The sequence below is a fragment of the Desulfovibrio sp. JC010 genome (assembly GCF_010470675.1).
In the GTDB taxonomy this organism is placed as follows: domain Bacteria; phylum Desulfobacterota; class Desulfovibrionia; order Desulfovibrionales; family Desulfovibrionaceae; genus Maridesulfovibrio.
In genome coordinates this window covers 170938-227537 of record NZ_VOIQ01000003.1, presented here as the reverse complement: position 1 = coordinate 227537, position 56600 = coordinate 170938, and the positions used below count along the sequence as shown (strand labels likewise).

Annotated in this window: 60 protein-coding genes and 2 tRNA genes (2 of these 62 only partly in view); 24 read left to right on the top strand and 38 right to left on the bottom strand. The window is 43.9% G+C overall.

Going from position 1 to position 56600, the window contains the following annotated elements:
- On the bottom strand, positions 1 to 6 hold the 5' portion of the coding sequence (locus FMR86_RS05040; protein ID WP_163349994.1) for a GntR family transcriptional regulator. It extends 732 nt beyond the left edge of the window; 6 of the gene's 738 nt are visible here — the first part of the coding sequence; the start codon lies at positions 4 to 6; its stop codon lies beyond the left edge, outside the window.
- A 329-nt stretch (positions 7 to 335) separates the two neighbouring features.
- Between FMR86_RS05040 and FMR86_RS20545 the strand changes: the two genes are divergently transcribed.
- Both FMR86_RS20545 and FMR86_RS05030 read left to right on the top strand, forming a co-directional pair.
- Positions 336 to 1682, top strand: coding sequence for a radical SAM/SPASM domain-containing protein (locus FMR86_RS20545; RefSeq protein ID WP_163349993.1), 1347 nt, complete (start codon positions 336 to 338; stop codon positions 1680 to 1682).
- 102 nt (positions 1683 to 1784) lie between these two features.
- Entirely contained in the window at positions 1785 to 2567 is a 783-nt protein-coding gene (locus tag FMR86_RS05030; RefSeq protein ID WP_163349992.1) for a sulfotransferase domain-containing protein, read from the top strand.
- A 187-nt stretch (positions 2568 to 2754) separates the two neighbouring features.
- Here the strand turns inward: FMR86_RS05030 and FMR86_RS05025 are convergent, their stop codons facing one another.
- The 4 genes from FMR86_RS05025 to FMR86_RS05010 form a co-directional block, all read right to left on the bottom strand.
- Entirely contained in the window at positions 2755 to 4374 is a 1620-nt protein-coding gene (locus FMR86_RS05025) for an FmdE family protein (protein ID WP_163349991.1), read from the bottom strand.
- Positions 4375 to 4456: 82 nt separating this feature from the next.
- Positions 4457 to 4717: a hypothetical protein gene (locus tag FMR86_RS05020; protein WP_163350054.1), complete on the bottom strand. Its 261-nt coding sequence runs from the start codon at positions 4715 to 4717 to the stop codon at positions 4457 to 4459.
- A gap of 18 nt (positions 4718 to 4735) precedes the next feature.
- Entirely contained in the window at positions 4736 to 6862 is a 2127-nt protein-coding gene (locus FMR86_RS05015; protein ID WP_163349990.1) for a methyl-accepting chemotaxis protein, read from the bottom strand.
- Positions 6863 to 7030: 168 nt separating this feature from the next.
- Positions 7031 to 7318 carry a metal-sensitive transcriptional regulator gene (locus FMR86_RS05010; RefSeq protein ID WP_163349989.1) on the bottom strand — a complete coding sequence of 96 codons (288 nt, stop codon included), beginning with the start codon at positions 7316 to 7318 and terminating at the stop codon, positions 7031 to 7033.
- Positions 7319 to 7366: 48 nt separating this feature from the next.
- Between FMR86_RS05010 and FMR86_RS05005 the strand changes: the two genes are divergently transcribed.
- Positions 7367 to 8020 (top strand): molecular chaperone, encoded by a 654-nt coding sequence (locus FMR86_RS05005; RefSeq protein ID WP_163349988.1) that lies wholly within the window; start codon positions 7367 to 7369, stop codon positions 8018 to 8020.
- On the opposite strand, the gene FMR86_RS20680 is transcribed toward FMR86_RS05005, so the two are convergent.
- The 7 genes from FMR86_RS20680 to FMR86_RS04965 all read right to left on the bottom strand — a co-directional run bounded on the left by FMR86_RS20680 (position 8007) and on the right by FMR86_RS04965 (position 14718).
- Entirely contained in the window at positions 8007 to 9008 is a 1002-nt protein-coding gene (locus tag FMR86_RS20680) for a rhodanese-like domain-containing protein (RefSeq protein WP_275406798.1), read from the bottom strand. The genes FMR86_RS05005 and FMR86_RS20680 overlap by 14 nt on opposite strands.
- A 59-nt stretch (positions 9009 to 9067) precedes the next feature.
- Entirely contained in the window at positions 9068 to 10180 is a 1113-nt protein-coding gene (locus tag FMR86_RS04990; protein WP_163349985.1) for a rhodanese-like domain-containing protein, read from the bottom strand.
- 138 nt (positions 10181 to 10318) lie between these two features.
- Positions 10319 to 11038 (bottom strand): formate dehydrogenase subunit gamma, encoded by a 720-nt coding sequence (locus FMR86_RS04985; RefSeq protein WP_163349984.1) that lies wholly within the window; start codon positions 11036 to 11038, stop codon positions 10319 to 10321.
- Positions 11038 to 11793: a 4Fe-4S dicluster domain-containing protein gene (locus tag FMR86_RS04980; RefSeq protein WP_163349983.1), complete on the bottom strand. Its 756-nt coding sequence runs from the start codon at positions 11791 to 11793 to the stop codon at positions 11038 to 11040. Before FMR86_RS04980 ends, FMR86_RS04985 begins: the two co-directional genes overlap by 1 nt.
- Positions 11790 to 14000 (bottom strand): molybdopterin-dependent oxidoreductase, encoded by a 2211-nt coding sequence (locus tag FMR86_RS04975; protein WP_203544786.1) that lies wholly within the window; start codon positions 13998 to 14000, stop codon positions 11790 to 11792. The genes FMR86_RS04980 and FMR86_RS04975 overlap by 4 nt, the downstream gene beginning before the upstream one ends.
- An 82-nt stretch (positions 14001 to 14082) precedes the next feature.
- On the bottom strand, positions 14083 to 14406 hold the full coding sequence (locus FMR86_RS04970; protein WP_163349981.1) for a cytochrome c: 324 nt from the start codon (positions 14404 to 14406) through the stop codon (positions 14083 to 14085).
- Positions 14407 to 14627: 221 nt separating this feature from the next.
- Positions 14628 to 14718, bottom strand: a tRNA-OTHER gene (locus tag FMR86_RS04965).
- Between the two features lie 120 nt (positions 14719 to 14838).
- Here FMR86_RS04965 and FMR86_RS04960 point away from each other — a divergent pair.
- Positions 14839 to 16038, top strand: coding sequence for a site-specific integrase (locus tag FMR86_RS04960; RefSeq protein ID WP_163349980.1), 1200 nt, complete (start codon positions 14839 to 14841; stop codon positions 16036 to 16038).
- An 88-nt stretch (positions 16039 to 16126) separates the two neighbouring features.
- Positions 16127 to 18349 (top strand): hypothetical protein, encoded by a 2223-nt coding sequence (locus tag FMR86_RS04955; RefSeq protein ID WP_163349979.1) that lies wholly within the window; start codon positions 16127 to 16129, stop codon positions 18347 to 18349.
- A 197-nt stretch (positions 18350 to 18546) separates the two neighbouring features.
- On the opposite strand, the gene FMR86_RS04950 is transcribed toward FMR86_RS04955, so the two are convergent.
- From FMR86_RS04950 to FMR86_RS04890, 13 genes are all read right to left on the bottom strand, one after another.
- Entirely contained in the window at positions 18547 to 19095 is a 549-nt protein-coding gene (locus FMR86_RS04950) for a hypothetical protein (protein WP_163349978.1), read from the bottom strand.
- Positions 19096 to 19378: 283 nt separating this feature from the next.
- The gene (locus FMR86_RS04945; RefSeq protein WP_163349977.1) at positions 19379 to 19741 is read right to left on the bottom strand and encodes a ribbon-helix-helix protein, CopG family; all 363 of its coding nucleotides are present in this window, start codon (positions 19739 to 19741) and stop codon (positions 19379 to 19381) included.
- 5 nt (positions 19742 to 19746) lie between these two features.
- Complete coding sequence (locus FMR86_RS04940; protein ID WP_163349976.1) at positions 19747 to 20766, bottom strand: type IV secretion system protein; 1020 nt, start codon at positions 20764 to 20766, stop codon at positions 19747 to 19749.
- Positions 20766 to 21674 (bottom strand): hypothetical protein, encoded by a 909-nt coding sequence (locus FMR86_RS04935; protein WP_163349975.1) that lies wholly within the window; start codon positions 21672 to 21674, stop codon positions 20766 to 20768. Before FMR86_RS04935 ends, FMR86_RS04940 begins: the two co-directional genes overlap by 1 nt.
- 51 nt (positions 21675 to 21725) lie before the next feature.
- On the bottom strand, positions 21726 to 22115 hold the full coding sequence (locus FMR86_RS04930) for a hypothetical protein (RefSeq protein WP_163349974.1): 390 nt from the start codon (positions 22113 to 22115) through the stop codon (positions 21726 to 21728).
- 604 nt (positions 22116 to 22719) lie between these two features.
- Positions 22720 to 23067, bottom strand: a complete 348-nt coding sequence (locus tag FMR86_RS04925) for a hypothetical protein (protein ID WP_163349973.1) — start codon at positions 23065 to 23067, stop codon at positions 22720 to 22722.
- A complete protein-coding gene (locus FMR86_RS04920; protein WP_163349972.1) occupies positions 23054 to 24022 on the bottom strand; it encodes a hypothetical protein in 969 nt (322 codons plus the stop codon). The genes FMR86_RS04925 and FMR86_RS04920 overlap by 14 nt, the downstream gene beginning before the upstream one ends.
- A gap of 336 nt (positions 24023 to 24358) precedes the next feature.
- Entirely contained in the window at positions 24359 to 25429 is a 1071-nt protein-coding gene (locus FMR86_RS04915) for a hypothetical protein (protein ID WP_163349971.1), read from the bottom strand.
- Between the two features lie 545 nt (positions 25430 to 25974).
- On the bottom strand, positions 25975 to 26259 hold the full coding sequence (locus FMR86_RS20810; RefSeq protein WP_163349970.1) for a PqqD family protein: 285 nt from the start codon (positions 26257 to 26259) through the stop codon (positions 25975 to 25977).
- An 8-nt stretch (positions 26260 to 26267) separates the two neighbouring features.
- The gene (locus FMR86_RS04905) at positions 26268 to 26474 is read right to left on the bottom strand and encodes a hypothetical protein (RefSeq protein ID WP_163349969.1); all 207 of its coding nucleotides are present in this window, start codon (positions 26472 to 26474) and stop codon (positions 26268 to 26270) included.
- A complete protein-coding gene (locus FMR86_RS04900) occupies positions 26467 to 26664 on the bottom strand; it encodes a hypothetical protein (protein WP_163349968.1) in 198 nt (65 codons plus the stop codon). Before FMR86_RS04900 ends, FMR86_RS04905 begins: the two co-directional genes overlap by 8 nt.
- A gap of 10 nt (positions 26665 to 26674) precedes the next feature.
- Positions 26675 to 27706: a radical SAM/SPASM domain-containing protein gene (locus FMR86_RS04895; protein ID WP_163349967.1), complete on the bottom strand. Its 1032-nt coding sequence runs from the start codon at positions 27704 to 27706 to the stop codon at positions 26675 to 26677.
- Positions 27660 to 27908, bottom strand: coding sequence for a YkgJ family cysteine cluster protein (locus FMR86_RS04890; protein ID WP_163349966.1), 249 nt, complete (start codon positions 27906 to 27908; stop codon positions 27660 to 27662). Before FMR86_RS04890 ends, FMR86_RS04895 begins: the two co-directional genes overlap by 47 nt.
- A 412-nt stretch (positions 27909 to 28320) precedes the next feature.
- Here FMR86_RS04890 and FMR86_RS04885 point away from each other — a divergent pair, with 412 nt between their 5' ends.
- From FMR86_RS04885 to FMR86_RS04875, 3 genes are all read left to right on the top strand, one after another.
- Entirely contained in the window at positions 28321 to 28944 is a 624-nt protein-coding gene (locus FMR86_RS04885; protein WP_163349965.1) for a leucine-rich repeat domain-containing protein, read from the top strand.
- Between the two features lie 155 nt (positions 28945 to 29099).
- On the top strand, positions 29100 to 29879 hold the full coding sequence (locus tag FMR86_RS04880; protein ID WP_163349964.1) for a type IV toxin-antitoxin system AbiEi family antitoxin: 780 nt from the start codon (positions 29100 to 29102) through the stop codon (positions 29877 to 29879).
- Positions 29876 to 30805, top strand: coding sequence for a nucleotidyl transferase AbiEii/AbiGii toxin family protein (locus tag FMR86_RS04875; RefSeq protein WP_163349963.1), 930 nt, complete (start codon positions 29876 to 29878; stop codon positions 30803 to 30805). The genes FMR86_RS04880 and FMR86_RS04875 overlap by 4 nt, the downstream gene beginning before the upstream one ends.
- A gap of 155 nt (positions 30806 to 30960) precedes the next feature.
- Here the strand turns inward: FMR86_RS04875 and FMR86_RS04870 are convergent, their stop codons facing one another.
- Genes FMR86_RS04870 through FMR86_RS04860 form a run of 3 tightly spaced genes read right to left on the bottom strand, consistent with a single transcriptional unit; the run spans position 30961 to position 32733 of the window.
- Positions 30961 to 31740: an ImmA/IrrE family metallo-endopeptidase gene (locus FMR86_RS04870; RefSeq protein WP_163349962.1), complete on the bottom strand. Its 780-nt coding sequence runs from the start codon at positions 31738 to 31740 to the stop codon at positions 30961 to 30963.
- Positions 31740 to 32180: a hypothetical protein gene (locus tag FMR86_RS04865; protein WP_163349961.1), complete on the bottom strand. Its 441-nt coding sequence runs from the start codon at positions 32178 to 32180 to the stop codon at positions 31740 to 31742. The genes FMR86_RS04870 and FMR86_RS04865 overlap by 1 nt, the downstream gene beginning before the upstream one ends.
- Positions 32173 to 32733 carry a hypothetical protein gene (locus FMR86_RS04860; RefSeq protein ID WP_163349960.1) on the bottom strand — a complete coding sequence of 187 codons (561 nt, stop codon included), beginning with the start codon at positions 32731 to 32733 and terminating at the stop codon, positions 32173 to 32175. Before FMR86_RS04860 ends, FMR86_RS04865 begins: the two co-directional genes overlap by 8 nt.
- 226 nt (positions 32734 to 32959) lie before the next feature.
- On the opposite strand from FMR86_RS04860, the gene FMR86_RS04855 reads away from it, so the two are divergent.
- Genes FMR86_RS04855 through FMR86_RS04845 form a run of 3 tightly spaced genes read left to right on the top strand, consistent with a single transcriptional unit; the run spans position 32960 to position 35235 of the window.
- Positions 32960 to 33637 (top strand): multiubiquitin domain-containing protein, encoded by a 678-nt coding sequence (locus FMR86_RS04855; protein ID WP_163349959.1) that lies wholly within the window; start codon positions 32960 to 32962, stop codon positions 33635 to 33637.
- Positions 33612 to 34805, top strand: coding sequence for a ThiF family adenylyltransferase (locus tag FMR86_RS04850; protein WP_163349958.1), 1194 nt, complete (start codon positions 33612 to 33614; stop codon positions 34803 to 34805). The genes FMR86_RS04855 and FMR86_RS04850 overlap by 26 nt, the downstream gene beginning before the upstream one ends.
- On the top strand, positions 34786 to 35235 hold the full coding sequence (locus tag FMR86_RS04845; RefSeq protein ID WP_163349957.1) for a DUF6527 family protein: 450 nt from the start codon (positions 34786 to 34788) through the stop codon (positions 35233 to 35235). The genes FMR86_RS04850 and FMR86_RS04845 overlap by 20 nt, the downstream gene beginning before the upstream one ends.
- Before the next feature lie 131 nt (positions 35236 to 35366).
- Here the strand turns inward: FMR86_RS04845 and FMR86_RS04840 are convergent, their stop codons facing one another.
- Positions 35367 to 35885, bottom strand: coding sequence for a hypothetical protein (locus FMR86_RS04840; RefSeq protein WP_163349956.1), 519 nt, complete (start codon positions 35883 to 35885; stop codon positions 35367 to 35369).
- A 184-nt stretch (positions 35886 to 36069) separates the two neighbouring features.
- Here FMR86_RS04840 and FMR86_RS04835 point away from each other — a divergent pair, with 184 nt between their 5' ends.
- The 3 genes from FMR86_RS04835 (at position 36070) to FMR86_RS04825 (ending at position 38924) form a co-directional block, all read left to right on the top strand.
- Entirely contained in the window at positions 36070 to 37074 is a 1005-nt protein-coding gene (locus tag FMR86_RS04835; RefSeq protein ID WP_163349955.1) for a YafY family protein, read from the top strand.
- Between the two features lie 286 nt (positions 37075 to 37360).
- On the top strand, positions 37361 to 37723 hold the full coding sequence (locus FMR86_RS04830) for a hypothetical protein (RefSeq protein WP_163349954.1): 363 nt from the start codon (positions 37361 to 37363) through the stop codon (positions 37721 to 37723).
- 136 nt (positions 37724 to 37859) lie between these two features.
- A complete protein-coding gene (locus FMR86_RS04825) occupies positions 37860 to 38924 on the top strand; it encodes a hypothetical protein (protein ID WP_163349953.1) in 1065 nt (354 codons plus the stop codon).
- A gap of 649 nt (positions 38925 to 39573) precedes the next feature.
- Here the strand turns inward: FMR86_RS04825 and FMR86_RS04820 are convergent.
- From FMR86_RS04820 to FMR86_RS04810, 3 genes are all read right to left on the bottom strand, one after another.
- Entirely contained in the window at positions 39574 to 39789 is a 216-nt protein-coding gene (locus FMR86_RS04820) for a hypothetical protein (protein ID WP_163349952.1), read from the bottom strand.
- Positions 39789 to 40112, bottom strand: coding sequence for a DUF2958 domain-containing protein (locus tag FMR86_RS04815; protein ID WP_163349951.1), 324 nt, complete (start codon positions 40110 to 40112; stop codon positions 39789 to 39791). The genes FMR86_RS04820 and FMR86_RS04815 overlap by 1 nt, the downstream gene beginning before the upstream one ends.
- Before the next feature lie 73 nt (positions 40113 to 40185).
- Entirely contained in the window at positions 40186 to 40806 is a 621-nt protein-coding gene (locus tag FMR86_RS04810) for a site-specific integrase (protein WP_163349950.1), read from the bottom strand.
- 184 nt (positions 40807 to 40990) lie between these two features.
- On the opposite strand from FMR86_RS04810, the gene FMR86_RS04805 reads away from it, so the two are divergent.
- The 3 genes from FMR86_RS04805 to FMR86_RS04795 are packed head-to-tail and all read left to right on the top strand — an operon-like array spanning position 40991 to position 47381.
- Positions 40991 to 45073: an ATP-binding protein gene (locus FMR86_RS04805; protein ID WP_163349949.1), complete on the top strand. Its 4083-nt coding sequence runs from the start codon at positions 40991 to 40993 to the stop codon at positions 45071 to 45073.
- Positions 45074 to 45127: 54 nt separating this feature from the next.
- The gene (locus tag FMR86_RS04800; RefSeq protein ID WP_163349948.1) at positions 45128 to 46780 is read left to right on the top strand and encodes a hypothetical protein; all 1653 of its coding nucleotides are present in this window, start codon (positions 45128 to 45130) and stop codon (positions 46778 to 46780) included.
- Positions 46781 to 46793: 13 nt separating this feature from the next.
- Positions 46794 to 47381: a hypothetical protein gene (locus FMR86_RS04795; protein ID WP_163349947.1), complete on the top strand. Its 588-nt coding sequence runs from the start codon at positions 46794 to 46796 to the stop codon at positions 47379 to 47381.
- 154 nt (positions 47382 to 47535) lie between these two features.
- On the opposite strand, the gene FMR86_RS04790 is transcribed toward FMR86_RS04795, so the two are convergent.
- Together FMR86_RS04790 and FMR86_RS04785 are read right to left on the bottom strand one after the other, a co-directional pair.
- Positions 47536 to 48162 (bottom strand): hypothetical protein, encoded by a 627-nt coding sequence (locus FMR86_RS04790; protein WP_163349946.1) that lies wholly within the window; start codon positions 48160 to 48162, stop codon positions 47536 to 47538.
- Positions 48163 to 48171: 9 nt separating this feature from the next.
- The gene (locus FMR86_RS04785; protein ID WP_163349945.1) at positions 48172 to 48924 is read right to left on the bottom strand and encodes a hypothetical protein; all 753 of its coding nucleotides are present in this window, start codon (positions 48922 to 48924) and stop codon (positions 48172 to 48174) included.
- 140 nt (positions 48925 to 49064) lie between these two features.
- Between FMR86_RS04785 and FMR86_RS04780 the strand changes: the two genes are divergently transcribed.
- The 4 genes from FMR86_RS04780 to FMR86_RS04765 all read left to right on the top strand — a co-directional run bounded on the left by FMR86_RS04780 (position 49065) and on the right by FMR86_RS04765 (position 51493).
- Positions 49065 to 49382: a helix-turn-helix domain-containing protein gene (locus FMR86_RS04780; protein WP_163349944.1), complete on the top strand. Its 318-nt coding sequence runs from the start codon at positions 49065 to 49067 to the stop codon at positions 49380 to 49382.
- Positions 49383 to 49384: 2 nt separating this feature from the next.
- A complete protein-coding gene (locus FMR86_RS04775; protein ID WP_163349943.1) occupies positions 49385 to 50158 on the top strand; it encodes a hypothetical protein in 774 nt (257 codons plus the stop codon).
- A gap of 89 nt (positions 50159 to 50247) precedes the next feature.
- A complete protein-coding gene (locus tag FMR86_RS04770) occupies positions 50248 to 50490 on the top strand; it encodes a helix-turn-helix domain-containing protein (RefSeq protein WP_163349942.1) in 243 nt (80 codons plus the stop codon).
- On the top strand, positions 50483 to 51493 hold the full coding sequence (locus tag FMR86_RS04765) for a site-specific integrase (protein WP_163349941.1): 1011 nt from the start codon (positions 50483 to 50485) through the stop codon (positions 51491 to 51493). The genes FMR86_RS04770 and FMR86_RS04765 overlap by 8 nt, the downstream gene beginning before the upstream one ends.
- A 166-nt stretch (positions 51494 to 51659) precedes the next feature.
- Here FMR86_RS04765 and FMR86_RS04760 read toward each other — a convergent pair.
- From FMR86_RS04760 to FMR86_RS04750, 3 genes are all read right to left on the bottom strand, one after another.
- Positions 51660 to 51735: transfer RNA gene (locus FMR86_RS04760), tRNA-Thr, on the bottom strand.
- A gap of 109 nt (positions 51736 to 51844) precedes the next feature.
- Complete coding sequence (gene tpx / locus FMR86_RS04755; protein WP_163349940.1) at positions 51845 to 52360, bottom strand: thiol peroxidase; 516 nt, start codon at positions 52358 to 52360, stop codon at positions 51845 to 51847.
- A gap of 93 nt (positions 52361 to 52453) precedes the next feature.
- Entirely contained in the window at positions 52454 to 53599 is a 1146-nt protein-coding gene (locus tag FMR86_RS04750) for an ABC transporter substrate-binding protein (protein WP_163349939.1), read from the bottom strand.
- Between the two features lie 205 nt (positions 53600 to 53804).
- Here FMR86_RS04750 and FMR86_RS04745 point away from each other — a divergent pair, with 205 nt between their 5' ends.
- Positions 53805 to 54302 (top strand): hypothetical protein, encoded by a 498-nt coding sequence (locus FMR86_RS04745; protein WP_163349938.1) that lies wholly within the window; start codon positions 53805 to 53807, stop codon positions 54300 to 54302.
- 37 nt (positions 54303 to 54339) lie between these two features.
- On the opposite strand, the gene FMR86_RS04740 is transcribed toward FMR86_RS04745, so the two are convergent.
- A complete protein-coding gene (locus tag FMR86_RS04740; RefSeq protein ID WP_163349937.1) occupies positions 54340 to 55419 on the bottom strand; it encodes a TOBE domain-containing protein in 1080 nt (359 codons plus the stop codon).
- A gap of 136 nt (positions 55420 to 55555) precedes the next feature.
- Between FMR86_RS04740 and modA the strand changes: the two genes are divergently transcribed.
- Positions 55556 to 56290, top strand: a complete 735-nt coding sequence (modA, locus tag FMR86_RS04735; RefSeq protein ID WP_163349936.1) for a molybdate ABC transporter substrate-binding protein — start codon at positions 55556 to 55558, stop codon at positions 56288 to 56290.
- Positions 56290 to 56600 carry the beginning of a molybdate ABC transporter permease subunit gene (gene modB, locus FMR86_RS04730; protein ID WP_163349935.1) on the top strand. Its footprint extends 355 nt past the window's final position, so the window shows 311 of its 666 coding nt (coding positions 1-311); the start codon lies at positions 56290 to 56292; its stop codon lies off the right edge, out of view. Before modA ends, modB begins: the two co-directional genes overlap by 1 nt.

Genomic DNA, 56600 nt, shown 5'->3' with positions numbered 1-56600 from the left:
TTGCATTTTGTCCTCACCAAACAGGGATTAAAAACCAAATCAGCTAGATGTCTATACATCAGCTTGTCTTGATGTCTATACATCTCCCAAAACCCCGCCTGTGTCAACGGGTTTCGGCGATTTCAGCCGGTTCTGCGAGTTGTATACCCGGTGCCAGAGCAGACATTACTCAAGGATTTCGGGGCGGGCGGTACTGTAGTTTTTTGGAAAATAGTTTGTTGTCTAGCATTATAAAAAGAAACCCCGCAATGTTTCAGCACATCCGGGGACACTCAAGTCAAAAAGCCAGCAACAAAATCCTGCCGAACATAGTCATAGCCGGACAGACCTAAGCCGTGGTAGCTAAAACTCGTGGACCGGATGAACCATATAATTTTACATGGCGCGGTCTCATAATTGCTAAAACATGGAGTACAGCTGCAATGAAGATCAAAGGAAAGTCCGCCCGCTCAATTCCTTCAAATGCAAGAATCGCCATTTACGGTGCCGGTCAATTAGGATTTATGCTCATGGAATATTTACAGCAAAATTGGCGTAATAACACAATTCCTTTTTTTATTGATTCGTACAAGACTGGCGAAGCTTACGGTTTTCCCGTTATTCACGTTGATGAATTATTCCAGAATAAAGAGCGTTTTGACCTAGTTGTAATTGCTTCAGAGTACTGTCATGATATAGCCGCAACATTGCAGCAAATGGGTTTTGATAATTTTATCCTGCTTGATAACGAGAATTTTCTGTTTCGTGATATTTCATCAAGAAGCTTTAGTAATTATAATAGATACCTATTAGAGCATAAAAAATATTTACCTGACATGATGATGATGCAAATTACTTCACGATGTAATTTTAAATGTAGAATGTGCGCCCATGAAAGCTGGGGCAACGACCTTGGAGATATGGATGATGATTTAGCCATACGTATTTTAGAAGAATGCAGAGATCATAATGTGAGCAATATTCATTTCTATGCTTCCCAAGGAGAGCCTCTTCTACATAAGAATATTATTAAATATGTAAAAATTGCAAACGATCTTGGTCTAACCTCCACTATTGTTACAAACGGGTCTTTGTTAAATGAAAATAAAATTAAAGAACTGTTTGATTCTGGACTGAATAAACTGGGTTTATCCTTTGCAGGGTATGATAAAAATAGTTATGAATCTGTCTATTTTGGAGGAAAATTTGAACATATAGTTAAATGCATTCAACTAGCTAAAACGGAAGTAGCAGCCAGAGATCGTTCTCAGCAGATGTGTGTAAGTGGAACACTTAATTCATCGGACTCTGAGTACCATAATAAAACTCTTGAGTTTTTACGGAATCTTTCTTTGAGTGAGTGCGAGATTGAACTTAAGCAGCCTGCAAACTGGAGAGGATCATTAAAATCAGGTGTTTATTACCCCTTGAGGGATATTTATTCTCAGTTGCCTATTGACGATAGCGAGGTTTTATTTTGTCCTCTTGTAAAACGTTGGGGGGTATTTGTTGACGGCGATATCGCTCCTTGTGGCTGCATGAATTTTGAGAAGGTATACACGTTAGGCAATATTATGAATACAGGTTTATTGGAGATGGCTGATTCCGAAAGTTACAGGATGGTGGTCGAATCTTTGCTGTCAGGAGATTTAAGCGGCAATAAATTGTGCGCTAAATGCGACTTTCCGTATAAACTTGTTTAGCTGTGAGTGAATAAATATTTCGCAAGGGTAATGATGATTTTTGGGTTTTGTGGATTGTTAATTTTGTATAAATGAGAAGTTAAATGTATTTGAGGTTTTAAGATGGAGTGTGAACGTACTTTTCTTGTGGTAAGTAGCGTTCGTTCCGGTTCTACCTGGCTGGAAACGATGCTTGGCTCCTTGGCCGATGTAACTGTTGACTTTGAATTTAAGTGGATCCCCGAATACTATGCTTATACCCCGGAACCAGTACACAAACACATACCAAACAGTTCTTTTAGTTGCCAAACTGCTTTAACAGAAATTGCCGGAGAGACTCTTATAAAGGGGTCAAAACTTACTCTGGAAGCCTGTCCGCATCTTGACCATGAATTTGCTGATCTCAAACAGACTGTAGATTCAGAAATCAGAATAATACATTTGCGTAGAAGGTATCGTGATGTGTATCTGTCCTTGATTCGAGGATGCATGCACTTGGTCGATAGGAATAGTGTTGGATTTGACGATTCTTCAAATAGTGTAATTCTAAATGCGATACTTGAAATTGAAAAACAGGTTATTGAAACGATGGATAAACCTCCATTTGTCGCGGACACCAAGTTTTGCCGGATGGTGATGGAATCCTTGGTGGCTAATGACAGGTGGGCAGAGTCTTTGCGTGAGAATAGGCGACATTTTTTTACTATTGATTATAATAATGTACACGCAGACTTTCATAAAATGGCTTCTTTTATCGGATCCAAGGCCTCCCAAAAAGAGCTAGACACTGTTTTGAAATGTCCATTGACTAAAAAATTGCCGAAATGGCCCTTCAGGGAAAGAATAAAAAATTATAATGAAGTTGAAAAAATTATTGAAGAATATGAAGGAAGTATTCATTTTTGAAATTCCCGTAAATTAGAGAACTTACCCACCCAAACCTTGACATATAGACCTTTTATATCTCTGCGTTTACACTGCCACCACAACCGTCATCAAAATTTAATTTTGCGTACTATTCCAGCCTCATTTCAAAACTGCCGAGTTTTGTACGCAGATTTGCGTACACTTTGCGGACAGAATTCCCATTCTTCTACTTCCCAAACGGACACTTAGGAAAAGTGCAGGAGCGACAATTAAGACAGAGTCCACCCTCAGCTATTCGGGCAAGACTCTTACGGTCCAGAGTCTGGCCCGCAAGGATACGGGGGAGCAACAAATCGAAGCTGGTAGTCTTATAGAACAATGCGCAGGCCGGAACGCCCATGACATCCACATTGCCGATCTTCCCGGTTAATAGCATGGTTCCGGGTAACGCCGGTACTCCGAACAATGCATCCTGAAGCCCCGCATCAACCAACCCTGCACGGGTGGCATCATCCGGGTCAACGGAAAGTCCGGCAGTGGTCACAATCAGGTCCGCTCTCTGTTCGAGAAGCTCCTTTACGCCGTTTGCGATAGCTTCCCGGTCATCCGGCACAATTACACTTGCAACGACGTCACATCCGAGACGTTCTACCTTTCCACTGATGATAGGGATAAATTTATCTTCGATAAGCCCCTGAAAAACTTCTGTTCCGGTGACTAAAATTCCAACCTTGCCCCGTCTTAGAGGCGTGACGGAAAAAAGCGGTGCTTCGTCCAGCACACTTAACGCATTACGGAAAACTGTCTCGGAAATATGTAAGGGAATCGCCCTTGTTCCGGCTACCGATTTTCCTTCATCAACAAGGATGTCGCCCTGCCGGGAAGTGCACATCACATCCGGCAGCATGTTAAAACGCTCAAGAATATCCCTGTTGATGGTAAAAAGACCTTTGGACGCCGCGCAAAAACTTATCTTACCCTCTTCGGGCGGAGTCTTGAAAACGACTCCTTCCCCGGCCATGCGCTCGGCAAAGGCTTGTACCGCTTCGTTCTCATGGACCATGCCGCCCGCAACACTTTCATCCTGAACATAAATCCGGTTACGGCCCATCTGCTGCAAACGGCAGACATCCCCGGCTGTGATTTCCTGTCCCGCTTTGAATTCCGGTCCTTTTGATACTCCGGGTTCAATGCGGGTCATGTCATGAAGGGCTGTTTTGCCAACAGCATCTTCTACATCCACTGGCACAACACAACCTTCACGAACAACATCCCGTGAACCGCCCACATAAGGCACCTCGCCCTGACAACCCCGGCAGATGGCTCCGTCGCTAAGCGGGTATGCTTCGTTGCATGAAGGGCAGATACCGATATCACGCATGTGCTTATGCCCCATGAAATCGGATGTGATCTGCACCGGGGTGATTGTGCATAACGAAGGCCCGGCCTCACGGATTTCCGCGAAAAGCTTGTCGGTGTCCTGCTCCTTTTTAGGCTTTAGTTTAAGGAACCAGGCCTTGATTTCCGGCCAGTTTTCTAACTTTTCGGTATCGATGTGAATGCGCACCCCTTTGCCAGTGTATTTATCATACAAAGACAGGGCGTACCGGCCCAATTTGATCACTTTCATCCAACCGTTTCCATATGAACAAAGGGTGAGGATCTGGACTGCATCAGGCAAGCATTTCCCGGTTTCCACTACCGCATCAAAAAGCGTGTCTTCGGGAAGATGCTTCTTGGCTTCCTCAACCATATAGCCGCCGATGAGCAAACCCGGAGCAGGGTAACCATGGAATTTACGGGCAACTTCCTTGAACTCTTCAAATGTATACGGTCCAATGTTCATAGGTCTGGATGTCCTTATAAATTTATGACGTGCAGGGATAAATCCCCTACACGCCTTTCATTTGATTTATTGCGATATCGGATTAGCCGTGATGATGGTCTTCAATACCCTTGGATTCCTTGAATGCTTCCCATTCATCATGATCCAGCGTGCCGCTCTTATCTGAGTCAGCTTCTTTGAATGCTGCTGCGCTGTTGGGCAGCGCGGTCCTGAATTCTTCAGTACTCACGGTGTCATCACCATTTTTGTCCATGCTGTAAAAACAGCGGTTGAAATTATCACCTGCTACGGCTGTAGCGAAGAATCCAAGAATCATAATTGCGGCAAGTACTAATTTTTTCATTCTATACCTATGTTTAATTTACTGCATTTCTGCGATCAGATCATAAAGCTGGCGGGCCTGCTCGGCCAGCGAATCCACAGCCTGCCGGGCCTGCGCCATACCGTGAGCGGTTTCTGAAGAAATACGCGAGACTTCTTCCACACTCAGTGAAATCTGTTCTGTGGCCTCGGATTGCTGTTGTCCCGCCTCCGCAATATGTCTTGCCTGCGAAGCAGTGCCGTCCACCGCTTCCACAATCTCGTGCAAGGCCGCACCGGAACCGTCAGCCAATTTACGGGTGGAATCAACAGTGCTCAGGGCCACTTCAGTTGATTTGATATTTTTATCTGTTTCAGCCTGAATTGCATTGATGGCCTTGCCGACATCCTGAGTGGCGTCCATGGTTTTCTCAGCCAGTTTACGGACTTCATCAGCAACCACGGCAAAACCGCGCCCGGCTTCTCCTGCACGGGCCGCTTCAATAGCGGCATTAAGGGCCAACAGGTTGGTCTGGTCGGCAATATCCTGAATCACACTCATGATGCTGCCGATCTCCTGAGCCTTTTCGCCCAGAGTATCCATGTTCTGCTTCATCTCCGCAGCCTGATCACTGATGGAGGTAATGGAACTGACAACCTCACTGACCACCTGCGCTCCTTCAGAAGCTTTCCCCTTTACCGCATCGGCATTCTCGGCCGCTTCGGAAGCACTGGAGGCAACTTCCAGAACGGTTGCATTAAGCTCCTCAATGGCCGCAGCAGTTTCAGCTGTTCTTTCATTCTGCATAGAAGCTCCGTCAGTGGCACTGTTGACCTGCGCAATAAGAGCATCTGCTGAATCGGTCATTTCCGCTGCAATCAATTCCGCCCTTGCGGCAATGTCGGCTATTTTCTGCGCCTGCGCAGTGATCATGGTCTCCTTTTCCCTGATCTCTGTCAGGTCAAAACAAATGGTAAAAACTCCGAGTTTATTTCCATCCAGATCAACAATGGGATTGGCACAGATATCTATAATTTTGCGGACTCCGGCACCATTCATAAAATCGAGTTCGCGCTGAACCCTTTTCTGTTCTTTCAAAGCCACCTGTGTGGGGGATTTACTGTCATCGCTCCCGGAAATAAGAGTTCCGGTGCTGGAACCGACATATTTATCGGGATTTCCAGATTTACCAAGCACCTCAAGCATAGGGGGATTAATCAGGTTGATCCGCCCCTCTGCATCTGTCATCAGACAGGGAGAGCTGGCTGCCACAGCATCAATAATGCCCTGAGCCTGTCCCAGTTTGTTCTTGAGTTCGGCAACCATTACCCGGATGGATTCCACCAGTCGCTCAAGTTCTCCGGAATAAGACCCTTTGAGCTGGGCGTTCAGGTCACCCTCGGCTACGGTTTCAGCAAAACCGATAATGTTACGGATCGGTTTTGTAATACTGCGGATGATAAACAGACCGAGAAAAACTGAAATAAAAATCCCGGTACCTATTCCCACAAGAGTGGTCATACGGGCCATGGCTCCGGTATCAGCGGACTGGGCAACAGCCCCGGTGATTTCAGCACGGGCTTCATCCTGAACCACATGAAGAAGTTTAAACAACTCATCCCCGGCCATTTCCACTTCAAAATCAAGTTCCCAGAGTCTGGCCCCGACAGTATCCTTTTCATCCAGCAATTTAGACTTTTCATCACCGGAAGCTTTTGCGGCCTGCATGCCCAGTTCCAGATAGCTGAGCATCTGGCTCTTAATTTCAAGAGCTGCGGCAACAAAAGTCTTTTCGTAAATATCAGCGGCTTTGGTCAGTGCCTCCCTGCTTTTTTCATTCGTGGCAGGCGCGAGACGTCCTACAGCAGTTTCACCGCCACTGAGAAATGCTTTGGAATAAGTCCGGTAGACATCGAAATTACTTTCGTTCTGTTTCCAGATATCGTTGACTTCGGTGGTATGCTCCATGGCCCGCACCTTGGTACTGAGCCACATCAAACGGTTAACGGCATTTTCCATATTGGAAGCCGCATTCACATAGGGAAAAGTTTTGACTACTTCCTGTCCGCCCTGTTCAAGACTGACCAGCGAAGTAAAAGAGTTAACCCCGACCCCGCACAGAATCAGGACCATGATGCCGAACCCGGCAACCAGCTTTGCAGCAATAGACAGCTTCATTTTACGCATTTCCCTTCCCCGTGAACCCGTTTAATAATTCACCCGCCATAATTTTCCAACCAAAACCATACCTGAGCCGCACAGAATATAGCTATTTTAGATGATACACGTGTTCCGTTTCTTGAGTCAATTGACCTGCGTTATTTTAGGGCACTGAACGACTGTCCGCCTCTGATATTATTCCATATAATTTGTCAGCACTTTAACAAACTTATCCATGGCTTCCACCGGATCATCGCCTTTCTCTAGGGCTTCAGCATAGCATTTAAGCATGTAACGCTTCATGATCAGTTTGCTGGATGATTTCAAGGCGGACCGGGCGGCCTTCACCTGTGTAAGGATATCGCCGCATTCCTTGCCTGCCTCAATCATTCCCTGAATTCCCCTGATCTGCCCCTCAATACGCTTCATGCGCTTGAGGACATCATTTTTAATTCTTTCCTGTTCGACTTCTCTTTCGGGCATAATGTGCTCCTTCATCTTGTATGTGTGTGAGAGATTAAGTAGAATTGCATGATGACTGATAAAAACACCAACACCCCAACGTCCGAAGCGGAAAATCCTGACCAGATCTGCCTGCTCAATTGCATTGAACTGTGCGCCATCATCTTTCGGGGCATAAACCCCGAAGAATGCGCCGCTCTTCTGGATGAAGGGCTGCCCGCACTGGCTACACTTTCATCAGAATCACTGCAATCCCTTTCAAAACCGTTGAAAGACCTTGAAGATTCCTGCCCGGATATAACCGAAACATTTTGCACCGACCTTGAATCCGAATACGTTCGACTGTTCATCAACAGCCGCGAAGGCATCGTCGCCCCGCTTTATGAATCCTGCTACGAACCCGGTTCCGGCAAAGTCATGGGCAAACCGCACCTTGCCATGCGTAAGCTTCTTGCTGAAGCAGGTCTTGAGCCGACCGGAGAACAGGCATCCGAACCAATGGACCACCTCTGCATCGAGCTGGAATACCTCTATGTGCAGCTGGCCAACGGCTGGGGCGGCGGCGATGCTGAAGCACTGAGAACAGCCCGTGCCTTCGCCGATGAAAAACTAATCTGGGTCCGTGAATTCAGAGACAGAATTTCATCCGCCGAAACTATGGAATTCTATCCTGCCGCAGCGGAACTGCTTATTGCGCTGCTGGAAGAAGTCACTTCCGTCTAACGCATTTTCGTCCCGGCTTTCCGCTCAAGGCATCGTTGATCCTTTTGACCAACGGTGCCGGACCGGAGACAAGGTCATTGCAGGAGAATACCTCTGCAAAACCCTGCGCTTCTTTCTGAAGCATAAACACCGCAGGAAGTTCCAATCCATCCCGCAACACAGCACTCTGCTCCAGAGGATCTGCAAGCATGGGAAATCCAGCTTTGTTCATTTTATGAAAGCGCATCGCCTCACGGCGGTTCATGCCTAACCCCACGGTGAGGTAAAACATGTCCGGGGTACAGCATTCCAGTTCTTTACGGGCCCCGTCCACACTCTCTACCGCCTGAGAATTCTCAGCATGACCTTCCTCAACCAGCAGAATCAAAAAATATTTCCCATTAAGCGAGGCCAGATTCAACTTGCTCTGACCGGCCTGCAATCCAAGATATTTCCGTTCTTCAACGTTGCCGCCGAAGGAAAAATTCATATCCGGGTAACTCCTGAGTTCCGCAACCTGTTTCGGTGGAGGATGGCTCTCCACCCAACCGAACCATCCAGCGGCATAGCGATATACATTTGTATAACCAAGACGCGCAGCCCGGCGCGCCGCAATGGCACTGCGCAGTCACCTGAAACTGCGACAATAAATGATTACTGTCCGCTCTAAATTCGGCCCCAGCAGTTTCCGGAATTTCTTTTCTTTTTCCTCTGAAATATATTGCTCTTCGCTGAGATCAAACTCCATGTTCAGGGCTTCGGGGATATGACCGTCTTTGTATTCATATCCGGCCCGCACATCGAGCAGCAATGCAAACGGATCGCTCTTCAGCTTTTCAGCCACCCCTTTTTCATCCAGAAGTCCATAACCGTAATGATCCGCCTCATTCCGGGCATCAGGCCACCACGAGGGCAAACCGTCTGTCGCCTGTGCCGATCCGCAAAAAATCATCAGGCACAAAATAAACGGGACAATTGCCGTTGTCAGTACAGTTCTGGATCCGGCCATGGCTGCTCCGCTGAATTCAGGAGCCGGAATTCTGATTCCGGCCCCTGTTTGTTATTCAATTACTTCTTGGGAGTATGGATGGTGTAGGTACCGTCCTTGTGGAAGTCCACTTCCGCTTCAAGGTAATAAACTTCCTTGATGTCGGGACGCATATCCAGAGTCATGTAGTAAGCTTCACCACTGCGTGCGCCGGTAGTACAAAGATATACGATAGGCTTGTCTGCGGAGAGGCTCTTGATCTTCTTCTCCAGCATATCAACAGGCATATTCACTGCACTGGGGATATGACCCTGCGCGTATTCATCCGCATCACGTACATCGATGAGCAAAATGGAACCGGGATTTTCAGCTACAATCTTCTTGAACTGCGCGATATCGATGGAGCCTTCTTCGCCACCGGACTTAACTTCAACAGCACCGGATGCGCCGTAAAGTTTCTTCCAGCCGGGGTATCCGGCTTCAGCAACATGTACATCCTTATAACCGATGCCCATGGCCCTGATTGCGGACTTGTGGCTCAGCTTGCACTTGTAACCGCCGCAGAAGTAGATGAGCTTGGTGTTGCGCTTGTCAGCTGGCAGCAGTCCGGTGCGCTTGCCCCACTTGGAGTCGGGGATGGAGATTGCGGAAGGAATGGAACCGGCCAGAAACTTCTTGGTCGGACGAGCATCGATGAGCATGTAAGGCTCGCCCTTAGCCATCATGTCGTGAATAGGCTCAAGACCGATGGAACCGTAACGGCCGGACTTCATCCAACCGGGGTAGCCCCAAGGGTATACCTTGACGTTTGTATAACCGAGCTTCACAGCCTTCTTGGCGGACTTATGACTCAGCTTGCACTTCAGACCCTGACAATAAAAAATGAGCAGGGTGTTTTTGTCCTTGGGCAGCTTGTCGATCATCTTGTCAAACTTGGAATCCGGGATGGAAACTGAAGTGGGAATATAACCGAGCACGTGCTTGCCCATGTAAGGACGGGAGTCGATGATCATCACGCCTTCAGGTTTGGGCATCTTGGCGTACTTGGCAACAAAGTCGGTATCGACCATGTCCTTGTACATCCAGTCCTGCATCTTGCTCTTGGGAACAACATCCTTAGCCATGGCAGGTGCGGCGATGAACGCCACACACAATACCAGTACCACTGCCTTGAAAAACTGCATTTTCCTCATGTGATTCTCCCTTTTTGCTTTTATTAGAAATGCCTCCGGCGGCCCTTCGGGGTCCAAAGAAACTTTTTGAAACAAGTTTCTCTGGACTCTTCAAAAACTTTTATTAGGGCTTCGCCGTTTTGTTTGTTTAATCTTGCGTTACACCTCGGACGACGGGTTATCTTTTACCTTGTCGTACCAGAGCTTGTGGTGATGCTTGGCATAATCTTCCGGTACATGCCCGGTAAACATGGAACGGAATCCCGGCTTTTCTTCCGGTGAAATTGCCGCCATGTAGATGTGAACCAGCAGACCTGCGAAAACCAGCCCCACAGCGAGGTAATGCAGGGTAATGGACCAGCTGACCAGAGCCATATGCTCCGGGCCGAGGGTACGGTCGGACAGGAACATGATGATCCCGGTGATGACGATCACGATTCCGCCCACAACAGAGGCTTGGGCGAATGCCTTCTGGCCCATGTTGTAGTAGCCCTGGTCGGGCAGTTCGGAATTTTTTCCCAGCAGCTTGGGACCTGCGGTCATGAGGATCATCTTGCGGATCATCCAGATAATGTCCCGCGCCGGATCAACCATGAAGACTTCCTTCAGGAAAAAGATAGCTCCCTTGAGATTGATCAGCATGTAGAGCAGCAATCCGCCTGCCCAGATAAAACCGAGGGTTACGTGGATGGTCAGCAGGTTGCCGCCACCGCCCACCAGTGAGCGCATGAAAGCCGGATAACCGGACCCCAGCGGATCAATTTCCGGGTTGCCGAAAAGGCCCAGCCCGGTAACCAGCAACAGAAACCAGCAGACCGCATTGAACCAGTGAATAAAAATGTCCGAGCGGTCATGCCGCTTGTATTGTCTCTGAGTCATTACACATCACCTCCCTTGCTTTGGGAGTCGTCATGATCATCGGAACCCACCAGAAGCTGACGGCCCAGCATGACCGCCACACCCAGCCCGGAAAGTCCTACCACAGTCTTGACCAACGGGTTGACCATAGTGGTCAGCACGTCCATAGATGAAGGCATTCTTGCTTCCACAGGCCATTCCAGCGGAGCGGTTTCGCCGAGATAGATCATGTTCGGTTTGGTGTCCGACTTGGCATTAATCACCCTGACCAGCTTGCCCTTGTTTTCCTGAAGCAGTCTGTAGGCTTCAGAATCGGGATCATTGATGTCGCCGAAAACGCGGGCCTTGGTGGGACAGGTGTCCACACAGGCCGGAAGCAATCCCTGCGCACGGCGGTCGGCGCAGAAATCGCACTTGTCAGCCTTGCGGGTAATTTCGTTACGGAACCGGGCATCATACGGGCAGGCGGGCATACAGTTGCCGCACCCGATGCACAAAGCAGTGTCGATGCGAACGGTACCGTCAGTCTTATCCTTAAATGTTGCCCCGGTGGGACAGGCCTGAACACAGGTGGGATTGTCGCAATGCATGCAGCCGCCGGGCTGGAAATGGGTCCTCGGCCTGCCGGATACGAAATCCGGCACCGAAGCCTTGATCCAGTTGCGCCACTGCCCTTCGGGCACGTCATTGGCAACCTTGCAGGAGGCCATGCAGCCCTTGCAGTCTATGCACTTTGACGAATCGATGACCATTGCGAGTTGTACAGTCTTACTCATGAGGCCACCTTCCTTGTTACGGAAACGAATGTTTCATGCATGGCCGCATTACCGCAGATTTCATCATAACCTTCCTCAAGCACCGCAGCCATACTGGCTCCTTCGCCGAAGATAAGACTCAGTTGCGGCGACAGGGGGCCGAAACCGGAAAGCATGTACACGGTATCCTCAACAATACCGTCGGTAATCTCGACCTTAAGTTCACCCTTGCCCACGGAACTTGAAACTTCAACCATATCACCGGGCTTGATGCCCAGCTTTTCCGCGGCCTTGGTGTTCAACCAGAGGGTGTTGGGTCCGGTGATCTGGTGCAGCACAGCGTTATTCTGGGACGAGGTCTGGGTAACGGAAGCACTGCGCCCGATGACCATGCGAAACCTGTTCTTGGGCGGCTTGGCCGGAGGAGTGTAGACAGGCATGGGGTCCACGCCCATCTTTGCGTAACGCTGGTTGTAGAATTCAACCTTTTTACTGAGGGTCTTGTAAACCCGGTCCTCGTAAATTCCGTAGACCTTACTGGGATTGTAGTAGACGCCGTCTTTCTTAAAAGCTGCTTCCGCACCGGGCAGTTCACGGAGCTGCTTCTTGCGGTATTCTTCAATGGTGAAATCAAAGTATTCGCCAAGCTCCAGCTTTCCGGCCACGTCCTTGAGAACATCAAAGACCGGGCGGGATTCATAAAGTGCCGGAACAACCGGATCACGCTGTACAACGCAGGCACAGGCCACGGACCCCTGCAAACCGGAAGCCGGGTCCTGCCGTTCCAGATAACTGGGTGCGGGCAGTACGAGATCGGCCATCCATGCGGTGTCGCTCATGGCGATGTCCACAACGGTCATGAACTCCATGGACTTGCACATTTCCATGGTCTTGGCCCGGTTGGGAGCGGTTCCCATGGGATTGGTCTTGTAAACAAACCAGCCCTTAATGGGGTACGGCTTGCCTTCCAGCACCGCGTCACGGGTGATGACGAAAGAGCCGTCATGCTCGAACATCATGGGCACCTTGTGGGCATCGATGCGGTCATCCGGGTTATCGTCATACCACGGGGCATCGTAAGGAACGCCCTTGAGGCCCACTTCACGGGCGGCAAGAAGTCCGCCGGGCTGGTCCCAGTTACCGAGCAGCCCATTCACAATGGCGAAGCTGCGCCGGATCTGGGTGGAATTTTTATAATCGGAAGTACGGCGGCCCGGATAGATCATGGACGCCGGAGCGGCAGCAGCAAGCTCGCGGGCGATGCGAGCGATGTCCTGCGCCGGAATGCCGCATTCTTCAGCGGCAAAACGCGGATCATACTTCTGCACATGTTCGCGAAGCTGCTCAATGCCGTAGGTCTTCTCGGCAATCCACTTCTTGTCGTAAAGCTCTTCATTAATAATGACGTGAGCCAGTGCGAGCATGAAGACCATATCCGTACCCGGACGGATGGCGTACCATTCGTCGGCCAGCGCGGCGGTCTTGGTATAACGCGGGTCAAGCACCACAAGCTTGCTGCCCTTCTGCATGGCAGTCATCAGGTCGATGGAATCCGGAGTGACCAATGCCTCAAAACGGTTGGCCCCGGCCATAATGATGTACTTGCTGTTAAGCACATCAGCGAAAGGAACTTCGCCATAGGTATCGAGAAAGGCACGGCTTCCGCTCAAGAGACAGAGAGATTCGTGGGAAGTAACGTTGTATGAACCGTAGACTTCGGCAAAACGGCCCACAAACTTGGATTGCAAATCAGCCCCGGCAGAAAAGAGATGCCCGCAGGGGGTATACCTCTTGCGGATGTCCTGCATCTTCTCAACCATCAGGTCGATGGCCTCATCCCACGGAATGCGCTGCCACTTGCCCTCGCCGCGCTCTCCCTTGCGAAGCAGGGGGTGCTTGAGACGGTCGGGGTCATACATCTGAGCAACACCCGCATTACCACGGGCGCAAAGCATACCTCTGGACTTGAGAAATTTGGGGTTGGGATCGAGCTTCTTGATTACACCGTCCTGAACACGGGCGATGCAACCGCACTTATTGAAGCACATATCACAGGCAGAGAAAGCGGACTCCCAGTTGCCTGAAGTTGTAGTGACCTGCGCGGACGCTGCTTGCAATCCGCCCAGTACGGGAGCACTCCCGGCTGCGGCAGCGGCCAGCATCCCGGAGGCCTTAAAAAAGTCACGGCGGGAAAGCCTGGTCTTGTCTTTAGCCACTTCCACCTCCATGTTGATCAAGTGGAAAGGAGTTAAGATTGAAGTGCGGCGGGACTAGACCTCCCGCCGCGCGAAATAACTATACAGATAAGTACTAGCTGCACTTTGCCGGGGACGGGGAATCCTTGGCGTAGTCATGCAGATAGGTGAAAATATCGTTGATATCCTTTTCCTTAACGTTCTTCCAATCAGGGGAACACTTTATCTTGGAAGTATCGGAGAAAATCTCAGTCCACTCAGCCTGAGTCTTGGTGCTGGGGCTCAAATCAGATGCTGTAGCTCCATGACAGGAGCGGCAGTGCTTGCGATACAAAAACTTACCTTTTCGGGCGTTACCGCCGCCAAAAGCAGTAGCCATGCTGGCCATGGCCAGGACCATCAGGACACAACCCAGAATACAGATTACCTTGCGATTCATTACAAACCTCCAAAATTATTTTCTTAACCCATAACATCTCACCACACTTTTTAAAAGCGTAAGAGAAGTTTTTTACCCAACTCTTTGACCTCAATATACCCATACGGGGTATAGGTGTCAACAATAAGTCGCAATAAAACATATTTGATTAATCAATCTTAAAAATGCTCATTAAAAAAGCCTCACAATGCGATAACACACTGTGAGGCTTAACTTTTTCATGGAGCCAACGATCGGAATTGAACCGACGGCCTGCTGGTTACGAATCTTTACCGAGAGTTTTCACACAGCTTACCATCGCATCACGTTAGCCATTTGTTTAAAAGGATTAATTCTGATACAAAATTCACTCTACCGCACATTTCATCCCCACACGTCACATCATAAGTGGGGACAGAAAACGGGGACAGTCCCCATTTAAAGGAAGTGAAAATGGCAAAGTGGAGCAGCGTTAAGGATGAGTTCGGCAAGAACTGCGGTGTACGCTACCGCACACACGAAACCCGCAAGCATGGAATCATGGCTGACAGATATTACGCCATTCGGTTTCAGGTGAACGGCAAGCGTGTTGAAGAGGGCTACGGCTGGGCCTCAAACGGTATATCTGAAAAGATGGCCATCGAAAAAGCTAAGGAGCTGAAAGCAAAGGCCCGTGCCGGGGAAACCAATTTTCGCCTCAGACATGAAAAAGAAGCCCAGATTCAAGCCGAGCTTGAAGAATCCCTCAAAGGCTCCATAGACCAGCTTTTCAACGCTTACGTTGCCGATCTCAAGGGCAAGGGTAAGAAGTCATGGAAAGAGGTTCAACGCGCCCTTCTCACTGGCAAGTATGCCGCGGTAAACTTTCTAGGCCGGGACGTAAAAGCCAAGCACATTACACCGAAGCATATACAGGCTCTTTTGAAGGAAACCTATAAGCGCGGCCCGTCCATGGCCTCACACCTCCGGGGTTACCTGCATAGTGCTTTCAGTTATGGAATTGTCCGCGAACACGACTACACCCGCGCGGCGCAGGAAATCACTTTCGACATCAGCAACAACCCCGTTGCCGCTATTCCCAAAGATTCAAAGGCTGAAAAGGTCGGTGAACGAGTTCTTACACCTGAAGAGCTTAAAATCGTCTGGCACGAGTGCAACCAGCCAGCAATCAAGCTGATTATTGCTACTGGCGGTCAGCGCGTGCTTGAAATTCTGGAGTGTAAAAGAACTGAATTTGATCTTGAAGAAAATCTTTGGATTATCCCCGCCGAAAGAGTCAAAAATGGCCGTGAACACGTTGTTCCGCTCACAGAAAGGGCAAAAGAGATAGTCATATCCAGAAAATCAAAATATCTGCACTTGTTCCCCAATGCAGGCCGTCCAAGTGATCCGCGCGAGATCCCCAGCTTAGGCCGCGCCGTAACCAGATTCTGCAAGCGCGTAGACATGAAGCACTGGACCCCGCGCGACCTGCGCCGAACAGTCAGAACCATGCTCGCCGACCAGCAAGTACCAAGCTACTTGCTCAACATCCATTTCAACCACGGCAAGCAGGAAGTCGGCGAAAAGCACTATGACAGATCTTCACATCTGGCTGAGAAGTTGGAGGTTATGGGGGTATGGGAGAGAACTTTAAGCTCATATGGGATTTAAAACTATCTACACATAGCCCTGCACCCGTTGCCCACAAACCAAACTTGTTATAACTATGGCACATACTTAACATATAACAGACATAGTTATGACAGAAAATTTAGAAAACGAAGAAAAGCAAGAAAGCAGTAAATTTGATTTCGCGCTCTGGAAAGCAAGAGCTTGGAATAGGTGGTATTGGTTTAAATATCGCCTCCGCTTAAAAACACAAAAATATTCATCAAGATTTTTTGCAGCAATTCTTGTTCTTTGCTATCTGTCGACCTTTATTTTCTTGCCAACATTTGAGATCCAGACTCACCCATTTTTTGAGAATAGCTTTAAAGGCATTACAGAACTTTTGCTATCACTAGGCTGCGCCTTAATAGGATCTTCCGCAATAGCGTTCTCGTTTATGATGTTTGCTATGCAAGTAAATATCGAAAGACTTCCTCACGGCCTTTTTCATAGATTCAGCTCCGACATAAAATTGCTTGCATATTTAACCACTGCAATTCTTCTAGCATTTTCAATCACTGCGCTATCGTTAATTCCTGACCACTCATGGACGAATTTTGCTGTAGCAAATTCAGCAGTAGGAACACTTGCAATCTTTGTTCTCTTTCTATGCGGCTACAAACGAGCACTTTACTTAGTAAATCCATCTAAACAAATTCAAATGATCCTAAGCAATACTCAAAAAGTATTCCGAATCTGGAAAAAAAGGAGCGAAAGAGCAAGGCCAATTTTTTCATTAGCTGAAGACAATTCGGCAATCGACATTCCACTGAGAGCCTATTTCGACATGAATTCTTTATGGACCTCTGAAGCAGTCACAGCATGCAATCATGCTATTGCATTTGCAGATAAATATGCTGAAAGAGGTGACTACGAAATATCCAGCAAGGCACTCGAATGCATCGCACTCATTAACATTGAATACGTTGAAGCCAAAGGTGCAACCTTCTTTCCAAGTAACCCATTTTTTCATACTGACAACAGCCAAGACCGCTTCATAAGACATACTTTAGAACTTCTAAGAAAACACATTGCATCAGGACTATTTAAAAAAGACGAAAGACACATAGAGCAAGGCTTACAAACATTAAAATCACTTTCCCAAATATATCTCACGATCAGGTACCCTTCAGAAATAGCCTTAAAAACCCACGCGAACCTAGCCCGTGGATACTTAGACAGTTCAATAAACAATGTCCTTCCACATGAAATGGATGATGTTGTTATGAATGGGCTTAGAGAACTTGGAGACCTTTCTATTTACTATTCACTACAGGCACGCCCCAACGATCTTGTTCAATTTGCGGATAGGTTTTGCCATATCTGCATGAAAAGACTTAAAAAACCTAACCCTCTACCTGTAATACAAATTGCAAGCGAACAATTTTCAAGACTCTCTTTAAGTGCCCTATACAACTGTAAAGAAGACACTTCATTTCTATTCTCCCAAATTTCGTACCATACGCTAACGTTATCAACTTGTATTTTAACAACCATTCCAGACAACCCATTTGCAACAAATCATAGCAATTACTTAAGTGCCATATACTCACCCATGAACCCTCAAGGTTTTATGGATTCATTTCTTAAATTCTCTGTAGACATAGCAAATCCAGAAAGCCAAATAGTCGCCAACAACGAATATGTTTTTATTAATATTTTGCAATGGCTAGAAGCAACAACTGCTGACCATATCAAAATATTTAATCTGGCTGCTAACGCTAAACTCCCATTTTGCATAGACCTAATACTATGGACCACTTCAATTATTAGGGGGTTAATCCATATAACAAAATCGCCAAACTTTCCTGACGATTTATTAGAAAATTTTAATAATGAAATTGAAAACTTCTCTAGAGTGTTTATGCACACAGAGGAGAGCAATGAAGTATACTCACATCTTGCCCGCAACCATCTTACCGAGCATCTTTTTTATTGCTGCTTATACGCACAACAAATAAATAACCAAAAACTCTCTCAAAAAATTGCAGCGACATTGTATGCATGGACCCAAAAAGCCGGAAAATATGAAACAAGCTGGGAAATAGCAGGGGAGGGCATTCTTGGAATTTGCACCTTAGCTCTTATTACGGACAATCAGGCGTACTATGAAAAAGTCAAAGAACAAGTAATATTGCTTAATGAAAAATTTCCGGACAACATCACTAATTCAGCGAAACAGTATTTATCTGAAGCAGCCTCTTCAGTTGGGCGTCTTGACTACTCTCGCTCAAAAATAAAAACCGCACTTAACAGTGTAGAGCGAGAAAAGAGGAGTCGCTTTTTACGCGAGGTCATAGGCTTATTAAATTAAACCAACTCAACTTTTGTATAAGAACTATGCTTTTAACAAAGACACTGAAATCTTTGATTCCAGTATAGGCCCCCAAAGGGGCCGGAGGCTGGAGCGCAGCGAATCTAAAAGCGGTATCCCAATCTTGCACTCAAGCATTAACGCGGTGCTACATTCATCAAGCTGGCAAGACTGAATATTCGCGCCCTCACTAGCTCTTAATCCCAACTGCGATAATGCTTGCTCAACAGCTTAAACAAGTACTGAATGTCCTGATCTGCAAGTTCTCGTTCCTGCTCAAGACACCTGCGCGACTCTTTCTTAGCTTTTGCTTCCAACTTCGGGTTGGTCGCTCTGGGCCAATCTGTGAACCAACGACAAGCATCCGGCTCAACGTCACCAGTTGAATTGTCGTATGAGGGTTCAAAGAAACTGCGCATCTCTCCCCATTTCTCTTTATGCCGCTCACGGCACTTATCAGCATAATTATGAGCTAAATACCGCTCCAAAAGTATTTCGCAGACATGCATTGTATGCAGATCCCGTTCAGCTCCCACATAGTAAGAATTGCGCCTCAACTCGCGCTGCATAAACACAAGTTTGTGCTGCATGACCCTGAACAGCCCATCAGACGTATAATGACGATCAGACCATATTACGGGGAACCATTGATACAAATTGCGTATTCCAAATTTGACGGCTCGATACCATTCGTCAAGCAGTTCCCATGGAGCCGTTAAATAGTGCGACCAGCGGTACTCCGGCATGATAATCCTTCCCATTCTATTCAATTTTTTGACGTGAATTTGGTAGTTTTAAAACTTGTTTACTCTCGGACTTTCAACAAGCCTACTTAAGTAGGCTAAAAACAAAAGTTCAATATTTTCAACACTATTCTCTAATTTCTTTTTTTAATCTCAGCTTTAATAATTGAGTTATATTAGATTTAAACTCTGACGTGAATTTGGTAGTCGTAAAAAAAGCCGGCTCGCCTGAAAAGAGTTCTCAGGTAAGCCGGCAATGGAAGACCACACTTAAATCAGACTCGGCTCATATTAATTTTCGAATCTCTCTAAACGCTTCATTTACGCTGCTTACCGTTTCAGCGAAAAGCTCTTGAAGCTCTTCATGGTTTTGTTGCAACTCTGCGGGAACAAGCCTCCCTTCAGAGTTTAGGTGATAAGCAATCTGGTTCAGGTTGCCCCCGATCTGCCCAAAGCCCTTCTTAAGTTCTATCAACGTTTTAAAGATCAGCTTTAATTGTTCAATCGCTGCCTCATCCAAATCATAAAGACCAGATTTCACCAGATCTCGAATCAAAGCAGATTTATTCTGTCCCTTTTCAGCGGCCTTATCTTCCAAAAGATTTGCCAGCTCTTCGTCTAATCTGAATATCTCTCTTTTCTCTTTCATTGTCTCTATTCTCCTGCTTGTCTCATCCACTTTGAATTTAATATATCATTAAAACTTTCTCTGGCTCCAGATACCCCGGCTCCTATTGTTGAGCTGAAGCTAGACGAAGATCCACCACCTCGGGCAAATGAAGTGAGGGCGGCAGCTCCGGCGAGAGAAACCACGGCACCGACTCCAGTTGATGCCGTGGCGATTCCTCCAGTTAAAGCAGAGGACAGATCAGGAACTTTCATCAGGATTCCAAAGCATACGAGAGACCAGACAATTAAAGCCGCAAATTCAGCGTTAAAAACTCCCTGCTCAACGAGGACATTAGCGTAAAGATTTAAAGATGATTCTACGCCTTGGTAGGCCACGCTCATTACGATTGCTGCGAAAACCATCATCATTGAATAGTTTGCAATTGCTTTCGACCAAGCCCAGAAGATGTGCCTTGTCTCCTTGAAGGCAGACAAAAATATACAAACAATTCCAATCACAAAAAGCACGTACACGACAAACAATGACATTATGATGAGCACTAAAAAGCATATATACATAAGCCCGTAGCTTAAGCTGAATGCCACAATTGCCGTCCATGCCCGGAAATATTCTCCGGCATTTGTCATTAAATTCCCGTCTGGGATCTGGTTCATTAACTGGTTGTAAACAAGAGCGAATCCATTATCCAAATGGTTGAATATACCTATAAAATTGCTAACATTACCTTTTGAGGCAAACCAGCTAGAGGTGTTAATAATCCATGTGATATACGGGAAAACAATCTCTTGAACATAAAAAGATCCGTTAAAACAACACGAGACAATACCAACCAATATCAGCATAGACCACGCAAGTTCTTTCAATCTGTCCCCAGACATTTTGCCGAACATTGCTTGAACGCAGACATAAATTATATAGAGAGCTGTTAAGACTGTAGCCGTGCCTGAAAAATCCAGCATCATTGAATGCATTTCAATCATGTAATGCTTCAAAGACGAAAGAGTTAAGGTTAAAACCTTTGTCGCAAGTGGTGTCAGTTCCATTACACACCTCCGCCCATTTCAATGATTTGAATCAGCGTATCAGCGGAAGGATTTTCTAGATCTACCCCTTGGCTTTGCATTTGCTCGTATGGAGCAAGATACTTTCTTTTTGCTTCTTCATACTTGGCCTTCTTTTCGGCTTTCTCGGCCTGCATCCTTCTCAACTCATCATCTTTAACGCCACTGAAGTTCATAAGTGCCTGCGCTTCGCCGATCTGAGCAGTTAAGGCCAGCTGCTCGGAGAGTATGCTGATAATCTGAGCCAGAAAGACATTCGTCAGATCCTGAGCCTCTTTGATGTTCTCTGTGGAATCAATTTTATTAGTGAGATCCTCCAAGGCCGCAAACCGATCTTTCATTCCTGCAAGCAGCTTTTCAGACTTTTCAATGGTGTCCTTCAGCCCCTGCTGCCGGAGCTGGTACTTTGGTGCCAATGATTGCCAAGGGTTATAATCTGCTGACCGTGGATCTCCGAAAACAGCATCCAGCATATCTGCTGCTTCAGTGAAATCTCCAATCTCATCAATCAAACTCATAATTTCTTTGCCCCGCCCCACAACGCTGGACGGGATGGCCTCAATCTGGCTTTTAATACTCTGAATCTTGCCCACAAAGGCTTTCCCTTGGTCGTAATAGCCTTTGACCTGATCCTTGATATTTTGCAGCTCCTTGAACTGCTCCTGAAGCATGTCATAGGACTTCGTAAGCACCTCAAACTGCTTCGCCTGTTCCTGAATCTGCTGCTGTGCCTTTTGCAGCTGCTGAACGTAGTAACCATATGAACCGGGGTCACTGACCGTCATGGCCGCCGCTCTCCCTGGGTAAAAAACCAAAACAACGAAAAAAGCAGAACAAGCAGCAGCCACGTAATTTTTCGGGAAAACTGCACATATATTGAGAGAAATCATAAACGCCTCCAGTAAGGGATTTTTCGAAGGCCGGAACTCTTCCGGCAGATATTACGCACTTCTTCTGCTGATAATATCCATGGACAGTGCTTTCATTTCTGCAACAGCTTCTTCTAGAGCTGCTCCCGTTGGTTCGCCACCATTTCTGTTGACAATATCACTTGCTAGAGCGTCCAATTCTGCAACCCCCTCTTTTCCGTGTTGCTTTTCCAGCTTCCTATCGAGTTCTTTGGATTCCCTTATAAGTTTACTGCGTTTTCTCCTGATTTGTTTCAATTGCTCTTGGAGTTCTGCGTATTCTATGAGTGATTTATGATACATATCCTGCCCCATTCGACTCTGACAAAGGGCATGAAGGATTCTGACAAACTCAGTTGTTCTATTTGAAAACTTTTTAAGAAGCTCTTCGAATGAAAGAGCACACAGTGATGAAAGAGCCATAACTCCTCCTGTATTTTGTTGCGCTCATATTTGGGGCGTTGTGATCTGTCTTTTCAAGGCCCAAATCTCGACACGAGATTTGGTACCTCAAAGCTCCATAAGTTACGTTTTCAGTGAAAGTGTAACGTATGGTTGTGCCTTTCCCGCCGGGCCCCTTTAGGGAAGGCGGAAGCGGGGGCCCCTCTGGGGGGTGCAACCCATCTCTTGCGCCAGCAAGAGCAGGGCGAGGCCACGCCGAGGCATTTTGTCATACAAAATGCGTATCCTGCCAAGACACTTAAACGCCAAAATATGTGCGATTTAACCTGTTCATACGGGCCAAATTCGTTTATTTTTCACTAAGCAGCCAGACACGAGAAGCTAAACACCTGAAATAAAGCACTTTACACAAACAGAAAGCCGAAAACCCAAAAAACGTGGGGGTCCCTTTTTTTGATGTGGGGATGCTGATTTTTCATGTGGGGACTATCTTTTTTCCTGTAGCGACCCTGCTTTCAGCCGTAGTGAAGTCTCCAAACACCGTAGGGGCTACTTTTTAAGCGAATATGCTAGTGAAAGGGAAAAAGGAGCTTTGAGGTACCAAACACTCCTTTTCAGCTACCAACTAGAATTCATCCTCTGTAAAGTAGCACCTCTCCCAGCGATAATATTTATCGAGCTCAATTCTCCACGCCTCTTTGTGCATATTTGAGAGAATCGTAAAGGCGGTTATGAATAAATGCCGTTCACTCTCAAACTGCGGGCGCAGAATAGCGTAATACCTTTGGGTCGCAGGACTAAGCTTGATACGCGTGGTCTTCAAATCCTTGTCCCGGTATTCAGGAATATTCAGCGTTTTGTGGGACAATTGAAAAAGGTGATATATTGCCCCGCTGGACTCCTTAATCATATCTTTGTCGCGTAGATGTTCCGGCAGATCCACGAAGAGGGTGATGCTTTTACGCTCTGGCATTGCTACCTCCTTCCTGCTCATAAATGTGCTTTCGCCAATAGTTCTTTAAAAAGACATCATCGGGAATGCCGATTTTTTTTGTTTTAAGAATTTCTCTTTTCTCGTCAGCAGACAGCTCTTCCAGCCACAAATGATACTGAGCATCCATTTCCCGCTTCTTGTCCGTCCTAGCTTCTTCAAGGGCGCGCTCTGTGACAGTTTTGTACCCATCGGGCCTTAAAATCGCCCCTCCGTCCTTAAGAGCCGTAAAAAAGTACGCATTGTAGTTAGAGACAATCTTCCCGTACTTTTCAAAATGTTTGGTCTTAATCATGTATTCAGCATACTCAAGAGACGCGAGCAGTCCCGCTAATGGCAAATCATACTTCTCCCGATGCTCTACTATCTGACTTAACTGGCTGCTTCCAAAACCTGCATCAGCAAGAAATGGATATTGAGCTGCAATATCTTCATCAGTCACCGCGAGAATCTTCAAAGCCTCTTCAGAGTAGGTAGATTTATTAATACTACTTACTATACTAGACTGAAATCCCGTCACGGCTGCGGGTGCAACTGACGCCTCATTCAGGATAAAATTCTGATAATGGTTGCAGATTGGCTTCAAGTTAACCTCAAGCCCTTGAAAGCGTCCGTCCCGGATTCTCCTTTTAGTCAGGAATCCTTCATACGCAAATTTTGTCAATATTCTCTGCACAGTATCAACACTAACACCTGTTGCGTAGTGTATATCAATACACCTTATTTTGAAGCAGGCACCAACCCCGTATTCCTTGATCAGAAACGAAAGAACCACATTCATATTCTTGGTGAGACTGGTAAAAACAGATTTCAGTGAGGCTTTATTTGCCACGTCAATTGCACCGCGATTCGCAGCGGCAATTGCGGATGCATTGACACTTGAAGGGGCATCAGCGGGGGCATTTGCAGCAACAATTTTAAGCTTACCTTGGGGCATGAGTATCCCCCAGCTCAACGTCAGCACTTCTAGAACTTAACCACGTAAGTAGATCTTCGGTTCGGTAAACAACTCTACCGTTGATTTTAAATCGGGGTGGGCCTTCGCCAATGCAATCAAGATTCGCAAGCCTTCTGGGGTTAATGACACCGCCAAGAAGTTTTCCAACATGGCTACGGCTAATGATGGGAGGTAATTGGTCTGCCAAATAGGCAAGGGAAATTTGATTTTCTGCCATACGATTTCCTTTTGTTATGCCCTGTGATCACAAGTGAAAAGTTGGGCGTTTGAAATCGTATGGCAAAAAACAGGATTGGAATCACGGAATGGAAAATTTTATTTTTTAAATTCCGAGTTATGTGCATCTAGTATTTCTTTGGGTGGCCCCATGCGAGACAACATTTTCTCTGCCCACTTTCTTTTCACTATGTGCTTTATTTTAGAATACTCTGGCTGTTTTCGCGCAGACTTCTTACGGAATCGCGGTCTTTTAGACTCAGTTAGCGACCTAGGAAACACACCACTTTCAGCATCCTCAATAAAACGCTCTGCTGCTCTAATAAGCTTATTAAAAGTCCTAACATGGGAATCATATTTCCCATCATTTTCTTTATTCGTCCCCATCATCTTCTCAACGGCTTCATCCTTATTTTCGGCAGAAGCAAGTGCGTCATATGCATCAAGACATTTCTGATAAAATTTCAGCTGAATCTGTCCAGTAGTAAAAAAAGGCTTTGTCCCTTGGGACGCCCTTCCTTCAGGGCCAACATGCACACGGTCCAAAACATGTTTGAAATCTTTTAAAATCACTTCCTTAGACACATGTGGATTTATTATGAAAGCGGTTTGTAAAGGATTCCAGCAGTAACCATCACCCTCTTGTGTCGCATCCAAATATCTTGAAATGTTAGACTGCACTTCCCATGTATCAACCAACTGTCCTTTCTTCCCATTATGACGCTGGGCAGTGCCAATCAAATCCATCACCGATTCCCTGACACCATATACTCCACGAATTTCATAGAATTCATAAAACAACTTAACTCGGTGAATCACATCTTCAAAAGGATCATTAAAAACATCCTGAAACAGACCATAAACAGTCTCCAAAGCCTCATCTATAGACATTTCTTGGTTATATGGCTGTTCACGGACTTCCTCAGAAATATTTTCCCAAACCCAATCTCTATAAGGTTTTTCTAAATCATTACCACAGCAACACCATGACCGGATAAGTTCATTTTCAAATGGAGCTGTGCGCTTAGTTTCGTTCACAAGATCACATAGTTTTTTATATCGCTTACTACGCTTTAAAAACTCCCGGAAGTACCTAAACTTTTCTATTTCATTAGGCTTCACTTTATGAACGGGCATTTGGTGTCGGTCTATGTCGAAATAATGATCCATTCTATCCCCACACTACTTTGGAAAGTGCTAATATTTTCTTTGTATTTAGAATTCGCGTTAGCAATACAACGTATTATTAATCAACAAACACGAAATTTACAACAGAAAAGGGGACAAAAACGGGGATAAACCATATTTCAGACAAAACAAAAGGGCTTACACATGAAGTGTAAGCCCTTGATTTTATTATGGAGCCAACGATCGGAATTGAACCGACGGCCTGCTGGTTACGAATTGTCTGGCGGGAGATTAAATTTTGCGCCGGGAACACCCCTAATCCCTTGATTCATAAGCCCTCCCCCTATTTCAGCCCATTTCCAAAACTGCCGAAAACTACCTAAAACTACCGAGTTTTGTACGCAGATTTGCGGACACTTTGCGGACACAACGTAAGATGTTTTTTTTGAACATAACATGGCAGCATCCGCCTTCCTATATATGCCCCATACTGTTAGGGTTAAAACTAGTTTGGGAATTGCACACAGTACATACCTTTAAATATTACGGCGCATCTTAAACTTCCAACAAGCGCAAAAGGCACAAACCTATTCATTAAGAACAATAATTTTTTTCCACTGCAAATCTCGGACTAATTCAATGATGTCATTACTAACAACATCTTTAGAGACATCATACTCTTCTACAAATAAATCCACTATAGAATTTATTGTCTTTAATGAATCCACACAATTAAGAAAGAATGAGCTAGTTTCATTTAGAAAAAAAATCTCCAAATCTAAATTTGTAATCGTGGTGAATGACGTTCTCTCATCGTACCTTTTTTTAAGATATATTGGATGTGGAACTAGATCCTTAAAATACGTGAACATACCTTTCCTTAACTATTTTTACACCTTATCGGAGGTAAAGTTTTCATTTTTGAGGGACAATTATCATCCCCGAGAGCTAAAGAAGTTGCAACTGCGCCTGCTGCAGCCCCAACAACAGCGGCGGCGGCAGTAGCAGCAGAGAAAAAAGCTAAAGGAGCGGCAGCATTTAGCTGACTCTGAGAGTGAATTGTTGGAGTCGTATATTCTTTACTCATAATTTGTTTTCTCAACAAGTTTAAGAGATGCTTGCTTTGAAAATGTATTAATGTCACCAACCATTTTACCGATAGCAACAGCTGCAGCTGCTCCTACCGCCGAAACAGCCCCTACGGCTAAACAAGTAGGGAGGCCATTCTGGGGGGTCGCAGCCGAAACTATTGGCGGAACATATTTCTGTTTATTCATAGGGCCAACCTCAAATTCTAAAATCATTATCACAATGGTTAACATGTGTCAGAATGCCGTTTTGTTTATCACTGATATATTTTACGACATCCTCATTTTCCCAACATGAAATGCCTTTATCATTCCATATCGTAAGCAAATCATCCTCTAACACATTACCGATAACAAAAGGAAGAGTGCAATCCAACCGAACATCCCCATTCGGACGAATAATCACACTACCATTAGGCTTTGAACTTTTGAGAACTAAATCTAAACTCGGTGGAGAACTAGGCAATATAGCCATTCTTCCTGCATACTCATCTTGCAATAGCTCAATTTGATCATACATTTCAGAAAGTTCTTTCCGCGATAATAATAAATCTTGATTCAAATTTGCACGACCACTTAGCATCACATCTCCACAAACAACAGAGGATGCCCCTAAATGATATGCAAACCTGATGAACGAGGTAAGATCTTTCAAATTATATGGAGTAACTGTGTGCGCAATGCGCAATGGAAATCCAGCCCCAGAAAACAGAAGGGCTGCATTCTTAGCTTTTTCCCAGCTTCCTCTTTTTCCTCGGAAATCGTCATGAACCTTTTCACAAACCCCATCAATTGAGACTTGAACCCAGAAATAACGAAATTCTTTTAACCTATTAATCCAATCACTATCTACTAAATATCCATTAGTAATCAAGATGAAACCACTCCCATCATCATGCAATGGACTCATTATATCGATAAGATCATCCCCAAGAAGAAGAGGCTCACCTCCCGAAATGATACACTGAAATACGCCGCCTGCGTCTATGATACGTGACGTAACCCTTTTCCAATCGTCAACATTCAAACATTCCTCTTTTACAGCACCTCCTGAAGCATTGTAACAATGTTTACAATACAGATTACATTTCTCAGTTAATTCTAACTGAATTCCTATAGGAAAGTTATAGGAGGATGGATAGGTTTTATTTTTAATACCTTCAGATATAGACTTGGACTCAAAATTAAACTGCCTCTGAATCTTCTTCAGTAGCCCATGATCTAACTTCATCAAAATTTCCCTTTTGTAATTTATTACAAATTAATTCACATAATTCATCAAATTCATTGTTGGTGAGAATATCTTTATACATTTCTCTTACAGATCCATATCGGCACAGGCTAGGTCTATCTGCATAAATTGAGCACAAATTACCTTTGAGGTGAATGCAAATCCCATTACCATTTTGCAAGTGTTTTAAACCATCAACCACATCTATACATCTGCAACAATTCCCACATTTTACGCAACTAAAAGACATAACCCCTCGACATCAAGTCCACAATTTTACAAAGCATAACTATTGAATATATTCCACCATAACAGTAGGAACTGCCAACCTTTGAAACTTCAATCCTACCAAGTAAAATTTTTTATCGACTCCAACACTTTTTCTCTGAGCTTTGCTTGAATTTTCTCAATAATTACTCCCCGAACATACAACGAGTCAACACAATATAACTTCCTAAAACAAGCCTCTGAGGCTGGTTTTCTTAAATAAAAAGGAATCCACCCTTAGATGGACGATGAACTAAACACAGAACCATATTCCGACATCTGGAACGCAAAACAGTTAAAATGGTCGTTACTTTCAGCCACAATCTCAACTGTGATATAGAAAAACAATGCCCAAAACTGCACACCCATATGGTAACAAGGTAAAATTCTTCATCAACGGAACTATTTTATATAAAATTTTAACCGCCAAAATATGCAAACAGACCTCGCTAACTATTTCCAGCTATGAGCTAAAGGAAGAACCAATTTTCGCCCCAGTACAATTACCGGACTTAATTGGTGAACTCAGCGATCTTGAAGAACTAAAAATTATTGGCATAAATTTAACGAGCCTCCCCACTTCAATCGGGAAACTGACCAAACTTAAAACACTGCATCTACACAAGAACTTATTATCAGACCTACCGCCTTCATTTGGGAAATTATCAAATCTTGAAGAGTTGGACATAAAAAACAATTTATTTACAACTCTTCCTGAGCCGATATGCAACCTGCCTCAATTGAAAAGACTTAACTTGAGTAACAATCCGCTCACAGGCCTACCTGACAACATCACGGAATTACAAAATCTAGAAGAATTGGACCTGAGTATGGACGTCTTCCAAGGGAATCCCCCATGCGGTAAAAAAATGCCAGCCCTAGAATGGATTCAACTACAGGATGATAAAATATCCTCTTTGAGAAGGTTGAAAACCCTGTGCTTAGATGGTCATTCCATTTCCGTTAAGTAAAGGTACAAAGCTCCTTCCCTTCATTAATAACTGTAGATTAAGCAGTCTATCACTAGTTTAATTTTACCTCAGATAGAACGCTATAAGCATGCTAATCAGCATAATTTTAAACCAAACACTTGCTCACAGTTTAAATAAAAGCTATTTAGTACAGCATGGACCAAACAAGAGGAACAAAAATAAACCAACTCATGTTGGCGTGGCCCAACGGGACCATAAAAAATTCCGAGGAGCTAGCGAAGCTGGAAATCAACAAGTCACTTGTCCAAGGATACATGGAGCAAGGCTGGCTTGTTTCCGTTGGGCGTGGCGCATATGCCAAATCGCATGACACGCCCACTTGGCTCGGTGGCCTGCATAGCTTGCAACAAAAAGACAAGCCATTCATCCATGCCGGGGGCAGAACGGCTCTTGAGCTTCAGGGCTATACCCACTACGTCTCAGCACAGAAGCGTGAAATATTCCTTTTTGCTCCCCCCAAAACAAAACTGGCGGCATGGTTTGCCAGATACGATTGGGGACAAAAAGTAGTCTTCACTTCCACCTCACTATTTTCTGATAGTCCTTCCGACAGCTTCACTGAACACTATGCTGGAACTTTTACGGTAAAAATATCCTCCCCAGAACGCGCCATACTTGAACTGCTGCACCACGTACCGCAAAAAGTAAGTTTCGATGAAGCTTTTCAACTGATGCAAGGGCTCGGTACTTTACGGCCCACACTTCTCCAAACACTACTCGAAGAGTGCAATAGCATCAAAGCCAAAAGGCTATTCCTTTACCTTGCCAGAGAGAGCGGACACCGCTGGCTTTCCCGCATCAAACGCGACAGCATCCAATTAGGCTCCGGCAAACGCGAAATAGTAAAAAACGGCATGCTGGATAAAGAATTCAACATCACCGTCCCCAAGAACAATGAAGAGGAACTGTTTTGAATAAATACGAAAAGCAGGTGCGCATCCTGCTGCGTGTCTTGTCCCTGATTGAATATGACCATCCCAACGGTGACGGTTCAGCATTCCTCGCCCTGAAAGGCGGTACGGCCCTGAACTTCTTCCTTTGGAACCTGCCACGCCTGTCCGTAGACATTGACCTTGCTTACTGCCCAATCAATGACCGCAAGACAGCCCTGCGTGATATTTCAGAAAGCATGCAAAGACTTGCGAAGCAGGTGGAAAGAATCATGCCTACCGCAGCAGTAAATCTGACCGCGCCAAACAATGCCGCTCCCAAAGTCTTAATCAAGCACGATGGGGTAATGGTCAAGATTGAACCCAATGCCACCATTCGCGGCACAGTATATGAGACAGAATATTCGGACCTACAGCCGGAAGTTGAACGCCGCTTTGAAATGGCAGCAGAGGTACGCCGCCTTTCCATTCATGATCTGTACGGTGGGAAAATATGCGCTGCGCTGGATCGCCAACATCCACGTGATCTTTTTGATGTGGCCCAACTTCTCGACACCGAAGGGCTGACCGAGAAAATCCGAAAGGCATTTCTCGTCTACCTACTGGGACACAATCGCCCAATGTCGGAAATTCTGACCCCCAATTTCCAACCCTTAACCGATGCCTACGAAAAAGAATTCCGTGGGATGACACAGACTGAAGTTGCCCTTGAAAAACTGGAAGCCACCCGCGCCCAGTTGGTCCAAGAAATCAAGTCTGGCCTAAGCGATGACGACAAGCAATTCCTGCTCTCCGTCAAAAAAGGAAATCCTGAATGGGAACTTCTGGAAATCCCTCACGCCGCTCAACTTCCTGCCGTGCTTTGGAAGCTGCATAATATTGAGAAGCTGAGGAAGAACGCCAAGAAGCATGCTGAGGCTGTTCGGAAGCTTGAGAAATGCTTGGAATAAGGCCCCATTTCCTCTTACATAGTCCCGCGACGATAATGTACCAAAAAACAGGCTCCCCGGAATATCCAAGGGAGCCATTTAGGGCCTGTTTTTCACGATATTTGCCGAAAATTTTATCTTCATCAACTTGGTCAAGTTGCTACATACGACTACGGCTAAAGAAATTCTTCAAGCATTGATTCATCTTTCCACCATAACATAGTTAAGACCATATCCCCGTATCCCTTTATGGAGTGTTCATGCACATCATGTTCATAAGCATTTCGCGTGTTAAACCAGCAACTAGCCTGCACAGGTTTAGGACCTCCAGAATCAGCCATTTTACCACATAATATTTCCATAGCATATGTTTCATGATGCAAATTGTCGCTGGGACGCAACCATGCTGGGAGATCTGGGCAAGACACAAAGCGAATTAACTCACCATTCTTTCCGTTATACCATGCGAAAATAGCTGGATAGGAACCAAATTTAACAAATCTAATTGCAGTAGCCATCAAACTTGTTCTAAACAAACGACTCAACTCTCTTACAGAATTTAGATCCATATCCATGTCAGAGCACGCTGGCTTAAACAAGAACTCTGGCATCAACAAATCAGCTGCATATCTATTAGCCCTTGCTTCAACTCCCATTTGAAATATATTATGCCCACCTATGTCTTTTTCCGTACAGCTGAATCGCGGAGTTCCTCGATCCAACATCCAATGTCCCAACTCATGCCCAATACAAAATCTTTGCCTAGCTCTGCCCACTTCATTTGATACAAATATTGTGGCATTGTCACCAACACCAATAATATATGCTTCACACCCTGTTAACGTTTTGTGCTTTATTTTAGCATTACATCCCAAAGACAAAACATTTAATCGAATCTCTTCCGGCTTGGATACACCAAAATAATTTAAAAAATCATATGGTTTAGTGAAACGCATTAAGAATCATCTTCCTCGATTTGAAGTTCCCCATGTTCATATAAAGTCTCAATTAACAATTCGATGTCTTCATTAGTAATGTCTGTCATATTTCTATATTGCAAAGTCATATTTGAAGGCATATTTGAATTATTTAAAAAACCTTTAACAAAAAAATCTTTTAAACTTCCGTACTTTTTTAAAATACTACCAACTATTGCACGATCTATTGGCTTAGTTGTCTCTTCCTCTGCTAAACATGACACCAATGTTTTCTTTTCTAAGGATATAACATCATTAAATAATGATGTTATTGATTCAATTCTTTCATTAGATTTATCTCCGAAGACATCATTATGTTCTTCGTGTATTTCTTCATCACTTAAACTATCCAGATAGTCCAAGTAATCATCAGATATATTACAAAGTGCTTGGAGATATGAAATGTCCCTGCTACTCATTTCTGTTCCCCCTTGGATAATTGGCATTACGATATCTACTCAGTCTCTTCTGAGCAGCATTGTATTGATTCTGCGTCATGCCTTCTTGTTTACGAATTTCTTCGCCAGTTAACCCTTCTGCCTTACCCATTAAGTACGTCAACACATTTTCATCATTAGAAAAGTGATCAAAGGCTGACTCGATTACTTGCTGTGCCCAAGCTTCTCGCTCTTTTATAATTATTTCTTCTTCAGGGGGTACAGGATGAGATTTAAGCTGTGTGTAATGACACTCTATAGCTCCGGGCAGATTGCTACATACTTCATTTTTTATACTTTTCATCACGCCACATAAAAAAGCCCGTAGCGAAATATCGTTCTTTGGAGGCCACTTGCGTGTTCCTCGTACTGTCCGTTTAATTGCTTCTCGAACAAGCCAATCTGGAGAAATTGCAACAGATTCAGCGAATTTGAAGGCAGCTAAATCAATCGCCTTTATATCTTCAGCGGTTAGACTTTTAAGAGCCTGTTCAAAATCATTAACGTATTGAAGTCTTTTTCTGGGATCATCCATTAGTGTCTATCCTCGAGGTATTCGTTACCTAAGTTGTGCCTAAATTTTAGCACTCTCTTATAAACTATGCGCATATTTTAAGAGTAGCGGACAAATTTTTATTTTTTTTGTCCGCACTCGCCATTCTGTGCGCATAAAAGATAGAAGGACCTTTTAATCACGACAACTATATTCATGACTAATTAATAGTTGTCAAACAGGCAAGTTTTGCCAAGGAAAAATATTTATGACCCCTGATCAGACATGCTTTAAAGTTAAAATTGATGATTCTATGTTTGAATTCGGCGAGACGATGGTCACAGGCCATCAACTTTTAACAATCGCCCACAAACATCCTCTTGATGAACACATCATTTACCAGAAACTGAAAGATGGTCAGTTCGAGGAAATCCGTCTCGAAGAAAGTGTAGACTTAAGCCAGCCGGGGCTTGAAAGATTTAAAACTTTCCGAAGTGCAGAATCATACCGTTTCACCGTTGATGGAAGAAAATTTGAATGGGGAGCCCCTGTAATTACAGGCCGGAGACTTAAAAAGTTCGCTGACGTTGCACCTGACACATATGATGTTTGGATGAATGTTCGCGGCAAGGGTGAAGATCAAATTATCTCAAATCGTGAAGAAGTCAGGCTTGATACCCCCGGTCTTGAACGTTTTTATACTGAACAAGTCAGTATCACTATCATTATTAATGGACGCCCTCACGAAATCAACAAACGTTCTCTTTCCTTTACTGAGCTCGTTCAGTTGGCTTTCCCTAATGTTCAGCCTGCTCCCAACACAATTCACACCATTGTTTTCAAGAATGGTCCTGAAGAAAACCCCCAAGGAAGTCTTGTCGAAGGCCAAACCATCATTATTAGCGAGAGGATGATCATCAATGTCACAAAAACTGATAAATCTTAGTCCTGACCTCAAGCGGTTGAGAGATGAAGGGTACGAAGTCGAAATAAAGAATGGACACCTTCTGCTTCATTCCATCCCTTACGTCTCCGCACAAAAGGAAATTAAATTTGGAACCCTTATTTCTACACTTACCCTGTGTGGAGATAAAACAGCCAAGCCAGATAACCACGTGATATACTTTCAAGGAGAGTTCCCATGCTCTGAAAAGGGGACACCCATTGAAGCAATACGTCACTCAAGTGGGAAGAAAACTTTAGCCCCTAACGTGGAGGCTGATCATTCGTTTTCCAATAAACCAAGTGCAGGATATGAAAACTACTTCGCCAAAATGGAACAGTACGTAAAAATCATATCCCATCCAGCGATGGCTTTGGAAAGCACCGTAACACCCCGAACATATGCTCCCATTAAGCCCATGAATGAGGAGTCGGTCTTCAATTATATTGACACCGCTTCGAGCCGTGCAGGCATTCAAGTCTTGTCTGAGAGTTTGAAAGCACAGCGTATAGCTATCGTCGGATCGGGCGGTACGGGTGCGTATGTTTTAGACTTCGTAGCTAAAACCCCTGTATGCGAGATACACCTTTTCGATGCTGACGATTTTCTCTCACACAATGCTTTCAGGTGTCCGGGAGCAGCTTCATTTGAAGAACTAAGTCAAGGCATGAAAAAGGTAGACTACTTAGCCACAATGTACTCGAAAATGCGCAAGGGAATAATTGTACATAAAAAAATGATTTCCCTAAATTCAGTCAAGGAACTCAATGGCTTTGACTATGTGTTCATGTGTGTTGACGATGGGCGATGCAAAAAACACATTTTCGATGCCTTAATCAATACGAGCTCAACAGTCATAGACGTTGGGATGGACGTACATCTCGTAGGTCAGGAACTTTTGGGAACCTGCCGAGTTACAACCTGCACGAAAAGCAAAAGTGACCATATTGCGACACGAGTATCAATGGGTGAAGCTGTCGCAGGAGGAGAATATGCCAGCAACATTCAAATTGCTGAGCTGAATGCATTAAATGCGTGCCTCGCAGTCATCAAATGGAAACAGCTCAGTGGATTCTACCAAGATTTAGAACACGAACACCATCTGACGTATTCAACAAATTGCGCCCTATTAGACACGGATGAGAAAGACGATGGCAACCAAGCAGCTTAAAATTCAATTCTGCGAATTTATCCCAACTGAAATAGAAGAAGGGACACTTTATATTTCAATGGAATTTGCAACCGCCTCTCACAAGTGTGCCTGCGGTTGCGGGCAAGAAGTTGTGACTCCTTTCACTCCTACAGACTGGAAATTAACATACGATGGAGAGAGCGTTTCCCTGTCTCCTTCAATCGGAAATTGGAGCTATCAGTGCAGGTCGCATTACTTCATTAAAAACAGCAAAATTGTATGGGCAGGTAATATGTCCCAGAAAGCTATTGATGCTGGACGGTTCCATGACCAGCTGAATAAGAATCGGCATTACAAACAGCATGATACAAGCATGGAAGAAACACAGAACAAAGACGGCCGCCAAGACAAACCAAATGAAAAACGTGCTGGAATATTTAAATCTATTGCGAGATTCTTCGGCTTCTAGCTTGTTAAAAGACACCCATATATTCTTCACAATCATTACAACTTAATAAATTTGTAGATTACAGACTAAAACAGGCTCCCCCGGAATATCCAAGGGAGCCTTACTTATTTTAAATAGACTTTTATCTGGCTTTATTTACTACAAAAATTCAAAAGCATAATTGATACAAGCTCAAGCGGTTCATTTCTATAAACAGCCTCAATAGTTTCCATCCTCGTGTCGGGAATTTTTTTCTGATGAAGCTTGCCGTTTTCATCCACCCGTCCAACATTTATGCCACTGAAAATCAGTAAAAAGCGATTTCCTTTAACTGCAAACTGAGCAAGAACAGACATCTCCATGTTTTCCATGTTCTTTTTTGCCTTGGTGACAATTTCAGGACTGAGGATAGAACCTCCATAATTCGCCCCAACAAACTTGCCATAATCCATCACCCCTTTGAATTCGACAATCTGCCTTCCCCTGTTGTCTTCATAAGAATCCCAGCTAGTAATTTTGAAGTAGCTATAATTCTCAAAGGCCTGACCGACTGAAAGCGAGCTGTCCAAGGTCAAAGTCCCTCCTTTAACAGTATCAATAGCCGAGGAAGTGCAGGCCTGAAGGCCAGCTAAAACAGTTAGCATCATGATCGCGGAAATTACCTTTTTCATTTTAATATTTCTCCTTAAAAATTCATTCAGCTTCGCACAACGGACTAAGCTCACCCTTCAATACCCTGTAAAAGAAGAACTCCTCAGTCCAACCAAACTCACTCAGCTTGTTTGCAAGCCATATTTGGGATATAAAAAAGGAGCGTTCCAATTCCCGGAACGGTAAAATTTTAAAGGGATAATTATGGCAAAAAAATTCAATGATGACGCAAGCCCATCGGAGAAAATCCTAGGCCTTTACGGACTGCTACTTTTCACAGGACGTAAATACAATCTATCCTCTCTGGCGGATAAATTTGATTGCTCAAAACAGACGATTTTGAGGATGGTGGAAACCATAGAACGCACTCATACCCTTCCCCTGATGACTGAGATGGAGAACGGCAGGCGTTGGTTCTGGATAGAAGCCCGGAAAGAGAGCATGAATGTATCCCTGAAAGCTGAGGACATCCGCTACCTGAATATGTGCAAAGACATGGTCTCCGACATCTTGCCGCAGGGCATCAAGCACGAAATTGAACAGGCACTCATAAGTGCAGAGTCTTTTGTTCCAAGCAACACCGAGCCGACAAAGCACAAGACAACCTCTTTCTTCAGCAATGACCGGGGAGTGATTAATTATGATAAATTTCAGGATGAAATTTCACTTCTTCTGGAATGCATAGAAAATAATGAAATTTGCCAAATTTCCTACACTCGCGCCGGGGCAACAGAACCACAGAGCCGATACTTCGCCCCGGATAAAATTCACTCCAGAAACGCAACCCTATATGTAGAAGGCTGGAAACTTCACGAACACCCACCCCACGAAATCAAACACGAGCAGACTTTAGCGATACACAGGATTCACAGGATCTCTACCACCGGGATTCAATTCAACTTCGGAACCAAGGAACGGGAGCCCCTTCCCTACTTCGGATTTGATATTGAAGACCCCTTTGAAGTGAAAGTTCGCATTAATAAATCCACAGCACCATACATCCGCGAACGGCAATGGAGTACAGATCAGCATATTGAGCCACAGCAGGACGGCGGTGTTATCCTAACCCTTTCAGCACAGTCATACCACGAAGTTACCGCATGGATACTTAGCTTAGGCAACGATGTTGAGTTACTCGAACCGCAGGGACTGCGGAAACATCTTTTCGAGACAACCCAGAAGATGAACAAGAAATATTCTCCCAGTTAACAGACTCAGGTCTTCTACCCACAATCTTCTCGTCTCGCATTTTCCTTATTTTTTTCACTTCTTTTACACGAGAGATAAACCCTCAATATAAATAACGAAAAAACCACAGACCTCTCTAATTACGCACTAGTTTATTTCAATTAAACTAGTGCGTTCTCTTTAGCCCAGATGCAGCTCCGTGTCGGATATTGTAAATAGATAAGACTCAACGGACAGGAGTTTTCGCACATACAAAACTCCCGCGAAAGTCATCACAAACAATCTAACCACACAAGAGAGGGTAAAAATGAAAAAAGAATTCAGCATCGACAGAACTAAGAAAAAAATACTCCAGCTCTATAAAAATAAACACAAACACACATATAGGCTCGGTAGACATCTCACAAGATTAAAAAAAGAAAGCAATAGAGATTTTTGCAACACAATCAAGAAGGAATTCCCTTTCGGAATTTCATATGCTTACAAATGTATGGACGTATTCAGAGCTTTCCCCAAAGCAAAATCTACTGAAGGAATTAGACCTACTACATTATATCATATGTCGCACCCTAAATTTCCCATCAAAAAAAGAAAAAAAATCATCAGGGAATTGCGTAAAGGGAAAAAACTGCAAGATAAAGAAATCAAGAAAATCAATCTATCATCTTAATATGCAACACCAGAATCGCAGCATAATTATAAGTTACAGTTTGAAAAGAAAAAACACAAAGAACAACCCTTTTTGTACTGTATATATTACTTAGTTATATAGTATACATACCCCCTCTCTAATAGGGAGGGGGTATATGGATAATACGTATATGAAAAAGAAAAAAATCCAAAATAAAAATAGTAGTAAATTTTCAGATAAACAAATTGGACAAATCACTGACGGCATAAAACGTGTTCACACGCATTTGCACAGAGTGAGGATGTCCGCAAAGGAGTTCAGTGAGGAAAGACCACCACAGATAACATTTTCACCTAAACTCCCGAATAATTCTTGGGGTTCTGACCACAAAAGCATTCAATATATTCACGGCCCCAACGGAGAAAGAGCGGCATTACGCTTAGACTCCACGATTGGCTACAAACCGATGCTTCTGGACACAACAGATAGTTCTCCAGAATTTCTCTCATTACTGGATAAGTCCTTCGCCAATGTCGTAGTCTCTGAAGCTGAATACGCAACAGATTTCATATGCAAAAGTCCCGAGAGCGCAGCGGAGGTCTTTGACCTTCTTTGCGAGCACACCTACGTTAGCCACATGAGAGGAGAAGTAACTCTATATGGAGGCATTCCATTGGAGGAAACAGGTTTACCCAGCAACAGGGGACTCAGAATCGCCAACAAAGGCGAAACAGGAGGCGTAAATATCTATGAGAGGGGAGATGAGATGTACAAAAAAATTGACGGGGCCAATAATTCAAGTTGGGACCGTCAACATATTAATCTTGTCCGTGTCGAGTTTAAAATTGCCAACAAAGACACCCGGTTTAGAAATTTAGGTTTAACACAACTACATGAATTTATTACAAACCCGCGATTTAAAGAGCTCCTTAAAGGTCGGATGCAATTCAGCTCAATTCGGACTTATAAATGTCACAACGGGCCGCAAGCAATAACACCAATCCAAAAACAGCAAGAATTAAATGACATAGGAATTTTTCAGACGGAATACAGGCGAGCAAGAGAAGCTCTCAAGACAAACATTTCAAAATATAAAACAACATCCAAACCCATGAGCCCTCTTATGCAAAGGGTCTTAAAATCGAGGGGAAATGCAGCAAAAAGCTGGCAAAAGCGAGCTGAAGCCCTTGGATATAAGAAGATTAGAGGCTTTGGAGGTTTAAACCTAGACTCCATTTAACATTTAAAACTAGGGATTCCTTGGCTGAATGACAGAATCCCTAGTTTTCCTGTAAAAAGAGCGCGCTTAACCTCGATATTTAATTTTATTTGGGAGAGCAAAATCCAAGGAGGTTTTTTAAAAAATTCCGTATTAATCCCGCATAAAAACCAAAGTTCCCGGTGGATGCAGACAAATAGGGCTCTCCTCGGAAATTTCCTCAACAGAGCAATGTCTTCTATAGGTAAACTTTCGCCCTGATGAATCAGATAAGACCAGCCTATGCTTCTGAACCTCGGAAACGACAGTCCAATGGGACCACTCCCACGATTCCAGACACAGAAAGATCGCTGAAGGTCCTGCGGAGAGCCAAGTTTCCATATCGGACCAGTAAGTATCAAGGTCAACATGCTTACGGTAAAAAGGCCGCCTTCGACTAACATCGGGGAACCTCGGCTCAAAGACCTCTCTGGAGAGCCCTACGACCATATTTATGTTCATCCCCTCTGTAAGTATGCAAGGCAAAGACGCTCGCTTATCAAGCCACTCTAGACACTCAGAGAACAATTCTTGGCTACGAACAAAGCCTGTGCGTGGGTATAACAACCTGATCGAATTTATCAGACTGTATACCCCGCACAGGCCATCTAGATAGCCCTGCTGATATGGTTTAGCCACGGTCTTGATCAATCGGGATTATGTGCAGCAAAAAAGTATCACCGCACGAGAAGCTTACAACCGCCCCATACTCACATAAGGCCCCGGCATTATCGCAAGAACAGCATGATACAACCGGGTTTTCCTGAACCAGTTGAACCTTTTCCGCTACGGTCAACTGGGGGTCAAACAGGCTTATGATCAGGTCTTCCATGTCTCTGGCATCCATTAGGCTTTCCTCCAGATTTCAGGCACATCTTTGGCCTTTCTTGGCTGCCAAAACCTTTCCAACTCGCAATCCACCTCACTTCCCCCGACTCGTAGGGTTTTCAACTCTTCAAAGGAAAAATACCCCCACTCGGCGTTCTGGTAGTCCTGATTAAGAATTGCATAGCCGAAGAAGGTATCATCACCGTCAAACTCGGCAACATACCAATCACAGCCACCGATGAAGAAATGTAGGTAAATAAGCTTCTCTTTGACCTCAATATCCTCTGTTTCGTAGAACTTGGGTATCCGGGACAGACGTTCAACAGATGGTTCATTCCACATAGGGACCTCCTGCACAGGACGCACGTAAAGCCCCCGGCAAGTCGGGTAAAAGCGCATCCTGTGCGGTTAACAGTTAATTAAGAATGGTATTCGCCAGAGCCTGATTTAGTTCCGGCAGGACATCCGCATAATGTGCGGTCATATTGATGCTGGCGTGACCCAGCTGCTTCTGGACAAAGCGAAGGTTGCAGCTTTTCGCCAAAATCATGGTCGCGTAGGTATGACGACAGCTGTGAATAGAGTATTGCTTGGGCAATCCAGCGGTTTTAAGAATTTCCTTAAAACTTATGTGCAAAGCCGTTGTTGTGTAGTTCTTGCCCGCCCTTCCGGCAAAAAGAGGAGATCTTAGGGAGGTGGATTCCCTCCATTTTTCCTTTTGCTTGATAAATTTGCGAATTTCACGAGTCAGCTTGTCATCAAGATAAACATCACGTCTTTTGCCTCCTTTGCCCCTCTGGACGATCAGGTAGTGTTCTTTGTTGCCTTCAAGAAACAAATCTCCAATGCTCAAGGCCGCAATCTCACTGACTCTCAACCCGCTACGTAGCGCGAGGAGCGCAAGCATATACCTGACTCGCCAGATTCGCGTTACACGATCCGGCTGGCCTTTAGACATTTGCTGACAGGTTTTAAGCAGGAGATTTGTCTGAGAATTGGAGAAAAACATATCACGTGTAATTCGATAGTTTTTCATGGGTATATTATAGCATATATTTCCCACGGCACCAAACAATCCAACGCACACACTCGCAACAACACCCTAAAATTAAAACAAAAGACTGAAGCCTAATTGCATACATGCTTGCAAGACAATAATTAAAAGAATAAAAAACAAAAAAACACAGAAGCTACCCCACTTAGAATAAAAGGAATTGAAAATGGCGCGTGATCAAGTGAAAACCAGTGCAATCACATATACTGGCTATGATTATCAAACATTACATGGGATTAAATTATTAGCCGATTGGATTGAATCACCCAGTAGATACGAAAGAGTACTTTTTGAAGCAGACAAAGAAACAGATGCGCCTAAAGGGATAGATGACATCACCTGCATTAGAGAGGGCGGCAAGCAAGATTACTATCAAGTTAAATTTACTCCAAATCCAGACAAAGAAGATAACAAAATTACTTGGGAATGGTTACTCAAAAAATCCGGTAAGACCTCCCGTTCAACTTCTTTGCTGCAAAAATTATATAAGGCCATAAAATCCGTAGCTCCAGACAAACTTGGAAAAGTTGTCTTGTTAACGAATAAACCCCCTAATAGTTCGGTGGAAACATGCCTTTATGGAAATAGAATTATATTTCGGCGTATTCCGCAAGACATTAAAGAGCAAATTGAAACTCAGCTAGGCAGTGAAGAAAAAGTCCAAGATCTTTTTGACATCCTAACAATAAAGCACAGCAGCAAAAGTTATAAAAATCTTGAAAATGAACTGATAGAACGCTTTTCCAAATTTTCAAATCTTGATGGATACTGTAGACTTTTTAACGCAGCAAATAACTGGGCAAAGTTCAAAGGAATCCCTTCGCAGGATGGGTGGATTCGCCTGAAAGATATTCATAAAATTTTATCCGTATCAAAACCAGAACCGATTTCACAATCGTTTTTAGTTCCTGACAATTACAATCTTCCAGACGCTTATTTTCATGACAACTTAGTAGAGGCAATAACTTTAGCCGCAGGAAAGTTAATTGTTCTTAGTGGAGCACCCGGCTGCGGGAAAAGCACATATCTTAGCTATTTGTACAGGGACCTAGAAAAAAGGAAGATCCCAGTCATAAGACATCATTATTTCCTATCTCTTGACGATAGAACAGACAATCGCCTTACGCCATCTGTAGTGGCATCATCTCTTATTAATCAGATGGAGTACAAATACTCAAAAGCAGTCCAATTAAATGACTCTCATGATTTAAGTGTTCAATTATCAGCCAAACTAAAATCATGTGCAGCCTATTTTAAAGAAAAGGGTGTTCCACTTATAATAATCGTTGATGGCTTAGATCATGTCTGGAGAGATAATTATAAAGATAAGGCCCCATTAGATGATCTTTTTAAACAGTTACTTCCTGCCGTAGACAATACGATTATAGTCGTCGGTACCCAGCCTGTTGAAGATAAAATGCTACCTGATCGGTTAGTTCAATTAAGTCCTAGGGAGAACTGGTACGAACTGCCTTTGATGAATGAAAACGCAATCTTTAATTACATGGAAAGTCAGTATGAAGAAGGTCGGTTTGCGGATGCTCCAGACAACCAAGACCCCATTGATTTACTGAAAAAAAGTGCCTTGGCTTTGCACGACAAAACAGCAGGCTACCCACTGCAAATGATCTATTCCTGTGAATACTTTGCCGTTAACAATAAATTCCCCACAGAATGGCGCATAAAGGAATTGCCGGAATGCAAAAGTCATCACATCGAGACATACTACAAAGGTTTATGGATTAATCTTTCTACTCAGCAAAAAGATATTCTACATATCTGCTGCGAACTAACTCAATTCTGGCCTTTTGACTTGTTCAATAAAGTTATTGCAAGTGAATACCCAGTGCCAGATTTCACTGGCGTCCAGCACCTCCTGTACGAAAGTGCTGCTGGATTTTGCCCATTCCATGAAAGTTTAGTCGTATTTGTTTTAGCTGAAAAAGACCATATTTCTAGAATTGGAACAATTCTTCCGGGTTTGTGCGAATGGTTAAAGAATGACGCACCAGCCTCACTTCGCGAAACCCGACTTTGGTCATGTCTCGCCTTAGCAGGAGACACAAAACCTCTACGGGAAAATACAACAAAAAGTTGGGTTGTTGAGCGTCTAGCTGAAGGGTACCCTATTGATACATTTATTAACTTGAAAAAACAGGCCGAAGAGATTGCTTTTGATGGAAGAGCTTTTGGCGAAGCGCAACGCCATAGGCATCTAAAGAATAGGATGCAAAATGGTCCAGAATTTCAAATACCCGACATTTCAATTCTACAACAAACATCGCTATTCTCTGCACCAAAATCAGTGATTACTGAAGCAATCTCGGCATCTAGAACCTATTCTCCCCAACAGCTCGCGTCTATCTCTACTGCCCTGTGGTACAGAGAAGACAATGAACTTTCTTTGGGATTTGCAAAACAAGCACTCTCTAGATTTAGAGACCGCTTAGAAATAAATTCATCACATTCCCACAACAGGGATTATAGCGAATTCGCGTCAGTGGTAAAAGCTGGAGCTTTAAATAACATATTAAATTTAGATAATATTATCCATGGGGGACACCTCGATTCGTGGCCTCAAGAGGCATTTGATTCACTCATATTTGCACTGTCTGCCAGTGATAATTTTAAAAACTTACTCATGATAAATGAAGGAGTAAAAGAATATAGTAGAAAACAAAAAGTTGAAGAAGCACTAGTTCGCATGGCAATTCTTCAACAAGTAGATTTGGAAAGATTTATAGCTGCAAACAAATTTTTAACTCACGGACGTGGAGCTCTTTTAAAATGTTTACTTGCTTGTGACCCATCAAAACCAAAATATCACACTTCAATTCAACCTATTAGTGCAGGAGTATATAGATATGACTGCACAGAAGTAGGTTTTGAACAATATTTCATTGAAACATTACAAATATTACAAAATGCCCAAGGGTCATTTTCGTGGATTTTTCCTAAGTACGAAGTATACGACGAAGACATCTCTGATTTATATATAACGCCTATCAATTTTGCTGAGACAATATTTAATAAATGTTTAAGTGGACAAAACGTCACACTGGACTTCTGTTTAGCCCTTACTAAAGACTTACGACTGCCAGAAGTTAACGACTTTTCAACGCGGGATAAAATAAACCAATTTTTCAAACGATGGGTGACGTTGGCTATTGACCTTCACATATTTACGACATCTTCTTGCATTGGAATAGACAGTCTAAAACAAGCTACCTCATACGAAAAATTCAACATCTACTTGTTCATAGAATGGTACTCTGAACAAGGCATGAGCCTTCTTTCAAACGATGCAATTGCAATCCTTAATAAGAAAATAATTCATGCTCAAAAGCAATCTACTTTTCAAGTCTACGAGTTAATCGAAAACAATTTGAGCCTAGCAGTCATCTCGATGATTCATGATGACGTTGAACAATGTAATGCTTTTTCAAAGTCTTGCTGGGAATTTGTTTTAGGGTATGGCAACCATAAAGATCCCTACGTGTTTCATGTCTTAGACTCAATTAAGCACATCATAGATGTAGATCCTTCCTATGCCAAAAATGCACTGAAAAATATTGCAGAAGAGGTTTACTGGATATCCGATTATACTGATGGGGATGAAGTTCATCATTCTCAAAAGATGTTAACAGAGTATATAGGAAAAACCTCTATCCCTTGCTTAGCTTCAAAATATAGACAAGAGGTATCTGACGGCGAATGGTATGATGCCGAACACACATTAAACGAAATACTTAAACGAATAAACATTTCTAATCCAGCTCTTACGACAATATGCAAGACAGGACTTTCAGCTAATTGTATTAGCACTTTGAGCAAAAGAGAGGAAAAAGAAAATGATGGCTTTCAACCAAGCAATATAGCTATTGAGTTCAACGGAGGAGTTACCACTCCCATTGATGAACATACGGCAACACCTCCAGATATAGAAGATGATAAAATTAATTTTAAAAACTATCGCCCAGAAAGACACAGCGATCTAATTAAGAACTTTAGTTACTCCTCTTACGCAAAACCAACTATAAATGAATGGTATGATTACTGGTGCGCCGAAGGAGAAGAGGAAAGTCTAGTCGAAGAACTTTCCCCGGTAGTTCTTCAAGAAAAAATGCCTGAACATTATCGCTATATTTTGGACTCACTATTTGAAAGTTGCCGAAAAATATTTGGTACAAATAAAGCCTTCCCGCTAGCTATAAAAGCCCAAATCGAAATGCTTGGATGGGGCGACTAGAACCATTACGAATCAGTTGAAAAATCCCTTTCGAGACTTGAAAAAATCGCTAGATTGTATCCTTCCACGGCAAATAAATTTATTAAAATAACTACACGATCTTGCTTACCATGGGAAAAAGACATTCAAATCATACCTAACAGCCGTTTGGTATATTTTCTTTCAAAGCTGGGTCGTACTGAAGAAGCAAAAAATATCATTAACAACCTTAGCCTATCCTTCAAAGAAGATACTGAAAATTTCAAACTAAAAGAGCTTAATTGGGATTGGGATTCAGAGATAGACGAGGCTTCAATCTTATATCATGTACTTGTCTCAAGGCTTAGATTACCGATTTCTGCTGTAAAATGGTGGACTGCACAACAACTGTCTGACTTGCTAGCTGCCGATGACACAAAAGATCTCATCGAAAAACATCTTCTTGAAGATTTAGCTACCCGTCGACTTGAATCGGAATGTGTTGAAATTTTATCTGTATTTTGGATGGCTACAAGGAAAGGATATGCACCCTCAGCAGAAATCAGCGGCAAAATTTCAGCGAGATCTATTCTCTCCGACATGCTTATCAAAGACATCATGCCTACTCCAATAGGATACGGTAAAGAGGCCACTAATATTCAATTACTTTTCCAAAAACCAAAGGACGACAAAGGATTTGGAAAAGTTAACGGAAAAGAGATTCCATCTATATTTGAATTAATTCTCAAACATATCGAAAAAATAGAACGTATCCCTTTTACTGAGTACTATAAATTTGAGTGGGTAAGAACATTTGAATATTCCCCATCTGGAAATTCCATTATCTCCTATTTTGTTCACAGTGATCGGGAAGCAACAGGTGGATTTAACACTGACAACAGTCATAGAGGGAGGTCTGCGTACTTAAGAACACTACAGCATTGTATGCAGGAAAAAGTTCCTGAATCTATTATCAAAGATTATGCTCTTTGGGCTCTTCCTTTTGATCCTCTCTTGGCTAACCTTTCCCCGAGTAATCCTGAATGGCTTGCTGACTGGAAGGCTAGCATACAAATCACACAGGAGAATCTTCTCGCTTTTTTGCAACAATGCACTAAAAACATTAACTTTATTGATAAAAGTTTGTTTCTAGGAGCATTGTCATTCCCAATTATCTTTAATAGTTTCTCACGTGTAGATATCACATGTTTGTGTGGTTTCTTTACTGCACAAGAGGCATCTCCTTTACTATTTGAGAGAGTTGGTGGCTATTCAAGTGCAACTAGATTTGAAGACCGACTGCACTATCAGACAACAGTTCGAGAGCAATTTTTAGCTACCAACTGCCGCCCTCTTGTTTCTCAGGTTGAGCCCAAAAATCGCTTTGGTCATTGGCATTCAGACATAGAAACACGAGGTATTTATGTTCCAGTCCTGTCAACAATAGAGTCCGAGTTAATCGGTACATGCGAAGGGCATCACATAAATTTTAACCATGATGGAAATACTATTGGTCATTGTGGATATTGGAACGTTAATTGGGATGTTGCATACCCACAAGGCTTCGGCCCTAATTGCGGCACATATACTTTGTTAAATAAAGATCATCTCAAAACTTGGGTTACTGAGCCCACTCTTTCCTCATTATCTTTTCTGTGTAGAGCGAGATTTACCACTAAAAAAATGGCTTACGAGAGCTACTCCACAGAAGAAATGCTTTTTACTTTCCCTTGTGAATTAACAACTTAATGGAAATTTTTATATGAATCTAACTAACTCAGATTATCAATTAATCGTTGCCGTATTTGGTCTGATAATCCCCATTATTACTGGCTCGAAGGTTTTCAAAGCCATTTTCCGAAGCAGCAAAAACAAACTTAGACTCGACTACGAATTTGCAAATAAAATATTCGGAGACAACAAATGGAAAGAACTCTCACACGATTATCTTATAGAACAAGGCTACTTGGGATTATCGGGTAAACGGATGGATGCCGCATTAATTAGATTCTTTATGACTAAGAGTTTTCCCTTAGATCAACTTACAGACTATGGTATTGGAAAACGTTTTTTAACGGTCAAACGCGATGGCTCTGAGGTAACTGCCATTGAATTTATTAAAAGGCTAAATTGTAGTGACAGAAGAATAAAAATATTTGGTTATGTCCTAATGCTGCCTTATTTTCTCTTCGCAATGATAACTCTTACGCCTTTTCTATTTCTCGCTCATTTTATTAACATGGGGATAGCAGGGCTATGGTTAAGCATTTTAATCATTACAATTTTGGCCTGTTCACATTCTTTTTTGTTGATATTATCTGGGCTCTATATGCTGCCAAGAGAGTCATAAAAAGGTTAGAGGAAACATCTGCGCTTCAGCAGAGGGAGGCACTTTCAAAAGAACCGCAGTCTGAACAACTGGGAGAAATTGAAAATGCCTAATTTAACATTTCATACAAAATCATAAAAATGCCAGTAAACCACAACATATAAACCGCGTAGCACTATGTTATAACAAGTTTACTATCAACAATTTCATATTTAAAAGCTAGGTTGGTTGCCAACTCATACTCCATCAAAGATTCATCGAGTAATTTCTCAGCCATTGAAAAAACAGGCTCCACAATTTGTTCTTTCAAAACGACTTCGTCAGAAATGCTGGTAAGAGGAACCACAAAAACTGCCCCACGCTCCCCTTCTTCATCCCAAACAAGCATCTTGTTATCAGAACCCAAACGATAACCTTTACCAAGAGCAGAATGCAAATAAAAATCGTCGATTCCCCATGCCGCATATCCATCATTCATAACTGCCAGCATATACAAACAAGGCTGCCAGTTGGAGACACCTAAAGATTCATCTTCGTCCATAATTCTAACTAAAAAAGCAAGTTGGAATGTTTCTTTTTTTTGCTTTCCGGTTTCTATAAAGCCATACCCACGTATATCTGAAACATTTACCCAACCGGAAGAATCGGTGGAGCCACCATTATGCGTAACAGAATTTTTGAAAACTTCGCTGTTTTCCACCAATTCTGCGACAAATTCATCAATCCTATTAAATATTTGTTCAATCTGCCCCCCAGTACGACTAACAATTTGAGCTGCCTTATATATGGTTTGACCTTCCATTTAACCCTCCTAATTGTTCTTATAAAAAAATCCATTATCTTCTTCAGGTAACAACCCAAGATCAAAATCAAACCATGGAGTTAGAGAAAAGAAAGAAGACTCTTCAACATTGAACGGACAATTTAAACTCTTCACCCAGTCAAAACCTGTAAAAGATGAAATTCCTTGTTTTTCTAAAAAAATTAATATGGCTTCAGCCCAAATTGAATCTTTTGAAAAATGGCTTGCAGCTTGGTGGACATTTCCCCAAGTGAGAGCGAGCAACTTATCTTTCCATTCAGCTACATTCAGACAATCTGGAACTGACTCGGCATACTCAATTGAATCATTTATTGACTGCAATCCTTTTATGGCTGATTTTGTTAGGTAAAAATGCAAACATTCTCCACGAACATCTTCCTTATGAAACCATTGCTTGACTAGCTGATCTGGCGAACTCAATCCTGAATCCCATTTAATTTCGACTATTATATTCAAGCAAAGTTCATCGGGACCTAAAAAACTGAACAAAAGATCCGGCTCAACAAGCCGATCCCCTAGAGTCTGCATTTTAGGCCAGAATTCAATTTTCATTGATTCTGGAATCCATACATAAGGCCAAGTTTTACCAGCCCCCTCAACTACTTCCTTCCAAAATGCCCAAGTTAATCGAGTATCATTCATCATCAGTATTGGGCTAAAAACAATAGAAGTAATTTCATCTTCTGAAAAACGTCCTTTCCCCCTACCTACGGCCTTCTTTCCTGTCGCTGTAACCAGCATGAGCCCCCCCCTTGAACAGATTCGATTGCTTGATCAAGCCCAAATAACACTCATGGGTTGTTTTTTCAAATTAAAAGAAATCCAGACATGGTCTCTGCTAGCCTATTAGCCTGATAATTTGAGCGGTTAAGGGGTAAAGCATGACTTCGATCACAACAAAGCTTGGCAAACGCATAAAAGAGCTCAGGAAACAAAGTAACCTGACCCAAGATTCTTTAGCTGAGAAAGCCGGACTCTCCGGCAAGCATATAGGCGAGATAGAACGAGGCGAAGTGAATGTGACAGCCCAGTCCTTAGAAAAAGTTGCAACAGCTCTTGGAATAGAACTGCCTGAACTGATGCGCTGTGATCATGAAGGGGATGTGGCAGATCTACGAGCAGAGTTAATCCGCCATATTGAGAATTGCCCTGAGGAAGAAGTGAAGTTGGCCTATAGACTGATAAAGGCTTTGAGGTAGCTATGCGAGGAATAACATTTTCCGACAATGAAACAATTTTCCATAACTGGTTCAAAGTTGATAGCTTTATTCTTTTTCCAGATGATGAAGTAAAGCGTATAAAGGCATTCAGCTTTCTTTATTATAGGTTTATAATGGAACACAGAGAATACGATGGCTTTGATGTAGGAGATATAGACTATGAAGAAGTCGCTGAAATCACTACAGAGATAATCGCTGATTTTGATTTTTTAAAAGAATTAAAAAAGCAAAGAAGAAGTAGAGCTGCTGCTGGATTAGTAATAAGAATTCTCTATTCTCAAGTATATCATAACTTTGAAGAACCAAGCATCAACAAAGCAAAATCACTATATAGAACTGGGCTTTCATATTTAAAGAAAGAAGCAAAAAATAAAGATGAAAAGTTTCATCGTAACATATCTGAATCATACATCAACGATGTTATAAATAATTATCGCAATAGACTTCATTACTGTGCAGCCTATAATATAACACGCCCGCCCAACTCCTTAACTGAAAAAGAATTTATCAAAGACGTAAAAAATTTTTTCTCTATCGCTGAGAGATACAAATCATTTTGCATTAACTATAAAGCATCTAGACGAGGAGCATACACCCCACCAGTTGTTCCTGAAGAAAGAATTTTACACATCGACCCGGGCTTTGAAATTTGTCCAGCAACAGATGATAAACTGGAACCTTACCCCAAAGAAAAAATTGAACGGTATTTTGCCAAAAACGACATGAGCACAAAAACAAATAATGACAAAACATAGACTAGTATATTTACATTAAACTAATGTAAACCATCTGTTCAGTTTTCATTATCACATAAATCCTCCATCGTTAGCTCGGTGGAGGATTTATGGTTTTAACAACCCGAAATACATGCATTGAGGCCAAGCCCATAACTTGGCTCAAAATGGGGCAGGCAATGAGTAAGCTCAATGTCTGTCGCGATACCATGCGCAAGTATTGCCAAGAAGGGTTGGTTCGTGCCGAAAAACTTCCTTCCGGTCACTGGCGGATAGAGTCGTCCAGCATAGACGAAATGCTTCAAAACGACAGATTAATAGTTGAACATTTACAGGTATTTATGTATGAATAAGAACATAATGGCTATACGAAAACCTTTCAAAAGAGGCGACTTTTGGTACTACGAAATCAATCGTAAAAGAGTGAGCCTCAAAACTAAGGACAAAGCCAAAGCCCTGCGAATTTTTAACGAGATCAAAAGGGAATATTTGGCGGGTAGGCTGAAGCAGCTTACAAAAGAAAAATCCATATCTTTAGGTGACTTTGCAGCGGAATACCTAGAGTGGGCAGAGACTACACAGATATATAAGACCTTCAGGGCCAACAGATTAGCCCTGAACAAAATCCTTGCGATTGAATCAGCATCCAAACGGCTGGACCAACTTAGCCACAAGACGATTGATAAGCTGGTAGCTCAAAGCCGGAAAAAGAAGCTCAAGCCAGCATCTATCAATAACTATATCAGCCATGCCCGCATGGTTATGAACAAGGCGGTTGAATGGAAATACGTAAAAGAAAATCCATTTGCGTCTTGTAAATTAGTTAAAAAAACCAAACGACCTCCAGCTTTCCTTAGCCCTGAGCAATGCACTGAATTTCTGGCATCTGTCACGGATAACGAACTCAAGAAACTTATCATCAGCTACCTGTTTACGGGACGCCGTAGGGAAGAGCTTTTTAATCTTGAATGGAAAGACATCGACTTCGAAAGGAATTCCTACCTGATACGCAGGAGCAAAACCCACCTTTCAAAGCACTACCCCATGCATCCGACTTTTAGAGAAGTCTTAGAGTCCTATGAGGACAGAACAGGCCGTGTTTTCAAAAAATGGCTGCATATTGATACGATCAGCAAACATGTAAAGCAGGCCCTGATTAACGCAGGATTTGAAGATTTCAGACTCCATGACCTGCGCCATACTTTTGCATCCAACTTGGCGGAAGCAGGTGAGTCCCTTCATTCCATCGGAGAACTGCTTGGTCATACCGACAAGCGCACAACTGAAATTTATGCGCACCTGTCCAGTGGACACCTTACCCAGTCAATCCAGAAGCTTACCTATCAGCCAGAATAATTTCCCAGCATATTGTCCAAATGTACGCGGCCCAAGCTGTTCAAACCGCCACCACAACCGTCACCAAAATTGAATTTTGCGTACAATTTGCGTACACAGCCACTTTTCGGCCCACACAAAGAAAGCCTCACAATGCAATAACACACTGTGAGGCTTAACTTTTTCATGGAGCCAACGAGGCGAATTGAACGCCCGGCCTGCTGGTTACGAATCAGCTGCTCTACCGACTGAGCTACGTTGGCTTTTGGTAAGGTTTTTCTTTAGCTTAGCACATATTTTGCGGTCAAGCCTTAAATAAGAAAAGACTCCTGCCGGATAGCGGGAGCCTTTTGATTTTATCAATTTGATCTATTAAACCAGCTTCTTAGCAGCCTCTAAAGCTGCATCATAATCCGGTTCCTCGGTTATCTCACTTACGTACTGAACATACTGCACAGTGCCGGACTTATCGACTACGAAAACAGCGCGGCTGAGCAGGCGCAACTCCTTGATCAGCACTCCGTACGCTTCGCCGAAAGATGCACTTGCGTGATCGGAAAGAGTCTGCACAGCTTCTACGCCGGCAGCACCGCACCAGCGGGCCTGAGCAAAAGGAAGGTCCATGGACAGGGTCAGAATTTTGATATCATCGCCGAGATTTGCAGCTTCGTTGTTGAACCTGCGTGTTTCCATGTCGCACACAGGGGTATCAAGGGAAGGAACAGCACTGATGATCAGCACTTTGCCTGCGAAATCAGCCAGAGCTTTGGGAGCAAGGCCGTTATCAGTTGCGGTGAATTTGGGAGCTTTGTCGCCCACCTTGATTTCATTGCCGAGGAGGGTCAGGGGATTGGACTGGAAAGTGATTACACCTGTTCTTTCATTCATGGTATTTACTCCGTTTGTTTTAATTAGTAACAATTACTACTAACACAAGAAAAAATTGTCTACAAGAACAATCTGAAATCTTATCATTCCGATTTAATTACCCAGCAAAGCCTGCACGGAAAAATCATACTCCTGCAGAGAATCATTGCAGGCTTTGGAAAATCTCCTGAAATCAATTCCGGACCAGTCACGTGAACCGAATCTTTTTAAAAAAAGACCAACATTCCGGTCATCAATCACACCGAAAATTCTCTTTCTGACCATGGGGCCGCCTTTCCCGGAAAAATCATGCCCATGGTGATAATCATAAAGCATGACCAGCCCCCAACCTCCGGTCATGAAATGCCCGCCGACGGAAAGGGCAAGACTGCCGTTTTTCACCGCCTCAAGCGCAGGTTTGTCCCAGTTGATTCCACCAACCAGAATATCTTTACCCGGAACAAAACCGCTCTTCTTTATCCCCTCAATAGCCCCAAGGGCCATGGGGTCATTGGCAGCCCAGATAACATTTACTTCCGGGTTCCGATTCAAAAATTTTGTTACCAGCTCATAGGCTTGGTCTTTGCGCCAAAGACAATGAATTTCGGGAAAAAATTTTGCATCAAAAAAATCGGCACGGGCATAAGCCAAGCCCTCATTTCGGAGCAGAGTCGCCTGAGTGGCGTAATCCCCGGCAATGGGAAGAAGCCTGATTTTGTCTTCAGCCATCCCCTGCTTCTTGGCTTTCTCCAGCAGTTCTTTTGCCAGATTATACCCGGCCCAGCGGTTGTCCGGGACCAGCCCGCCTATCCAATGCTTATACTTTTCTCTTGGCTTACCCAGTTCTGCAGCCTGATCACCATAAAAATCCAGCAGGAGGTTGAAGACCTTAACCTCCTTCCCGTCCGCATCGGCGATAATTTTACCCGCCGCAAGCTTTTCATTCACTACGACCAAGTAATCAGGCAAAGACTTGCGGTTAAGCACTTCTTCCGCTTTTTTGCGCATTAATATGTGATTGCGTTCAGTATAAATAATTTCGAGATCAACGCCCAGATCTTCGGCAGCAGCCTGCATAAAAGAACTGACCTCCCGCCAGAACCCGCCGGTTGGATCTGCAGGATCGGATTTTCCGGGATTGATGAAGACCACTTCCATGGGCTCAACCGAGTCTTCCCCGGCTTCACAGCACGCAGGCACCGGAAATAAGAAAAATGCGCCAAGCGCAACAAAAAGAAATAAAACTGAAACAGACCGCACACTCACCACCTGTGGTTCACATTAGGAAAAACAACTCACAACGTTATTTATGCCAAGCAGGGGCTAATTATACATGATAAAATGGAACTTGAACAAAGAAAAAGTCACACCGCATGCCTGAAGCAGAATCATCTCCGTTGACATATCAGTAGATAAAAAATAACAACAAGCACATAAAATCACATACAACTCAACAGGAGATTTCATGAAAACGATGATGCAAGCAATTTTCGCAATGATCTTAACTATAGCAACAAGTGGGATAGCAATGGCTGAAACAGCATTCGATGCTCAGGGTTGCGCCATTGTTCCCAGTATTAATTCCGGCTACAACAGCTCTATATCCAGAGAATGGACTTTTATAAATCTTTCAAACATCAGCAATAAAAATGTCCAATGCCTAATTACTATCTACGACCAAAATGGCGATACCGTGACATCCGGGATGACTGTGTATGCTGGCCCGACCGTAGTTTCCAGCGGGACTGGACAATTTGATATTCCTGCCCACGCAACACGGCGTATAATATTCAATGCAGCGAACATAGGGGTACATGCTTTTTACGGTCACGCAGTGATTGAATGGAAATCCGATGATTCCCGCCACAGAAAAGCCCTGATAGGGGCTATCGAAAAGCTCAGAATGCACGGCAATGGTTTGCTTAAAGGGGAATTCCTGATCAATAGCGGGCAGCCATTCTAATTTAATAAAGTATCGGGCAGGCAGTGCCTGCCCACTCTTACACCGCATGCAGCACTACAGACAAAGCCTTAAAACAAAATTCCACGTCCGCTCCGTCAAACAGTCCTTCTTCCTCGATGGACCATGAAGTAACCAACGCGCACATCTGGGTTCCCCCGGAGCTTTCTCCGGAAACCTCGGCCAGTACTTCGGTCTGCTTGATGGAGGTTACTTTGGCCGGAACACAGTTGCGTGAGCTGGTGCCTTTTCCTTTCAAAGGCCGCACTGCCACCAGCGGTGCTTTTACAGTGGCTGAGACCGAAATTCCCGGCTCAAGTCCGAGCTTATAAAGACTCTCCAGAGTGATTACCGAACTGATGATAACACCTTCTGCGGTTTCAAACTCAACATCGGCCAGCACCCCGTCCCGGTTCACCGAACGGACCTGACCGGCAAAGGTGTTCCGGGCACTTGATTTAAGCGCGTTTTCCTCAAGAGCCATACGCCGGACAATATTCTTCACATCCCCGGAAGACCATTCCTGATAGACCGCCGCGAGATCTGCGGAAGACTGTCCGAGCACCTTGCGGACCACGCCCAGCGGCACCCCGTTGCGCAGCATTTCCACTGCCCGTGAACGCCGCAGTACCGAAGGCGCACCTTTTTTGCGCTCCAGACCGCATTTCTCGGCCCGCTCGTAAAAAACTCTGCGCACGTAACCGGGATCAAGATGAAAAACCATGCCCTCAAGCCCGACCCCCATGGGACCGTCAATCATGCCCTTAAGTTCCCGGCAGACAGACTGCGGCAGAGGGACTTCCCGCTTCCGGCCTTCCCGTCCGAGGTAGACAACAGCCCTTGCCAGGTTAATATCCCGCCGCTCATCAAGCTTTAAAATTTCACCCAGCCGGGCCCCGCTATGACGCAGGATCAGAAAAAGACAAAAGGCTCTGGTGCGGGAACGGACATAGTCCGCACGCACAGTCCCCTCTTTCCAGCTGCGAAAACCGTCTTCCAGCAGGCTAAGCTCCCGCGCATCAAGATGGAGAATATTATCAGGAACATCAAAGACTTCCGCAGGAGCAAGTTTTGTTTCCCCGCTGTTTGAAAGCTGATTATCTTTTGCTTTTTTGACCACTGAAATAACCCTTCGGGCAGTCACGTTTTTAAATAAACGCGTGACCGGTTTGAAAATTTATCCTTCCCCTGCATAAACATAAGATACTGATAAAGCCAATTCAGGAAGACCTCAATTTGAAAATGGAGAATTAAAAATGAAACGGATCAGCGCACTCATCCTCACCCTGCTGTTGACACTGCCCCTTTCGGCAAATGCAGCCGACCTCATGATCGCACAGGCCGCCAATTTCATGCCCGCCATGAAAGAAATCATCCCCGCTTTTGAAAAAAACAGCGGATTAAAAATGCAGGCCACCTACACATCCACCGGGAAACTTTACGCCCAGATAGTTAACGGCGCACCTTTTGATCTTTTTCTGGCTGCAGATGAACGCCGTCCTAAAAAACTGTTCAAAGACGGACTGGCCGAGACTCCTTTTGTTTATGCTGTCGGCAAGGTTGTCTTCTGGTCCCTTGATAAAGATACAATCGGCAAAAGCTGGCAGGAAGCAGTCAAAAGCGGGAAACTCCATAAAATAGCCATCGCCAACACTGAAACCGCGCCTTACGGCAGTGCTGCCATGACCGCTCTGAAACAGGAAAAACTGTGGAAGCAGGTAAAACCGGAACTGGTCTTTGCCCAGACCATTGCGCAGGCTTTCCAGTTTACATCCACAGGGGCGGCGGATGCAGGATTTTGCGCCTACTCCTCCATGTTCACCCCCACCGGGAAGCAGGGCGGCTTCCACCTTGTGGAGCAGGCTCCTCCGGTAATTCAGGCCGCCTGCGTACTCAAGTCATCGGAACATAAAGAAGCTGCCCGGAAATTTGTACACTTCCTGTCCAGCCCGGAAGTACGCACCATCAAGAAAAAATACGGGTATGACTAATGGATTTTTACCCGCTTTATATCTCGGCCAAGCTTGCAGTGGCCACGACCCTGTTTATTCCCATTGTAGCCGCGCCCATTGCATACATCCTTGCCTTCCTTGACTTCAGGGGCAAGTCCTTCATTGACGCGATTGTTTCCCTGCCCATGGTCCTGCCGCCCACGGTTCTCGGTTTCGGGCTGCTCATAGCTATGGGGCCGCAAGGAGTGCTGGGAGGTTTCTGGCGGGACCTGACCGGGGAACGCATGGTTTTCAGTTTTTCCGGAATCCTGCTGGCCTCGCTGGTCTACAATCTGCCCTTTGCAGTGCA

Excerpts from the sequence above, each read along its gene's own strand:
- FMR86_RS05030 (WP_163349992.1), top strand. The coding sequence starts at position 1,785 with ATGGAGTGTGAACGTACTTTTCTTGTGGTAAGTAGCGTTCGTTCCGGT.
- FMR86_RS05025 (WP_163349991.1), bottom strand. The coding sequence starts at position 4,374 with ATGAACATTGGACCGTATACATTTGAAGAGTTCAAGGAAGTTGCCCGT.
- FMR86_RS05020 (WP_163350054.1), bottom strand. The coding sequence starts at position 4,717 with ATGAAAAAATTAGTACTTGCCGCAATTATGATTCTTGGATTCTTCGCT.
- FMR86_RS05015 (WP_163349990.1), bottom strand. The coding sequence starts at position 6,862 with ATGCGTAAAATGAAGCTGTCTATTGCTGCAAAGCTGGTTGCCGGGTTC.
- FMR86_RS05010 (WP_163349989.1), bottom strand. The coding sequence starts at position 7,318 with ATGCCCGAAAGAGAAGTCGAACAGGAAAGAATTAAAAATGATGTCCTC.
- FMR86_RS05005 (WP_163349988.1), top strand. The coding sequence starts at position 7,367 with ATGATGACTGATAAAAACACCAACACCCCAACGTCCGAAGCGGAAAAT.
- FMR86_RS04990 (WP_163349985.1), bottom strand. The coding sequence starts at position 10,180 with ATGAGGAAAATGCAGTTTTTCAAGGCAGTGGTACTGGTATTGTGTGTG.
- FMR86_RS04985 (WP_163349984.1), bottom strand. The coding sequence starts at position 11,038 with ATGACTCAGAGACAATACAAGCGGCATGACCGCTCGGACATTTTTATT.
- FMR86_RS04980 (WP_163349983.1), bottom strand. The coding sequence starts at position 11,793 with ATGAGTAAGACTGTACAACTCGCAATGGTCATCGATTCGTCAAAGTGC.
- FMR86_RS04975 (WP_203544786.1), bottom strand. The coding sequence starts at position 14,000 with ATGGAGGTGGAAGTGGCTAAAGACAAGACCAGGCTTTCCCGCCGTGAC.
- FMR86_RS04970 (WP_163349981.1), bottom strand. The coding sequence starts at position 14,406 with ATGAATCGCAAGGTAATCTGTATTCTGGGTTGTGTCCTGATGGTCCTG.
- FMR86_RS04960 (WP_163349980.1), top strand. The coding sequence starts at position 14,839 with ATGGCAAAGTGGAGCAGCGTTAAGGATGAGTTCGGCAAGAACTGCGGT.
- FMR86_RS04955 (WP_163349979.1), top strand. The coding sequence starts at position 16,127 with ATGACAGAAAATTTAGAAAACGAAGAAAAGCAAGAAAGCAGTAAATTT.
- FMR86_RS04950 (WP_163349978.1), bottom strand. The coding sequence starts at position 19,095 with ATGCCGGAGTACCGCTGGTCGCACTATTTAACGGCTCCATGGGAACTG.
- FMR86_RS04945 (WP_163349977.1), bottom strand. The coding sequence starts at position 19,741 with ATGAAAGAGAAAAGAGAGATATTCAGATTAGACGAAGAGCTGGCAAAT.
- FMR86_RS04940 (WP_163349976.1), bottom strand. The coding sequence starts at position 20,766 with ATGGAACTGACACCACTTGCGACAAAGGTTTTAACCTTAACTCTTTCG.
- FMR86_RS04935 (WP_163349975.1), bottom strand. The coding sequence starts at position 21,674 with ATGATTTCTCTCAATATATGTGCAGTTTTCCCGAAAAATTACGTGGCT.
- FMR86_RS04930 (WP_163349974.1), bottom strand. The coding sequence starts at position 22,115 with ATGGCTCTTTCATCACTGTGTGCTCTTTCATTCGAAGAGCTTCTTAAA.
- FMR86_RS04925 (WP_163349973.1), bottom strand. The coding sequence starts at position 23,067 with ATGCCAGAGCGTAAAAGCATCACCCTCTTCGTGGATCTGCCGGAACAT.
- FMR86_RS04920 (WP_163349972.1), bottom strand. The coding sequence starts at position 24,022 with ATGCCCCAAGGTAAGCTTAAAATTGTTGCTGCAAATGCCCCCGCTGAT.
- FMR86_RS04915 (WP_163349971.1), bottom strand. The coding sequence starts at position 25,429 with ATGGATCATTATTTCGACATAGACCGACACCAAATGCCCGTTCATAAA.
- FMR86_RS20810 (WP_163349970.1), bottom strand. The coding sequence starts at position 26,259 with ATGTTCACGTATTTTAAGGATCTAGTTCCACATCCAATATATCTTAAA.
- FMR86_RS04905 (WP_163349969.1), bottom strand. The coding sequence starts at position 26,474 with ATGAGTAAAGAATATACGACTCCAACAATTCACTCTCAGAGTCAGCTA.
- FMR86_RS04900 (WP_163349968.1), bottom strand. The coding sequence starts at position 26,664 with ATGAATAAACAGAAATATGTTCCGCCAATAGTTTCGGCTGCGACCCCC.
- FMR86_RS04895 (WP_163349967.1), bottom strand. The coding sequence starts at position 27,706 with ATGAAGTTAGATCATGGGCTACTGAAGAAGATTCAGAGGCAGTTTAAT.
- FMR86_RS04885 (WP_163349965.1), top strand. The coding sequence starts at position 28,321 with ATGCCCAAAACTGCACACCCATATGGTAACAAGGTAAAATTCTTCATC.
- FMR86_RS04880 (WP_163349964.1), top strand. The coding sequence starts at position 29,100 with ATGGACCAAACAAGAGGAACAAAAATAAACCAACTCATGTTGGCGTGG.
- FMR86_RS04870 (WP_163349962.1), bottom strand. The coding sequence starts at position 31,740 with ATGCGTTTCACTAAACCATATGATTTTTTAAATTATTTTGGTGTATCC.
- FMR86_RS04865 (WP_163349961.1), bottom strand. The coding sequence starts at position 32,180 with ATGAGTAGCAGGGACATTTCATATCTCCAAGCACTTTGTAATATATCT.
- FMR86_RS04860 (WP_163349960.1), bottom strand. The coding sequence starts at position 32,733 with ATGGATGATCCCAGAAAAAGACTTCAATACGTTAATGATTTTGAACAG.
- FMR86_RS04855 (WP_163349959.1), top strand. The coding sequence starts at position 32,960 with ATGACCCCTGATCAGACATGCTTTAAAGTTAAAATTGATGATTCTATG.
- FMR86_RS04850 (WP_163349958.1), top strand. The coding sequence starts at position 33,612 with ATGTCACAAAAACTGATAAATCTTAGTCCTGACCTCAAGCGGTTGAGA.
- FMR86_RS04845 (WP_163349957.1), top strand. The coding sequence starts at position 34,786 with ATGGCAACCAAGCAGCTTAAAATTCAATTCTGCGAATTTATCCCAACT.
- FMR86_RS04840 (WP_163349956.1), bottom strand. The coding sequence starts at position 35,885 with ATGAAAAAGGTAATTTCCGCGATCATGATGCTAACTGTTTTAGCTGGC.
- FMR86_RS04835 (WP_163349955.1), top strand. The coding sequence starts at position 36,070 with ATGGCAAAAAAATTCAATGATGACGCAAGCCCATCGGAGAAAATCCTA.
- FMR86_RS04830 (WP_163349954.1), top strand. The coding sequence starts at position 37,361 with ATGAAAAAAGAATTCAGCATCGACAGAACTAAGAAAAAAATACTCCAG.
- FMR86_RS04825 (WP_163349953.1), top strand. The coding sequence starts at position 37,860 with ATGGATAATACGTATATGAAAAAGAAAAAAATCCAAAATAAAAATAGT.
- FMR86_RS04820 (WP_163349952.1), bottom strand. The coding sequence starts at position 39,789 with ATGGATGCCAGAGACATGGAAGACCTGATCATAAGCCTGTTTGACCCC.
- FMR86_RS04815 (WP_163349951.1), bottom strand. The coding sequence starts at position 40,112 with ATGTGGAATGAACCATCTGTTGAACGTCTGTCCCGGATACCCAAGTTC.
- FMR86_RS04810 (WP_163349950.1), bottom strand. The coding sequence starts at position 40,806 with ATGAAAAACTATCGAATTACACGTGATATGTTTTTCTCCAATTCTCAG.
- FMR86_RS04805 (WP_163349949.1), top strand. The coding sequence starts at position 40,991 with ATGGCGCGTGATCAAGTGAAAACCAGTGCAATCACATATACTGGCTAT.
- FMR86_RS04795 (WP_163349947.1), top strand. The coding sequence starts at position 46,794 with ATGAATCTAACTAACTCAGATTATCAATTAATCGTTGCCGTATTTGGT.
- FMR86_RS04790 (WP_163349946.1), bottom strand. The coding sequence starts at position 48,162 with ATGGAAGGTCAAACCATATATAAGGCAGCTCAAATTGTTAGTCGTACT.
- FMR86_RS04785 (WP_163349945.1), bottom strand. The coding sequence starts at position 48,924 with ATGCTGGTTACAGCGACAGGAAAGAAGGCCGTAGGTAGGGGGAAAGGA.
- FMR86_RS04780 (WP_163349944.1), top strand. The coding sequence starts at position 49,065 with ATGACTTCGATCACAACAAAGCTTGGCAAACGCATAAAAGAGCTCAGG.
- FMR86_RS04775 (WP_163349943.1), top strand. The coding sequence starts at position 49,385 with ATGCGAGGAATAACATTTTCCGACAATGAAACAATTTTCCATAACTGG.
- FMR86_RS04770 (WP_163349942.1), top strand. The coding sequence starts at position 50,248 with ATGGTTTTAACAACCCGAAATACATGCATTGAGGCCAAGCCCATAACT.
- FMR86_RS04765 (WP_163349941.1), top strand. The coding sequence starts at position 50,483 with ATGAATAAGAACATAATGGCTATACGAAAACCTTTCAAAAGAGGCGAC.
- tpx (WP_163349940.1), bottom strand. The coding sequence starts at position 52,360 with ATGAATGAAAGAACAGGTGTAATCACTTTCCAGTCCAATCCCCTGACC.
- FMR86_RS04745 (WP_163349938.1), top strand. The coding sequence starts at position 53,805 with ATGAAAACGATGATGCAAGCAATTTTCGCAATGATCTTAACTATAGCA.
- modA (WP_163349936.1), top strand. The coding sequence starts at position 55,556 with ATGAAACGGATCAGCGCACTCATCCTCACCCTGCTGTTGACACTGCCC.